The organism is Streptomyces sp. NPDC014870 (assembly GCF_043081505.1).
Classification (GTDB): domain Bacteria; phylum Actinomycetota; class Actinomycetes; order Streptomycetales; family Streptomycetaceae; genus Streptomyces.
Window position 1 is genome coordinate 109,044 of the sequence record NZ_JBIBWQ010000013.1, and the last position, 42,596, is coordinate 151,639.

Genomic DNA, 42,596 nt, shown 5'->3' on the forward strand with positions numbered 1-42,596 from the left:
GACGGTACCTGGTCCTCCCACTGGGAGCACTCGGTGGCGCTGACGGAGGAAGGCCCCCTGGTCCTGACCGCCCCCGACGGCGGCAAGGCCAAGCTGGCCGAGCTGGGCGTCGTGGCGGCGCCGGATCCCCTGGCGTAAGGGCCGTGCATCCCTGGCGTAAGGGGCGCGTACTGCGGTGTGGCTCCTTGCGTAAGGATCTTTGCCGGTGGGCAAACTCTCCGGATTCGTCTTTTCCAGGGGCCTGACGTAGACTGATGCGTCGGCTCTCGTGTACCCGTGTGTCCGCACACGGATCGAGAGTCGATCAAGGTAGCCGATTCGAAGGGCGAAGCGTGGCCAAGAAGCAAGGTGCCATCGAAATCGAGGGCACCGTGATCGAGTCCCTGCCGAACGCCATGTTCAAGGTGGAGCTCCAGAACGGTCACAAGGTCCTCGCGCACATCTCCGGCAAGATGCGGATGCACTACATCCGAATCCTTCCGGACGACCGGGTCGTGGTGGAGCTCTCTCCCTACGACCTGACGCGTGGCCGGATCGTCTACCGGTACAAGTAGATCTTGCCCGCACCCCGGCTCCGCCGAGGGTGGTGGCACTGACCCGGAGAACCTCACATCCCATGAAGGTCAAGCCGAGCGTCAAGAAGATCTGCGACAAGTGCAAGGTGATCCGCCGTCACGGCCGGGTCATGGTCATCTGCGACAACCTGCGCCACAAGCAGCGCCAGGGCTGACGCACGCCGACCGACCTGCACCCCGCAGTTCTTCGCGCGACGCAAGCAATACGTACATACGCAGAGCCCGCCCAGCCCGTAAGGGTCGGCGGCACCTCCGGCGGGGGCCGGAGACCCGGGTCGTACCTCATACGGCGAATCGGGAGCGGTTCTGCGGAAGACCCCCGAACACACAGGAGCCATTGAATGGCACGCGTTTCCGGTGTTGACATCCCGCGCGAAAAGCGTGTGGAGATCGCACTCACCTACGTCTTCGGTATCGGGCGTACCCGGTCCAAGGAGATCCTCGCCTCGACCGGCGTGAACCCGAACACCCGCGTTCGTGACCTGGCCGAAGAGGACCTGGTCAAGATCCGCGAGTACGTGGACGCCAACCTCCAGACCGAGGGTGACCTCCGCCGCGAGATCCAGGGCGACATCCGCCGCAAGATCGAGATCCAGTGCTACCAGGGCATCCGCCACCGTCGTGGCCTGCCCGTGCACGGACAGCGCACCAGCACGAACGCCCGTACCCGCAAGGGCCCGCGTCGCGCCATCGCCGGTAAGAAGAAGCCGGGCAAGAAGTAGTCCTCAGCGGACGCTTGACCAAGCGGTCTTCGCTGTAGGACCGACCACCTCCCGTAGGAGTTATAGATGCCCCCCAAGGGTCGTCAGGGCGCTGCCAAGAAGGTGCGCCGCAAGGAAAAGAAGAACGTCGCTCACGGCCACGCGCACATCAAGAGCACGTTCAACAACACGATCGTCTCGATCACGGACCCCTCGGGCAACGTGATCTCCTGGGCCTCCGCCGGCCACGTCGGCTTCAAGGGCTCGCGCAAGTCCACCCCGTTCGCCGCGCAGATGGCCGCCGAGTCGGCCGCTCGCCGCGCGCAGGAGCACGGCATGCGCAAGGTCGACGTCTTCGTCAAGGGTCCCGGCTCCGGCCGTGAGACCGCGATCCGCTCCCTCCAGGCCACCGGCCTCGAGGTCGGCTCGATCCAGGACGTCACCCCCACGCCGCACAACGGCTGCCGTCCGCCGAAGCGTCGTCGCGTCTGACGCCCGCCTCGGGTACGGACGGCCGTCTGCTGGGGGTCCGGGGGTTATCCCCCGGGAATTCGCAGCACGGCTGCCGTCCGCCGAAGCGTCGTCGCGTCTGACGCACGACCGGCAACGGTTGTTTTGAGGGTTGGGCGGTGCGCCTCTTCGGAGGGGTACCGCCCGTACCCTTGGTAGTACCTCTCTGGCGGACGTCAAATAGTGGGCGTCCACAACCAAAGGATCCACACCATGCTGATCGCTCAGCGTCCCTCGCTGACCGAAGAGGTCGTCGACGAGTTCCGCTCGCGGTTCGTCATCGAGCCCCTGGAGCCGGGCTTCGGCTACACGCTCGGCAACAGCCTCCGCCGTACGCTCCTCTCCTCGATCCCGGGCGCCGCTGTGACGTCCATCCGGATCGACGGTGTCCTGCACGAGTTCACCACCGTGCCGGGCGTCAAGGAGGACGTCACCGACCTCATCCTGAACATCAAGCAGCTGGTCGTCTCCTCGGAGCACGACGAGCCGGTCGTGATGTACCTGCGCAAGCAGGGTCCCGGCCTGGTCACCGCTGCTGACATCGCCCCGCCGGCCGGTGTCGAGGTGCACAACCCCGACCTGGTGCTCGCCACGCTCAACGGCAAGGGCAAGCTGGAGATGGAGCTGACCGTCGAGCGCGGTCGCGGCTACGTCTCCGCCGTGCAGAACAAGCAGGTGGGCCAGGAGATCGGCCGTATCCCGGTCGACTCCATCTACTCGCCGGTGCTCAAGGTCACGTACAAGGTCGAGGCGACCCGTGTCGAGCAGCGCACCGACTTCGACAAGCTGATCGTCGACGTCGAGACCAAGCAGGCCATGCGGCCGCGCGACGCCATGGCGTCCGCCGGTAAGACGCTGGTCGAGCTGTTCGGTCTGGCGCGCGAGCTCAACATCGACGCCGAGGGCATCGACATGGGCCCGTCCCCCACGGACGCCGCCCTTGCCGCCGACCTGGCGCTGCCGATCGAGGAGCTCGAGCTCACCGTTCGTTCGTACAACTGCCTCAAGCGTGAGGGCATCCACTCCGTGGGTGAGCTCGTGGCGCGCTCCGAGGCCGACCTGCTCGACATCCGCAACTTCGGTGCGAAGTCGATCGACGAGGTCAAGGCGAAGCTGGCCGGCATGGGCCTGGCCCTCAAGGACAGCCCGCCCGGATTCGACCCGACCGCCGCGGCTGACGCCTTCGGCGCCGACGACGACGCGGACGCCGGGTTCGTCGAGACCGAGCAGTACTAAGAGCTCGGGACCGTCAGGTCTCGTTCTTGCTGCGGGCCGGCTTCGGCCGGCCGCGCAGTTCCCCGCGCCCCTCACCGGGCACGGGTCTCCGACGGGTAACCGCCCGCTCGGACACTGACACCGGTACCTCATACGGCCGGTGCAGATCACAAGGAGAATCACCATGCCGCGTCCCGCCAAGGGTGCCCGCCTCGGTGGCAGTGCCGCTCACGAGCGTCTGCTGCTCGCCAACCTGGCGAAGTCCCTCTTCGAGCACGGCCGCATCACCACGACCGAGGCCAAGGCCCGCCGCCTGCGTCCGGTCGCCGAGCGCCTGATCACCAAGGCGAAGAAGGGCGACATCCACAACCGTCGCCTGGTGCTGCAGACGATCACGGACAAGGGCATCGTCCACACGCTCTTCACCGAGATCGCCCCGCGCTACTCCGAGCGCCCGGGTGGCTACACCCGTATCACCAAGATCGGCAACCGTCGTGGCGACAACGCCCCGATGGCTGTGATCGAGCTGGTCGAGGGCGAGATCGCCAAGAAGGCGACCGTCGCCGAGGCCGAGGCCGCCACCAAGCGCGCCGTCAAGGAGGCCGACGAGGCCGCCAAGGTCGAGGACACCAAGGTCGAGGACGCCGCCGAGGCGCCGGCCGAGGAGTCGAAGGACGCGTAAGCGTTCCGACGATCGCGTGGGCGGGCCCGCACCCTCAGGGTGCGGGCCCGTTCCCGTGTCTTGAGAGGCTTGAGAGGCCTGAAAGGATTTCTCGCGTGAGTGACGACGTGCAGCCCGGGTTCGTACGGGTACGGCTTGACCTGTCCTACGACGGCAAGGACTTCTCCGGCTGGGCCAAGCAGGCCCGCGGGCAGCGGACCGTGCAGGGCGACATCGAGGACGCCCTGAAGACGGTCACCCGCTCCAAGGAGACGTACGAGCTGACCGTCGCGGGACGCACGGACGCCGGTGTGCACGCCCGCGGCCAGGTCGCGCACGTCGACCTGCCCGTGGAGCTGTGGGCCGAGCACCAGGACAAGCTGCTGCGCAGGCTCGCGGGGCGGCTCTCGCACGACGTACGGGTGTGGCGCCTCACCGAGGCCCCCAGCGGCTTCAACGCGCGTTTCTCGGCGATCTGGCGGCGCTACGCCTACCGCGTCACCGACAACCCCGGCGGGGTCGATCCGCTGCTGCGCGGGCACGTCCTGTGGCACGACTGGACGCTCGACATGGACGCCATGAACGCCGCCGCGGAGCGGCTCGTCGGCGAGCACGACTTCGCCGCGTACTGCAAGAAGCGCGAGGGCGCCACGACCATCCGTACGCTCCAGGAGCTGCGCTGGGAGCGGCGGCCCGGCGGCATCCTCGAAGCGACCGTGAAGGCCGACGCCTTCTGTCACAACATGGTCCGCTCGCTCGTCGGCGCGCTGCTCTTCGTCGGCGACGGCCACCGGCCGGTGGACTGGCCCGGGAAGGTGCTCGCCGCAGGTGTGCGGGACTCCGCCGTGCACGTCGTACGGCCGCACGGCCTGACGCTCGAAGAGGTCGGCTACCCGGCCGACGAGCTGCTGGCCGCCCGGAACCTGGAGGCCAGGAACAGGCGCACCCTGCCGGGCGCCGGCTGCTGCTGATCCGGCGCCCGCGCGCCCCCGCCTACTGGCCGGGGGCGCCTGCCGCCGCCGCGGCGGCCTGGGACTTGCCGCGGGCGTAGATCTGGTTGAAGGCGAAGGTGCCCAGGTCGTCGCTGGCCTGGAAGACGGCCTTGGAGGACGTCGTCACCTTGGAGCCGTTGGTGAAGCCGGCCTGCGTGAAGTACGCGTAGCGGCCGATCGAGTTCGCCCGGCGCAGACAGACCGTCGCGCGGCAGAACTCCTTCACGCCCGCCCCGGCCAGCGGGGCGATGCCGCCGGTGGCCTGGTCCTTCGCCTTCAGGGCCGCCGCCTCGTTCGGGAACACGGCCACGCCGACCGTGAGGACGGCCCCGTCCTGCACGTACGTGGCGCGGATCACCCGGTCGCAGCCGTTCTTCTTCAGGACCGCGCCGAGGCCGCCCTCACCGACGCTCGCGCAGTCGGTCGTGGAGGAGGTGGCGCCCTTCTGGTACGCGCGGCCGTTCATCGTCAGCTTCTTGCCCGGGAAGAGCCCCTCGGCGCTGAGCGGGGCCTTGTCCTTCTTCTCGTCCGAGATGAAGTCCTTGGGGTTCGGCGGGGGCGGCGGGGCGACGGAGGAGAACGAGGGGCCGGGCGTGGGGGCGTCGGTGGGCGCGGCGGAGCCGGTGGGGGTGACCGTGCCGTTCTTGCCGGTGGTGGTGTCGTTGCTCTTCACGACCGCCGTGGCGACGATCGCCGCGACGGCGAGGGCCGCGAGCGCGCCGCCGCCGATCACGAGCCAGCGCTTACGCCGCCGGCCCGCCGCCGAGGCGTCGGCGAGGGCGCCCCAGTCGGGCGTTCCGTCCGACGACGCGCCCGGGAAGGGGTCGGCCTGCCCGCCGTACTGGTTTTCGGGCTGCTGCCCGTACCCCTGGCCGTACTGCTGCTGCTGTCCGTACGGCTGCTGTCCCGACTGTCCGTACGGCTGCTGACCCGGCTGCTGCGGCTGCTGCGGCCACTGCGGTCCCCCAAAGCTCATGCCGCGCATCCTAAACCGGTTGGGGCCGAGCCATGCGGGCGGTGACAATGGCCCGCATGGGACACGTCGAGGCCGCGCATCTGGAGTACTACCTTCCCGACGGGAGGGTCCTGCTCGCGGACGCCTCCTTCCGGGTCGGGGAGGGCGCCGTCGTCGCCCTGGTCGGGGCCAACGGCGCCGGGAAGACCACACTGCTGCGGATGATCGCCGGCGAGCTGCAGCCGCACGGCGGATCCGTCACCGTGAGCGGCGGGCTCGGCGTGATGCCGCAGTTCGTGGGCTCGGTGCGGGACGACCGTACGGTCCGTGACCTGCTGGTCTCGGTCGCCCAGCCGCGCATCAGGGAGGCCGCGAAGGCCGTCGACGCGGCCGAGCACCTGATCATGACCGTCGACGACGAGGCCGCGCAGATGGCGTACGCGCAGGCGCTCAGCGACTGGGCCGAGGTGCAGGGGTACGAGGCGGAGACCGTCTGGGACATGTGCACCATGGCCGCGCTCGGCGTCCCGTACGACAAGGCGCAGTTCCGCGAGGTGCGCACGCTCAGTGGTGGCGAGCAGAAGCGGCTGGTCCTGGAGTCGCTGCTGCGCGGCACGGACGAGGTGCTGCTCCTGGACGAGCCGGACAACTACCTCGACGTCCCCGGCAAGCGGTGGCTGGAGGAGCGGCTGCGGGAGACCCGTAAGACCGTGCTCTTCATCTCCCACGACCGGGAGCTGCTCGCCCGGGCCGCGCAGAAGATCATCGCGGTCGAGCCGGGTCCGGCCGGCTCGGACGTGTGGGTGCACGGCGGTGGCTTCGAGACCTTCCACGAGGCGCGACGGGAGCGGTTCGCCCGCTTCGAGGAGCTGAAGCGGCGCTGGGAGGAGAAGCACGCGCAGCTGAAGAAGCTGGTGATCAACCTGCGGCAGGCGGCCGCGGTCTCCCACGAGATGGCGTCCCGGTACGCGGCGGCGCAGACCCGGCTGAAGAAGTTCGAGGAGGCGGGACCGCCGCCGGAGCCGCCGCGCGAGCAGGACATCCGGATGCGGCTGCGCGGCGGACGCACCGGTGTACGGGCCGTGACAGCTGAGAACCTCGAGCTGACCGGTCTGATGAAGCCCTTCTCGCTGGAGATCTTCTACGGGGAGCGGGTCGCCGTCCTCGGGTCGAACGGCTCCGGCAAGTCGCACTTCCTGCGGCTGCTCGCCGGGGACCCCTCGGTGGCGCACACCGGCGAGTGGAAGCTGGGCGCCCGGGTCGTCGCGGGCCACTTCGCCCAGACCCACGCGCACCCCGAGCTGCAGGGACGCTCCCTGGTGGACATCCTCTGGTCGGAGCACGCCAAGGACCGGGGCGGGGCGATGTCGGTGCTGCGGCGGTACGAGCTGGAGGCGCAGGGGGACCAGCCCTTCGAGAAGCTGTCGGGCGGGCAGCAGGCGCGGTTCCAGATCCTGCTCCTGGAGCTCTCGGGCACGACGGCGCTGCTCCTGGACGAGCCGACGGACAACCTGGACCTGGAGTCGGCGGAGGCCCTCCAGGACGGTCTGGAGACGTACGAGGGCACGGTGCTCGCGGTGACGCACGACCGCTGGTTCGCGAAGACCTTCGACCGCTACCTGGTCTTCGGCTCGGACGGGGTCGTGCGGGAGACGAGCGAGCCGGTGTGGGACGAGCGGCGGGTCGAGCGGGCCCGGTAGCGCCCTCGACGTTTTGACCCGCCGGGGGCGGCGCGGGTACTGTTGCGGTTTGTTATGCGTATTGGCTTCGTCGTTTCACGCGACGGGCCTCTGCGCAACAAGTTCCCTGGAGCAGTTACCAGTGGCTCGCATACGGGCGGTGTTCCCGGCAGTGCAGGCCCCAGCTGCATGATCGCTTCAGGTGTGTCTGGACTCCATCCACTGAAGAAGCGAAGGCTACGAAGTGCGTACGTACAGCCCCAAGCCCGGCGATGTCACTCGCCAGTGGCACATCATCGACGCCCAGGACGTTGTCCTCGGTCGTCTGGCGACGACGGCTGCGAACCTCCTGCGGGGTAAGCACAAGCCGGTCTACGCCCCCCACATGGACATGGGCGACTTCGTCATCATCATCAACGCCGACAAGGTCCACCTGTCCGGCAACAAGCGCGAGCAGAAGATGGCGTACCGCCACTCCGGCTTCCCGGGTGGTCTGCGCTCCGTCCGCTACGACGAGCTGCTCGACAAGAACCCCGAGAAGGCCGTCGAGAAGGCCATCAAGGGCATGATCCCCAAGAACTCCCTGGGCCGTCAGATGCTCTCGAAGCTGAAGGTCTACGCGGGCGAGAACCACCCGCACGCTGCCCAGCAGCCGGTCCCGTTCGAGATCACCCAGGTCGCGCAGTAGTTCCGGCCACACCCCCTAAGAACGAAAGAAATCTGAGGAGCATCGTGGCCGAGACCACTGTTGAGAACCCCATCGAGGGCGAGGAGACCTACGCCGAGGTCACCACCTTCGAGTCCGAGGTCCCCGTCGAGGGCGAGTACACCTCGGAGTCCCTGGCGTCGCGCTTCGGTGACCCGCAGCCGGCCGCCGGCCTGGGTCGTCGCAAGAACGCCATCGCCCGCGTCCGGATCGTCCCGGGCACCGGCAAGTGGAAGATCAACGGGCGTACGCTCGAGGACTACTTCCCGAACAAGGTCCACCAGCAGGAAGTCAACGAGCCCTTCAAGGTGCTCGAGCTCGACAACCGCTACGACGTCATCGCCCGCATCTCGGGTGGCGGCGTCTCCGGTCAGGCCGGCGCCCTGCGCCTCGGCGTGGCCCGCGCCCTGAACGAGGCGGACGTGGAGAACAACCGCGGTCCGCTGAAGAAGGCCGGCTTCCTCTCCCGCGACGACCGTGCGGTCGAGCGCAAGAAGGCCGGTCTCAAGAAGGCCCGCAAGGCCCCGCAGTACAGCAAGCGCTAATCGCCTGCTCGGTCTGCTTTGCACGTACGCCCCGGCGGCACTGCCCGTGCTGCCGGGGCGTACGTCTTTTCCTCCCCCTGAGCTCTTTCGGACAGCTTTGATGGCGGTTCCGACTTGAAAACGGGCATCAGGCGCTCAGGGGATCGCACTTTTCGGAGCAGTTTCGGAGGACAGCTGTGGGACGACTCTTCGGCACGGACGGTGTACGCGGTGTGGCGAACGCGGATCTGACGGCGGAGCTGGCGCTCGGCCTGTCGGTCGCGGCGGCGCACGTGCTCGCCGAGGCGGGGACCTTTGAGGGCCATCGGCCGACCGCGGTGGTCGGGCGTGACCCCCGTGCGTCGGGAGAGTTCCTGGAGGCCGCCGTCGTGGCGGGCCTCGCGAGCGCGGGCGTCGACGTCCTGCGCGTCGGCGTCCTGCCCACCCCCGCGGTGGCGTACCTCACCGGAGCGCTCGGCGCCGACCTCGGTGTGATGCTCTCCGCCAGCCACAACGCGATGCCCGACAACGGCATCAAGTTCTTCGCCCGCGGTGGCCACAAGCTCGCCGACGAGCTGGAGGACCGGATCGAGTCCGTCTACGAGGAGCACCGCACCGGCGCCCCGTGGGAGCGGCCGACCGGCGCCGGCGTCGGCCGGGTCCGTGACTACGACGAGGGCTTCGACAAGTACGTCGCCCACCTCATCGCCGTCCTGCCGAACCGGCTCGACGGGATCAAGGTCGTCCTCGACGAGGCGCACGGCGCGGCCTCCCACGTGTCGCCCGAGGCGTTCTCCCGGGCCGGTGCCGAGGTCGTCACGATCGGCGCGGCCCCCGACGGCCTCAACATCAACGACGGCTGCGGCTCGACCCACCTCGGGCTGCTGAAGGCCGCCGTCGTCGAGCACGGCGCCCACTTCGGCATCGCGCACGACGGCGACGCCGACCGCTGCCTCGCCGTGGACGCGTCCGGCGAGGAGGTCGACGGCGACCAGATCCTCGCGGTCCTGGCGCTCGCCATGCGCGAGGCCGGGACGCTGCGCGGCGACACCGTCGTCGCGACCGTGATGTCCAACCTCGGCTTCAAGCTGGCCATGGAGCGCGAGGGCCTCCAGCTGGTGCAGACGGCGGTCGGCGACCGGTACGTCCTGGAGTCCATGAAGGAGCACGGCTACGCGCTCGGCGGCGAGCAGTCCGGGCACGTCATCGTGCTCGACCACGCCACCACCGGCGACGGCACGCTGACCGGTCTGATGCTGGCGGCCCGGGTCGCGGCCACCGGCAAGTCCCTCGCGGAGCTGGCCGGTGTGATGGAGCGGCTGCCGCAGGTCCTCATCAACGTCCCGGACGTCGACAAGTCCCGGGTGAAGACCTCGGCCGAGCTGGCGACCGCCGTCGGCGACGCCGAGCGCGAGCTGGGCTCCACCGGCCGCGTCCTGCTCCGCCCCTCGGGCACCGAGCCGCTGGTGCGGGTCATGGTCGAGGCCGCCGACATCGAGCAGGCCCGGTCCGTGGCCGGGCGGCTCGCCGACGTGGTGAAGTCCGCGCTGGGATAAGCGCGTTCAGTACTTGCGTGGCGCACCCGGCGGGCGGGTCATCCGGCCCTGCTGGGTGCGCCACAGCAGTTTCCAGGCGATGAGGGTCAGCACACCGGCGACGATGATGCCGGTCAGGTTGAGCAGCAACTGCTCGGCGGAGCCCCACATCTGGCCGAGATCGCCGTAGCTGAGGGCGACGGCCGCGTTCGCCGCGGCCGGGACGGTCGTCACCGAGATCGCCACGCCGACCAGGACGCCCGCCTTCGACGAGGTCATCGAGACCACGCCGGCCACGCCCGCGAGGAGCGCCACGACGAAGGAGAACGGGTCGGGCTGGAAGATGAACCCGGTGTTCGGGCGGTCCGCTTCGAGCATGCCCCGCTCGAACTGGCCCATGGCGTCCATCACCAGGCTGAAGACGGTCGTCGCCACGATGGCCGCGGCGAAGCCGACCACCAGGGCGACCGACGAGCGGAAGACGCCCCTGCGGTCGCGTCGCACCAGGCTGGTGCTGATCCCGGCGAGCGGGCCGAACTCCGGGCCGACCGCCATGGCGCCCACGATCAGGATCGCGTTGTCCAGGACGACGCCGCAGGCCGCGATCATCGTCGCCACGATCATCAGGGCCGCGTAGGCGATCGTGAGGGTGGACTCCTCCTGCGTGGTCTCCGTGATCTGCTCCCAGATCACCGCGTCCGCCGCCTCGCCGGGTGCCTCCTCCTCCGCCCTCTCGGCGCGGTCGGAGAGGGACAGGTCCACGTTCTCGACGGCGATCGAACCGACCTTGTCGATGTCCAACTGCCGCAGTCCCTGCAGGAGTCCGTCGCCTGCCTCGCGGGCCACGTCGACCAGGACGATGTCGCCCTCGGGCTCGCGGGCGACGCCCTTGAGCACCGCCAGGTGGGTGGTGCCCACGGTGCTGTCGATCAGGTCGAGCACGGCGTCCGTACGGACGGCCGGGGTGATGATCCGCAAGTGCAGCATGGCCGCACCTTAACGGGGTTCGGTGACGGGACTCAGAGTTTGCGCAGGGACAGCCGCTGCACCTTGTGGTCCGGCCCCTTGCGGACGACGAGGGTCGCCCGGCCGCGCGTCGGCGCCACGTTCTCCAGCAGATTGACCTTGTTGATGGTCCGCCACATCGTGCGGGCGTAGTCCAGCGCCTCCTCCTCGGAGACCTGGGTGTACTTCTGGAAGTACGAGAACGGGTTCTGGAACGCGGTCTCGCGCAGCCGCCGGAACCGGTTGAGGTACCAGGCCTCGATGTCCTCGGGCCGGGCGTCCACGTAGACCGAGAAGTCGAAGTAGTCGGCGAGACCCACCCTGGTCCTGCCGTCCTTGCCAGGCAGCGCCGGCTGGAGGACGTTGAGCCCCTCCACGATCAGGATGTCGGGGCGGCGGACCACGAGCCGCTCGCCCGGCACGATGTCGTAGATGAGGTGGGAGTAGACCGGGGCGGTGACCTCGTCCTTGCCGGCCTTGATGTCGGCGACGAACCGGGTCAGGGCCCGCCGGTCGTACGACTCGGGGAAGCCCTTGCGGGACATCAGGCCGCGCGCCTTCAGCTCCTCCATCGGATAGAGGAAGCCGTCGGTGGTGACCAGTTCCACGCGCGGGTGCTCCGGCCAGCGGGCGAGCAGCGCCTGGAGCAGCCGGGCGACGGTGGACTTGCCGACGGCGACGGAGCCGGCGACCCCTATGACGAAGGGCGTACCGCGCTGCTCGGCCCGCTCCCCGAGGAAGGTGTTCAGCGCGCCGCGCAGCCCGCTGGTGGCCTGGACGTACAGATTGAGCAGCCGGGACAGCGGCAGATAGACGTCCCGGACCTCGTCCAGGTCGATGACGTCGCCGAGCCCGCGCAGCCGCTCGACCTCCTCGGCGGAGAGCGGCAGCGGCGTCTTGTCCCGCAGCGCACTCCACTCGTCGCGGGTGAGGTCGACGTAGGGCGTGGCCTCGGGAGGCCGGCGCTGGCTTCGTGGCGGCGAAGTGATCACCCCGCCATTGTCGTGCGTGCGGGGGGATTGTGGGCCGTGGGCTCGGTCACGCGGAAATCCCGTTGTCCGAACCCTGCTCTACGGTGATCATGCACATGGCCGCGTGGACCGATGACGTCACGCGGGGGGACGCCGCCCGCGGGCGGCACACAGGGACAAGAAGGTCACATCCGTATGCGTACGTCCATCAGAATCGCCACCGCCACCGTCACGGCCGCCTCGCTGGGCCTGCTGCTCACCGCCTGCGGCGGGGGCGAGAAGGGCGGGGACAAGGGGAAGGACGCGCCCAAGGCCTCCGCTTCGGCGTCCGCGTCCGCCGCGCCCGACGCGAAGGCGCTGTCGGCGGCCGAGCTGGAGAAGCTGATCGTCGAGAAGGCCGACCTGAAGGGCTACCAGGTGGAGCAGGCCAAGGCCGCCGACCTGGCGAAGCCGGGGGACATCGTGACGGACAAGGCCGCCTGCCTGCCGCTCGCCGAGGCCATGTCGTCCATCGCGATCGGGAACGCGCCGTCGAGCGCGCGACGCGTCGCAGTGGAGACTCCGAAGACGGAGAAGGGCGCGACGGGCGCGCCCGACGGCGTCCTCGACGCGCTCGGCGCCCCGGCCACGGCTGTCACGCTCGGTTCGCACGACGGTGGCGGCGCGCAGGCGGCGCTCGCGCTGCTGAAGACGGCCGGCACGGAGTGCGCGGGCGGCTTCACGGCCACCGTGGGCAGCGAGAAGACGAAGATCACCAAGGTCGCTCCGGAGACCGTGTCCGCCGGTGAGGAGGCGGTCGCCTTCACCGTCACCACCGACATGGAGGGCGCCCCGTGGACCAGCAAGGTCGTGGCCTTCCGTCAGGGCAACACGCTGGCGTCCTTCTTCGTGTACAGCCTCGTGGGCAAGGTCGACGCGCTGCCGAAGACCGTCATCGACGCGCAGGCGGCCAAGCTCGGCTGAGTCCGTTCCTCCGCCCGCTTTCGGTCGTACGCTTCCGTCATGTGCGGAATCGTGGGGTACGTCGGCGGGCAGTCGGCGCTTGATGTGGTGATCGCGGGCCTCAAGCGGCTCGAGTACCGGGGCTACGACTCGGCCGGTGTCGCGGTGCTCTCCGACGGAGGTCTCGCCGCGGCGAAGAAGGCGGGCAAGCTCGTCAACCTGGAGAAGGAGCTGGTGGACCGGCCGCTGTCGAGCGGCTCCACCGGCATCGGACACACCCGCTGGGCGACCCACGGCGGGCCGACCGACACGAACGCGCACCCGCATCTCGACAACGCGGGGCGCGTGGCCGTCGTCCACAACGGGATCATCGAGAACTTCGCCGCCCTGCGCGCGGAGCTGGAGGAGCGTGGCCACGACCTGGCGTCCGAGACGGACACCGAGGTCGTGGCCCATCTGCTCGCCGAGGAGTTCTCCTCCTGCGGGGACCTGGCGGAGGCCATGCGGCTGGTGTGCCGGCGGCTCGACGGGGCGTTCACCCTGGTCGCCGTGCACGCCGACGAGCCGGACGTGGTCGTCGGGGCCCGGCGCAACTCGCCCCTGGTCGTGGGGGTCGGCGAGGGCGAGTTCTTCCTCGCCTCGGACGTGTCCGCGTTCATCGCGCACACCCGTTCGGCGATCGAGCTGGGCCAGGACCAGGTCGTGAAGCTGTCCCGGGAGGGCGTCGAGGTCACCGACTTCGGCGGCACCCCGGCCGACGTGCGGGCGTACCACGTGGACTGGGACGCCTCGGCCGCCGAGAAGGGCGGCTACGACTACTTCATGCTCAAGGAGATCGCCGAGCAGCCCAAGGCCGTCGCCGACACGCTGCTCGGCCGCATCGACGCGGAGGGCCGGCTCCGGCTCGACGAGGTGCGCATCCCCGACGCGGTGCTGCGCGAGGCCGACAAGATCGTGATCATCGCGTGCGGCACGGCCTTCCACGCCGGGATGATCGCGAAGTACGCCATCGAGCACTGGACCAGGATCCCCTGCGAGGTGGAGCTGGCCAGCGAGTTCCGCTACCGCGACCCGATCCTCGGCCAGCGCACCCTGGTCATCGCGATCTCGCAGTCCGGCGAGACCATGGACACCCTGATGGCGCTGCGCCACGCGCGCGAGCAGGGCGCCAAGGTGCTGGCCGTCTGCAACACCAACGGCTCCACCATCCCGCGCGAGTCCGACGCCGTGCTCTACACGCACGCCGGGCCCGAGGTCGCCGTCGCGTCGACGAAGGCGTTTCTGACGCAGCTCGTGGCCTGCTACCTGCTCGCGCTGTACCTCGGGCAGGTCCGCGGCACCAAGTGGGGCGACGAGATCCACGCCGTCATCCGCGAACTCGCCCGGATCGCCGACGAGGTCGAGCGGGTCCTGGAGACGATGGAGCCGGTACGGGCCCTCGCCCGCTCGCTCGCCCACAAGGACACGGTGCTCTTCCTCGGCCGGCACGTCGGCTACCCCGTGGCCCTCGAAGGCGCCCTGAAGCTCAAGGAACTCGCGTACATGCACGCGGAGGGGTTCGCGGCGGGCGAGCTGAAGCACGGGCCGATCGCGCTCATCGAGCAGGACCTGCCGGTGGTGGTCGTCGTGCCGTCGCCGCGCGGGCGGTCCGTCCTGCACGACAAGATCGTCTCCAACATCCAGGAGATCAGGGCGCGCGGCGCGCGGACCATCGTGATCGCGGAGGAGGGCGACGAGACGGTCGCCCCGTACGCCGACCATCTGATCCGCATCCCGGCAACGCCTACGCTGCTTCAGCCGCTGGTCTCCACCGTGCCGCTGCAGGTCTTCGCCTGCGAACTCGCGACCGCGCGGGGCAACGAGGTGGACCAGCCGCGGAACCTGGCGAAATCTGTGACCGTGGAGTGAGCGAATGATCATCGGGGTGGGGATCGACGTGGCGGAGATCGACCGCTTCGCGGCGTCGATCGAACGGACGCCGGGGCTGCTCCGCCGTCTCTTCGTCGAGCGCGAGCTGCTGCTGCCGAGCGGCGAGCGGCGCGGCACCGCGTCCCTCGCGGTCCGCTTCGCCGCCAAGGAGGCGGTGGCCAAGGCCCTCGGCGCGCCGGCGGGCCTGCACTGGACGGACGCGGAGGTCTACGTCGAGGCCACCGGCCAGCCGAGGCTGCGCGTCCGGGGCACGGTGGCGGCGCGCGCGGCGGAGCTGGGCGTCCGGCACTGGCATGTCTCGCTCAGCCATGACGCGGGCGTCGCGTCGGCCGTGGTGATCGCGGAAGGGTAGCCGCGGGCGGGTACGTGGACGGGTGGCCGCGGGCGGCGTACGTGGACGGGTCCGGGGGCCCGGCCCGGCCGTGACGGTGCCGGGACGGGCCCCCGGTGTCGCGCGCGGACCGGGGCCAAGGGAGTGGGCGCGCGCGTCTGTGGCCTGCTCTAGGGCGTGCCGCGCCGGGCGCGGCGGCGGGTGAGCAGGACGGCGGCTCCGCCGAGCACGGCGAGAGAGGCGGCGGCGAGGGCCGCCGGGAGGACGGCGCCGCCGCCGGTCGCGGCGAGGCCGCCGGTGGAGTCGGAGCCGGTGCCGGTGCCGTATGCGCCGTCGGCGCCGCCCACGGTGTCCGCGGCTGCCGGCGGGGGCGGTGTGGACGGTCCGGGCGTCGCCCGGTCGGTGGGCTCGGTGGGCTCGGTGGGGGCCGGGGTCGGTTCGGTGCTGGATGTCGAGGTGGGAGTGGGCGTGGACCCCGTCGGGGTCGGGGTGGGCGTCGGGGTCGGTTCCGGTGGCGGGGTGCGGCGTTGCGTCTGGGTCACCGCGCCCGCCGCGACCGTGTAGAGCGTGTGGCCCTCGGTGTCGAGCGCCAGGGCCGAGGGGCGTTCGCCGGTGGTGATCGTCTCCGTCACCGTCGCCCGCTCCGGGTCCACGACCGCCACCGTGGCGGCGCCGGTCTGTGCCGCGTACAGCGTCTTGGTGCCCGGGTCGTACGCGAGGGCCTTCGGGTTGCCGTCGACCGGGATCGTGCCGGTCACCTTCCGCGCCGCCAGGTCGACCGCCGAGACCGTGCCGGCCGCCAGGTTGGCGACGTACCCCGTGCGGGTCGCCGGGTCGACGGCCACGCCCATGCTGCCGAGCGCCGTCGAGCCGAGGCTCACCGTGCCCGTGAGGCGCCCGGTCGTCCCGTCGACGGCGTTGAGCACGTTCCTGTAGACGACGGAGCCGTTCTCCACGGCGCCGCCCACGTAGGTCGCGTACCCCGTGTGGTGGACGGTGTCGACGGCCAGGCCCGCGGGGTGGAAGGGAAGGACCACGGGGTCGCCGACCGCGCGGGCCGTCGCGGTGTCGTAGACGGTCACCGACTTGGCCGCCTGGTTGCCGACGTAGAGCCGCCCCTGCGCGGGGTCGGCCGCGAGCAGCGAGACGCTTCCCGTGACGGGGACGACGTCGTCCGTGAGGGTGCGACCGGTGGTGTCGTAGGCGGCGATACGGGTGGACAGGCCCAGGTACAGCCGGCCGGACCCGCCGAGGGCGAGCACGGTGGCCGGGGCCGGGAGTGCGACGGGCTCGCCGACGAGGGCGCCGGTGGCGGTGTCGTACGTGCTGAGGCGGTGGGCCGCGCCGTCGCTGCTGCTCACGTAGAGGCGGTCGGTGGCCGGGTCGACCTCGGCGTCCAGGGCGTCGCCGAGCGGCGGGCGGATCGTGCGCACGTTCTCGTGCGTGGGGTCGGCGGTGGCCGAAGGGGCCGACGGGGCGGGCGCCGCCGCCGTGCCCGTGAGGGCGACGGCGACGGCGGCCAGGGTCAGGGTCCTCCTCACTGGAAGGTCACCGGGATGTAGACGTCGTACTTCCGGTCCGCGCTGTCGTAGTGGTCCGCGCGGGTGACGATCGCGCAGTTCACGCCGGACTGGCCGCAGGTGACGGTGTCGGAGATCTTCGCCTTGACATGGATCTGGACGGAGAACGAGCCCAGGCCGGCCGACTCCGTGTACGGGGAGGAGTTGGAGGGCGAGAGCCAGTACCAGTCGCTGTTCACCCAGTGCGACGCCCCGGTCGTGCCCGACTGGTCCTGGCCGCCGAGGCAGGGCGTGGGCTTGCTGTTCCAGGTCGCGGGATCGGCCGGATTCACCCCCGCGGGTATCGCGCACAGACCCACGTAGACGCCCTGGTCCGGGTTGTAACCGGAGCCGCTGACGGTGACGTTGGCGCCGGCCGCGGGGGCCGTCGAGGGCGCGGTGAGGGAGAGGGCGTAGGTGCGGGAGCCGTCGGTGACGGTCCGGCCGGCGGTCGCGGCGGACGCGGTGGAGGCGAGGCCGACGGTGAGCGCGGAGGCGGAGGCGAGGGTGAGTGCGGTGCGAAGGACGGTACGCATGACGGAGGAGGCCTTCCCTGAGCGAGGTGCGGTGCTGGTTAGGTAAGGCAAACCTAAGTTGACTTTGAGGGAGCGTCAACCCTGGCCTCCGGGACGGGGCTTGGCGCGTGCGGCAGACTGCGGGCATGCGTACCGCTTACCGCGTGGAGACCGTACGGGCCGCCGAGGCCGAGCTGATGGCAGCGCTGCCCGAGGGCGCGCTCATGCAACGGGCCGCGGCCGGGCTCGCCGCCGCGTGCCTGTCGCTGCTCGGCCGGGGCCATGTGTACGGGGCGAGGGTCGTCCTGCTCGTCGGCAGCGGGGACAACGGCGGCGACGCCCTCTACGCGGGCGTCCGGATCGCGCGGCGCGGGGCGGGCGTGACCGCAGTGCTGCTCGGCGCGCGGGCCCACGAGCGCGGGCTCGCCGCGCTGCTCGCCGCCGGGGGGCGGGTGGCGGAGGACCCCTTCGAGGCCCTCGCCGTCGCCGATCTCGTGGTCGACGGGATCACCGGCATCGGCGGCCAGGGGGGCCTGCGGCCCGACGCGGTCCCGGTCGCGCGGGCCGCGCGCGGCTCGGACGCGGTCGTGGTCGCCGTCGACCTGCCGAGCGGGGTGGACGCCGACACCGGGCGGGTCGCGGGCGAGGCGCTCCGCGCGGACGCGACGGTCACCTTCGGCGCGTACAAGCCGGGGCTGCTCATCGACCCGGCCCGCGAGTACGCGGGGGCGCTGCGTCTTGTGGACATCGGCCTGGGCGAGACCCTGCCGTCGGTACCGGACTTCGAGGCGCTGCAGCACGAGGACGTGGCACGGCTGTTGCCCGTGCCGGGCGCGGAGAGCGACAAGTACCGGCGCGGCGTGGTCGGGGTCGTGGCCGGCTCCGCGCGCTACCCGGGCGCGGCGGTGCTCGCGGTGACCGGCGCGCTGCGGGGCGGCGCGGGCGCCGTGCGGTACGTGGGGCCTGCCGGGGACGCGGTGATCGCGCGCCACCCGGAGACCCTGGTCCACGCCGGCGCGCCCGGGAAGGCAGGCCGGGTCCAGGCGTGGGTCGTCGGTCCCGGCCTCGGCGACGAGCGGGCCGCGGTCGCGGAGGTCCTCGCCTCCGACGTACCGGTCCTGGTGGACGCGGACGGGCTCGCGGGCCTCGACGCGACGGCGGTACGGGAGCGCACGGCGCCGACCCTGCTCACCCCGCACGCGGGCGAGGCGGCGGCGCTGCTGGGACTCGCGCGGGAGGCGGTCGAGGCGGAGCGGCTCGCGGCGGTACGGGAGTTGGCGGGGCGCTTCGGTGCGACGGTGCTCCTGAAGGGCTCGACGACGCTGGTGGCGGACGAGTCCGGTCCGGTACGGGTGAACCCGACCGGCACGTCGTGGCTGGCGACGGCGGGCAGCGGCGACGTGCTCTCCGGCCTCGCGGGCTCGCTCCTCGCGGCGGGGCTGCGGGCGCGGGACGCGGGCTCGGTCGCCGCCTACCTCCACGGCCTCGCGGCGCGCCGCGCGTCGGCGGGAGCCGGGGCGGGGGTGGCCGGGGCGGGCGGTACGTCGGGTGGTGCGCCGATCGTGGCGGGTGACGTGGCGGAGGCGCTGCCGGGCGCGTGGCGGGACGTGGTGACGGGGTAGGGACCCCCACCCCACCCCTTCCCGAAACCCTGCCGGGGGCGAGGCCTCCGGCCTCGGGCCTGGGACCGCGCCGCAGGACGCCTCGTGCGGCGGGGGCCCGCGCCCCCGGGTGGGCGAACCCGTTGGGCCGGGAGGGGGGTTGGGCGGGCGGGGTGGAGGGCGGCGGGTTCGACTGGGCGGGTGATCAGATGGACCGCGTCCTCCCGCGCCGTGACCCTGCTGCTCGTCGCCGCGGCCGTGCTCCCCGCGGCACCGGCCGCCTCCGCCGAGCCCGAGGCCGACCCCGTCGCCGCGACCGCCTCGGCCGAGCCCGAGGCCGACCCCGTCGCCGCGACCGCCTCGGCCGAGCCCGAGGCCGACCCCACTACAGCGACCGCCTCCGCCGAGCCCGCCCCCGATCCCGCCTCCGCGACCGCCTCCGCCGAGCCCCTGGTGCCCGGGGTCGAAGGGGCCGGGCAGCCCGAGTACCCGATGGACACGCCCGACCAGGTGCTGCCGCCCGTACCGCAGGACGGGCCCCCCGTGCCCGTGCCCGAGCCCGAGGAGACCGTCGACGAGCTGGTCGAGTACCTGCCGCGCAGCGCGCTCGCCGCCGCCTGCACCGCGCTCGCGGGGCCCCACCAGCGCCGCGTCGAGCGGCTCCTGAAGCTCAAGGTCGACGGCAAGCAGTCCACCGCCGACTGCAAGGCCATCCGCGCCTTCCAGGTCAGGGAGAAGATCAAGCCCGCCCACGGCTACGCGGGGCCCGTCACCTGGGCCCGCGCCGAGCTGCTCGCGGCCCGCAAGAACCCGAACGCCGCGGGGAAGTGCCCGGTCAAGTCGTACACGGTCGTCTGCGTGGACCTCGACCGTGAGCTCATGTGGGTCCAGAAGAAGAAAAAGATCACCTTCGGGGTCGTGAACATCCGCAGCGGCAGGCCCGGGTACCGCACCCGTACCGGCTGGAAGACGGTCTACTGGCGCAACAAGGACCACTGGTCGACGCTCTACAACACCCCGATGCCGTACGCCCAGTTCTTCGACGGCGGTCAGGCCTTCCACGCCGTCTACGGGCAGCTCGCCACGCCGACCGGCAGCCGCGGCTGCGTCAATCTGAGCCACGCCAACGCCAGGAAACTCTGGGACGTGCTGCGCAAGGGTGACCGGGTCTACATCTGGGGAAAGCGGCCGGGGAGCTGACACCTGAGAGACTGGGCGCGATGACTGAGACACCGCCGCCCCTCCGCGCCCGCGCCGAGATCGACCTCGGTGCGCTGCGTGCGAACGTCCGCACGCTGCGTGCCCGTGTCGCGCCGCACGTCCAGCTGATGGCCGTGGTCAAGGCCGACGCGTACGGCCACGGCGCCGTCCGCTGCGCCCGCGCCGCGCTCGAGGCGGGCGCCGACTGGCTCGGTACCGCCACCCCGCACGAGGCGCTCGCGCTGCGCGCCGCCGGGATCACGGACGCGCGGATCCTGTGCTGGCTGTGGACCCCGGGCGACCCGTGGGCCGCGGGCATCGAAGCCGGTCTCGACATGACCGTCAGCGGCATGTGGGCCCTGCGCGAGGTCACCCAGGCGGCCCGGGAGACCGGGCGGACCGCCCGGATCCAGCTCAAGGCCGACACCGGCCTCGGCCGCAACGGCTGCCAGCCCGCCGACTGGCCCGCACTGGTCGGCGAGGCGCTCAAGGCCCAGAAGGACGGGCTCGTCACCGTCACCGGACTGTGGTCGCACTTCGCCTGCGCCGACGAGCCCGGCCACCCCTCCATCGCCTCCCAGCTGGACGTCTTCCGCTCGATGCTCGACCACGCCGAGAAGGCCGGCGTCGAGCCCGAGGTCCGGCACATCGCCAACTCGCCGGCCACCCTGACCCTCCCCGAGACCCACTTCGACCTGGTGCGGCCCGGCATCGCGATGTACGGCGTCTCGCCCAGCCCCGAGCTCGGCACCCCCGCCGACTTCGGGCTGCGGCCCGTGATGTCCCTCATCGGCAGCGTCGCCCTGGTCAAGGAGGTCCCGGCCGGGCACGGGGTCAGCTACGGACACCACTACGTCACCGAGACCGAGACCACCCTCGGTCTCATCCCGCTCGGTTACGCCGACGGCATCCCGCGCCACGCCTCCGGCCGTGGCCCCGTCCTGGTGGGCGGGCGGATCCGGCGGGCGGCCGGGCGGGTCGCCATGGACCAGTTCGTCGTCGACCTCGGCGGCGACGCCGTCGAGCCCGGCGCCGAGGCGGTGCTCTTCGGCCCGGGCGACCGGGGCGAGCCGACCGCCGAGGACTGGGCCCAGGCCGCCGACACCATCGCGTACGAGATCGTCACCCGCATCGGCGCGCGTGTTCCGCGCGTCTATGTGAACGGCTGACGGCCGACGTCCGGACCGAACAGCTAGGCACCTACCGAACAGGGGAGTGGCGTGAGCGAGTCCAGCACCGACAACTGGCGGCGTGCCGGGCTCGCCGGTGCCGCGATAGGCGTCCTGGCCGCGGGCGCGGCGGCCGGCGTGGCCATCGAGCGGCTCACCGTCGGGCGCGGCATGCGGCAGAAGGCCCGGCTCGCCCTCGACGCCTCCGCGCCCTACGGCTCCCTGCGCGGCACGCCCGGCAAGGCGCTCGCCGACGACGGCACCGCGCTCTACTACGAGACCGACGAGGTCGAGTCGGACGCCCCGGCGCCGCGCCGCCGGCGGCTCTTCGGCCGCAAGGCGCCCGCGCCCGTCACCGTCGTCTTCAGCCACGGCTACTGCCTCGGCCAGGACTCCTGGCACTTCCAGCGGGCGGCGCTGCGCGGCCTGGTCCGTACCGTCTACTGGGACCAGCGCAGCCACGGACGGTCCGAGCGGGGCCGCGCCCAGTCCGGCCCCGACGGGCTGCCGGTCTCCATCGACCAGCTGGGCCGCGACCTCAAGGCCGTCATCGACGCGGCCGCGCCGGAGGGTCCGCTGGTGCTGGTCGGGCACTCGATGGGCGGCATGACGATCATGGCGCTCGCCGACCGCTACCCGGAGCTGGTCCGCGAGCGGGTCGTCGGGGTCGCCTTCGTGGGGACGTCGGCCGGGAAGCTGGGCGAGGTGAACTACGGGCTGCCGACAGCGGGGGTCAACGCGGTGCGCCGGGTCCTGCCGGGCGTCCTGAAGGCCCTCGGTTCGCAGGCGGAGCTGGTCGAGCGGGGGCGCAGGGCCACGGCCGACCTGTTCGCCGGGCTGATCAAGAAGTACTCGTTCTCGTCGCGGGACGTCGACCCCGCGGTCGCCCGCTTCGCGGAGCGGATGATCGAGGCCACCCCGATCGACGTGGTCGCGGAGTTCTACCCGGCCTTCGCCGAGCACGACAAGGCGGCCGCGCTCGCGGTCTTCCACGAGCTGCCCGTGCTCGCGCTCGCCGGTGACCGGGACCTGGTCACCCCCAGCTCGCACACGGAGGCCATCGCCGATCTGCTGCCCGACGCGGAGCTGGTCATCGTGCCCGACGCCGGGCACCTGGTGATGCTGGAGCACCCGGAGGCCGTGACGGACCGGCTCGCCGACCTGCTCGTGAAGGTCGGGGCGGTGCCCGCGACGGCGGCCAACGCGGGGGCCGGCAGCAGTTAGGTTGGGCCGTATGGAAGAACCGCACGCGGGAGGGACCCCGCACGCCACCGCCCAGCTCGCCATCGACTCGCCCGAGGCGATGCAGGAGCTCGGCCGCCGGCTGGCCAAGCTGCTCCGGCCCGGCGACCTCGTCATGCTCACCGGCGAGCTCGGCGCCGGGAAGACGACGCTCACCCGCGGCCTCGGCGAGGGCCTCGGCGTGCGCGGCGCCGTCACCTCCCCGACCTTCGTCATCGCCCGCGTCCACCCGTCGCTGGTCGACGGCCCCGCGCTCGTCCACGTCGACGCGTACCGCCTGGGCGGCGGCCTCGACGAGATGGAGGACCTCGACCTGGACGTCTCGCTGCCCGAGTCGGTGGTCGTCGTGGAGTGGGGCGACGGCAAGGTCGAGGACCTCACGGACGACCGGCTGCACGTCCTGATCCACCGGGTCGTGGGCGACACGGACGACGACCGGCGCACGGTCGTGCTGCGCGGGATCGGCACCCGCTGGGCCGGCGAGGACCTCGTCCTGGCCTGAGCGCCGGGTCGAGCCGGCGCTGAGCTGAACGTACGTATGTTCCGACAAGGTGTCGGGAAGATGTTGCGTCGGTCGTACGCGTCGTGGTGACATGGATGCACGAGCTGGTTAGGTGAACCTAACCTACGGGAGGCATGCATGGCGACGCCGGAGCGCGCGCACGCGGAAGCGCGGACGCGGAGGGGCACGTCGATGAGCGAGCTGCTGGCGTCCTGCGCCGCGGCGGAGGCGGTGTCGAGACCGCCGCGCACCCCCGACCCGACGCCGGAACCGGACGCCGGCGAGCCCGCGCGCGCGTCGCACCAGCCCGGGATCGAGCGCGAGGCGGCGTAACCCGTACGGGTGAGCCGTGGGCTGCTGGAGGTCCTACCGGCCGCCGGAGGCCCGACTGGGCCCGACTAGGGCCTGTCCGGCGGATCATGACCGGGGCCGCGACGCCTGGCACGGCGCCTCGCCGCGTTGCCGAAGCGTCCCGATAGCTCCGCTATCGAGACGCTCCGGCGCCTTGCGATGCACCGCACCAGACGCCGCGTCCTATCCGGCCCTGATCCGCCGGACAGGCCCTAGGGGACGACGACGACCTTCGCGCCGATCGACGCGAAGGTCCACATCGCGTCGCCGTCCGCGCGCTTCATCCGGATGCCGCCGGTCTTCCGCGTCGGATCCGGCGTCGGCAACGTGCCGTCGACCGCAGCGCTGAAGCCGATCGAGACGTCCTGCTCGGTCGTGAACCGCACCACGTGCTCGATCTGCACGCCGTCCGAGCCGGTGACCGCGCCGGAGCGGGACGTCACCTTGTACGCGCCCGGGGCCGGGTGGACCGTGCTCGGCACGACCGAGAAGGTGGACGTGGCCTGCCCCTTCGCGTCCACCAGCCACACCCGGCGGTCGGTGAGCGCGTAGACCACGCGCGCGCCGGTGCCCGAGTCCGCCGGTACGGCGAGCGGGTCCTTGACGGGCTTCTTGGGACCGCCCGTCGCGGCCGTCGACGGTGCCGTGCTCGGGGCCTTCGGCTTGGCCGCGACGTCCGCCGGAGCGTTCGCCGACGCCTGGTAGGCGAGGAAGGCGACCGCGGCGATCGCCGCCGCCGTGAGCCCGGCCACGAATCCCGAGCTGCTCCGTGCCACCGCGCGCCCACCTTCTTTCGTACGTACGTATCGGTCGTGACGGTAGCAGTCGCGGGCGGGCGGGACGGGGCGCCGTGCGGACCGCCCGGGAGCCGTAGGCTGTTTGCGTGCTCTTGCTCGCCATGGATACCGCCACACCCGCCGTCACCGTCGCCCTCCACGACGGCGACTCCGTCGTCGCCGAGTCGCGGCAGATCGACGCCCGCCGCCACGGAGAGCTGCTGCTGCCCGCCGTCGACCGGGTCCTCGCCGAGGCCGGTCTCAAGCTCGACGCGGTCACCGGCATCGTCGTCGGCGTCGGTCCCGGTCCGTACACCGGACTGCGCGTCGGGCTCGTCACGGCCGCGACCTTCTCCTCCGCGCTCGGCGTGCCCGTGCACGGCCTGTGCACCCTGGACGGGCTCGCGTACGCCTCCGGGATCGAGGAGCCGTTCGTCGTCGCGACGGACGCGCGCCGCAAGGAGGTCTACTGGGCGCGGTACGACAACGCACGTACGCGCGTCACCGAGGCGGCCGTCGACCGGCCCGCCGAGATCGCCGAGCAGGTCGCCGGGCTCCCCGTCGTCGGCGCGGGCGCCCTGCTGTACCCCGAGGTCTTCCCCGACGCCCGCGACCCCGAGCACCAGTCGGCGGGCGCGCTGGCCGCGCTCGCGGCCGAGCGGCTCGCGGCCGGCGGCGACGGCTTCCTCGACCCGCTGCCGATGTACCTGCGCCGCCCCGACGCCCAGGTGCCGAAGAACTACAAGGTGGTCACGCCCAAGTGACCGCCCCGACCTCCGCGACCGCGGCCGCGACCCTGCGCGAGATGCGCTGGTGGGACATCGCGCCCGTGCTCGTCCTCGAACACGAGCTGTTCCCCGAGGACGCCTGGTCCGAGGGGATGTTCTGGTCCGAGCTGGCCCACGCCCGGGGGCCGGCCGCCACCCGCCGCTATGTCGTCGCGGAGGCCGGCGGGAGGCTCGTCGGCTACGCCGGGCTCGCCGCCGCCGGCGGCCTCGGCGACGTCCAGACGATCGCCGTCGCCCGCGACCAGTGGGGCACCGGGCTCGGCGCCCGGCTCCTCACCGACCTCCTCCAGCACGCCACCGCCTTCGAATGCGAAGAGGTGCTCCTCGAGGTGCGGGTGGACAACACCCGGGCCCAGAAGCTGTACGAGCGCTTCGGCTTCGAGCCGATCGGCTTCCGCCGCGGCTACTACCAGCCGGGGAACGTGGACGCCCTCGTGATGCGGCTGACCGTCCAAGCAACCGAGACCGAAACTGAGACTGAGACTGATTCCGATGGCTGCTGACGAACCCCTCGTACTCGGCATCGAGACCTCCTGCGACGAGACCGGCGTCGGTATCGTCCGGGGGACGACGCTGCTCGCCGACGCCATCGCCTCCAGCGTCGACACCCACGCCCGCTTCGGCGGGGTCGTGCCCGAGATCGCCTCCCGCGCGCACCTGGAGGCGATGGTCCCGACCATCGAGCGCGCCCTGAAGGAAGCGGGCGTCTCGGCCCGCGACCTCGACGGCATCGCCGTCACCGCAGGTCCCGGCCTCGCCGGCGCGCTGCTCGTCGGCACCTCGGCCGCGAAGGCGTACGCGTACGCACTCGGCAAGCCGCTCTACGGCGTGAACCACCTGGCCTCGCACATCTGCGTCGACCAGCTGGAGCACGGCCCGCTGCCCGAGCCCACCATGGCGCTCCTCGTCTCCGGCGGGCACTCCTCGCTGCTCCTCGCCCCCGACATCACCGCCGACGTCCGCCCGATGGGCGCCACCATCGACGACGCGGCCGGCGAGGCCTTCGACAAGATCGCGCGGGTCCTGGACCTGGGCTTCCCGGGCGGACCGGTCATCGACCGGCTCGCCAAGGAGGGCGACCCGAAGGCGATCCACTTCCCGCGCGGCCTGTCCGGCGCCAAGGACCCCGCGTACGACTTCTCCTTCTCCGGCCTGAAGACGGCCGTGGCCCGCTGGATCGAGGCCAAGCGGGCGGCGGGCGAGGAGGTGCCGGTACGGGACGTGGCGGCGTCCTTCCAGGAGGCCGTCGTCGACGTCCTCACCCGGAAGGCCGTACGGGCCTGCAAGGACGAGGGCGTCGACCACCTGATGATCGGCGGCGGCGTGGCGGCCAACTCACGGCTGCGGGCGCTGGCCCAGGAGCGGTGCGAGCGGGCCGGTATCCGGCTGCGGGTGCCCCGGCCCAAGCTGTGCACCGACAACGGCGCGATGGTGGCGGCCCTGGGCGCGGAGATGGTCGCCCGCAACCGGCCGGCCTCCGACTGGGAGCTGTCCGCGGACTCGTCGCTGCCGGTGACCGACCCGCACGTGCCGGGCGCCCACAGCCACGGTCACAACCACGACCACGTGCACGAGATCAGCAAGGAGAACCTCTACTCATGAGGGTCACCCTGATGTGGGAGGCCAGGGCGGTCCAGGGCCGGGGCGCCGAACTCCTGGAGTGGGCGCGGGCCCAGGTCCTGCCCTACGAGCCGGTGCGGCGCGAGTTCTTCCGCGCCTCGCAGGACCGGGTGCTCGTCCTGACCTGGTGGGACGCGGAGACGCTCGACGCCGAACTGCCCGAACTGCCCGAGCCCGCGGCGGACCTGATCACCCGGCCGGTACACCGCTGGCGCTTCGAGGCACTGCCCACCGGGGACTGAGGCAACCCAGGGGCGCCTTCAGCGGTGGCCCGAGGCAACCCCGGGGCGCCTTCCCGCATCCTCCACGGCGTGACTCTCGCCGTGGACAAGAAGATCGTGACCTGGGCGGCGCTGACCGCCGCCGCACTGCTCATATCCGGCTGCGGCGGCCCGGCGGGTGCGGATTCGGCGGATCCCACGGCCGCCGGCAGACCGGCCTCGCCCACGGCGAACCCCGACGGCGCCAAGGCCCCCGACCGGGCCGCCGAGGCCTCCGCCGCGTACCGGAAGTGGGGCCTGAAGCCCTTCGCCGCGCCGCCCGCCCCGCCGAAGACCAAGCCGGTCACCCGGAAGCCGGGCGATCCCGTCCCTGTCATCAGCGACATTCCGACCAAGGACAAGGTCGTCTTCATCACGATCGACGACGGGGCCGAGAAGGACCCCGAGTTCGTGAAGATGATGCAGGAGCTCAAGGTCCCGGTGACGATGTTCCTCACCGACTCCGCGATACGCGCCGACTACGGCTACTTCAAGCCGCTCGCCGCCCTCGGCAACGGCGTCGCCAACCACACCCTCACTCACCCCAACCTGCGCACCCTGAGCCGGTCCGCCCAGCAGCGGGAGATCTGCGGCCAGCAGACGAAGCTGGCGAAGGAGTACGGCACGACCCCGCGGCTCTTCCGCCCGCCCTACGGCAACTGGAACGAGGACACCCGCGCGGCGGCCGGCGAGTGCGGCGTGGACGCGATCGTGCTGTGGCGCGAGTCGATGCAGATCAAGAACATGCAGTACCAGCGCGGCGACAGGAAGCTGCACCCCGGCGACATCATCCTGGCCCACTTCCGGGGCCCGGCCGAGCTCAAGGGCACGACGATGACCCGGATGACGGCCGACATGCTCCGCCACATCCAGGAGCAGGGCTTCACGGTGGCCCGCCTGGAGGACTACGCCTGAGAAGTTTTCCGCGCGTGGTGTCGATGCGGGCCCGGCCCGTTCGACGTATGAGTGAAAGGCGGGGAACGGCCCCGCCCGCCACGCAAGGAGAACGACCATGCCCCGCTACCTGACGCTGATCCGCATCGAGGAGGGCTCCTTCGAGATGGAGGACGCCGACCCCGGCTTCGACGCCCGCATGGGCGCGCTCTTCGAGGAGATCACCAAGGCCGGCGTGATGCTGGAGACGGCCGGTCTCAAGCCGACCAAGGAGGCCAGGCGGATCCTCTGGGAGGGCGGCAAGACCTCGTTCACCGACGGCCCGTTCACGGAGACCAAGGAGGTCATCGGCGGCTACTCGATCACCCAGTGCCGGGACCTGGCCGAGGCCGTCGAGTGGGCGAAGCGGTTCCTTGAGGTCCACCCGCCGCAGTGGAAGGTGGGCTGCGAGGTCCGCGAGATCGAGGAGATGTGAGCAGCGAAGTGATCTGACGCGGCCGGGGCGGGTGGTGTCATGGTGGAGCCATGACCGCACCCGCCCCCGGCGCCGTCCAGACCGTCCAGACCGTCGAGACCGTCTTCCGGATGGAGTCGCCGCGGATCATCGCCGCCGTCGCGCGGATCGTCCGGGACGTCGGCATCGCCGAGGAGATCGCCCAGGACGCCTTCGTCGCCGCCCTGGAGCAGTGGCCGCGCACGGGAGTCCCGGACCGGCCGGCCGCCTGGCTGACGGCCGCCGCCAAGAACCGCGCGGTGGACCTCGTACGGCGCCGTGAGACGTACGCGCGCAAGCTGGCCGAGGTCGGGCGGGAGCTGCCGGAGGCCAGCCACGACCCGGAGCCGTCCGGGCCCGGTGACATCGACGACGACCTGCTGCGGTTGGTCTTCACCTCCTGTCACCCGGTGCTCTCCGCCGAGGCGAGGACCGCGCTGACCCTGCGGCTCGTCGGCGGGCTGCGCACGGACGAGATCGCCCGGGCCTTCCTCGTGCCGGAGGCGACGGTCGCGCAGCGGATCGTGCGGGCGAAGCGGACGCTGGCGAAGGCGGGCGTGGAGTTCGAGGTGCCCTACGGGGAGGACCGGGCGGCCCGGCTCGGCTCGGTCCTGGACGTCATCTACCTCGTCTTCAACGAGGGGTACGCGGCGACGGCCGGCGACGACCTGCTGCGGCCCGCGCTGTGCGAGGACGCGCTGCGGCTCGCCCGGGTGCTCGCGGGGCTCATGCCGAAGGAGGGCGAAGTCCACGGCCTGGCCGCTCTGCTGGAGATCCAGGCGTCCCGGACGGCGGCCCGGACAGGACCGGACGGGAAGCCGGTCCTGCTCGCCGACCAGAACCGGAGCCGCTGGGACCGGCGGCTCATCCTCCGCGGCTTCGAGGCGCTCGCGCGGGCGGCCGAGTGCGGTCCGTACGGTCCGTACGCCCTCCAGGCCGCCCTCGCCGCCTGCCATGCGAAGGCACCCACGTACGAGGCCACGGACTGGCGGACGATCGCCGCGCTGTACGGCCGCCTCGCGGCCCTCACACCGTCCCCCGTGGTCGAGTTGAACCGCGCGGTCGCCGTCTCGATGGCCGAGGGCCCGGAGGCGGGCCTCGCCCTCGTCGACGCCCTCCGGGACGAACCCGCCCTGTCCGGCTACCACTTGCTGCCGAGCGTCCGGGGCGACCTGCTGGCGCGGCTGGGACGGGAGGCGGAGGCCCGCGAGGAGTTCGAGCGGGCGGCCGCCCTGACCCGCAACGAACGGGAGCGCGAACTCCTGCTCGGGCGGGCCCGGGAGGCGGGCGCTCAGTAGCGCAGGATCCGGCCCGCCGAGGTGCCGATGAGGACCGTGCCGTCGGGGGCCGCGTGCAGGGACAGGAGGCCGTACGGGGGCAGGGGGCGGTGGGCGAGGACGGTTCCGTCGGTGGTGGCGACCGAGACGAGGGTGTCGTCGGCGCACAGGGCGTGCAGGATGCCGTCGTGCGCGTCGAGGGCGACGACCTCCGACTCCAAGGGCCGGGTCCAGGCGATCTCGCCCGTGGGGTGGGCGCGGCGGACCAGTTCCTTCCGGCCGTGCAGCAGCGCGGGGCCTTCCGCGTCGACGGTGTGGACCGCGGGGCCGAGCGGCGCGTCGACGGAGTAGAGAGTCGTCTCGGCGCTGGTACGGGGGTCGAGCGCGACGACGTCCCGGCCGCGTCGCCCGTAGAGCAGCTCGGGGCAGCGGCGGACGTCGAGGGGGACGAGGTCGTAGCGGTTCGGCTCCTGGACACCGCCCAGCGGGGTGCCGTCGGGGGCGAAGAAGCGCGTGTTGGGCGGGGTGGGGGGCTCGACCTCGATGGAGCGGTTGTAGGTGTCCCGGATCGCCCAGACCCCGTCCGTACGTGCCTGCAGCGCGGCCGAGAACGGGACCGAGGGGCGGTCGAGGACCGTGCCGTCGGCCGTGGAGACGAGCGGGAAGTCGGTCCGGGCGCGGGCGTCGGGGCCCGGGACGGTGATCCTGGCCGTCCGCTCGTCCGCGGCGACCTCGATCCGCGTGCCGTAGGCCCTCGGCTCCGCGGGCACCCGCCAGAGCAGCGCGCCGTCGGGCGCCCAGCACTCCACCTCGGTGCCGTTGCGGGTGGCGAGCACCCGGCCGTCGCTCAGCCCGGCCACGGCCCGGACGCCGGGGTGGCCGTCGTAGCTCCGGCCGGCCCGCTCGGCGATCTCCGCGAGGAGCGGCCCCGCCGGGGAGCCGGGCTGGTCGGGGTAGGTGTCCGGGCCCTCCGGGTCGAGCGTCTCCCGGTCGAGGGCGCGCAGGTCGAGGGCGCCGGGGGCGAGGCCGAGCCAGTCGTCCCGCACGAGGACACCCCGGGACGCGTACCGGACGTACTCGTCGTCCTCGTCCACGCGGAAGAAGGTGAGTTCGAGGGTGCGGGCGTCCAGCCAGCGCACCGGGTCGACGCCCCACATGGGCTCGGCGAAGTCCACGCGCCGGCCGTTGTCGGGCTCGAAGAGCGTGAGCCCGCCCGCGCGGTCGTACTCGTCGTAGTTGTCGAGGCCGACGGCGAGGAGCGGGAGCGTGGGGTGGAAGGCGATCGACTCCGCGTCCATCGCGAACGTCAGCAGGTGCGCGCAGGAGAGGTCGGCGGCGCGGTAGACGGCGACCCGGCTCCGCTTGTGCAGCACCGAACTGACCGCGATCCACCGCCCGTCGGCGCTGACGGTCACCTGGGAGGCGTGGCCGTGGAGTTCGGGGAACGGTTCTTCGTGCAGCGGGGGCAGCTCAGCCACGGGCGGCCACCGCCGGTCCGCCGATCAGCATCGTCGGGGCGCCCGCGACCCGGGTCAGGAAGACCGTGGCCGCGTTCGGGCCCTTCGGTTTGACCCGGCGGCGGATCTCCTCCGGCTCGACCGCCGAACCGCGCTTCTTCACCGTCAGCGTGCCGACCTCCCGCTCGCGCAGCAGGGCCTTCAACTTCTTCAGGTTGAACGGGAGTTCGTCGGTGATCTCGTACGCCGTGGCGAACGGCGTCGGGGTGAGGGCGTCCGCGGTGACGTACGCGATGGTCTCGTCGATCAGACCGCCGGACAGCTCCTCGGCGACCTCGGCGACCAGGTGCGCGCGGATGACCGCGCCGTCCGGCTCGTAGAGGTACCGCCCGAGCGGGCGGACCGCCGGGTCGGGCAGGCCGCGCCCGGTCAGGCTCGCGCCGGAGGGCAGGAGGGTCGCGCGGCGCGCACCGGGGGAGGTGCCGAACCAGAGCACGGCCTCCTTCACGTCCCCGCCGTCCGAGATCCACTCCGCCTCGGCCTCCTCGGGCACCGCCTCGTGCGGGATGCCCGGGGCGATCTTCAGCGCCGCGTGCGGGGCCTTGCGGGCGGCCTCGACGGCCCAGGAGAGCGGCGGCGAGTACGCCTCCGGGTCGAAGATCCTGCCCCGGCCGCCGCGCCGCGCCGGGTCCACGAAGACGGCGTCGTACGGGCTCGTGTCGATCTCGGTCACGTCCGCGCACCGCACCTCGATCAGCCCGGCGAGGCCGAGCGCCTCGGCGTTGGCGCGGGCGGCCGCCGCCGTCAGGGGGTCGCGGTCCACGGCCAGGACCGAGATCCCGGCGCGGGCGAACGCGAGGGCGTCGCCGCCGATCCCGCCGCACAGGTCGGCCACGGAGCGCACCCCGAGCGCGTGGAGGCGCTCCGCGCGGTAGGTCCCGACGGTGGCCCGGGTCGACTGCTCGACGCCGTGCGGGGTGAAGTACATCCGGTACGCGTCCTCGGCGCCGAACTTCGCCACCGCCCGCTGCCGAAGCCGGGCCTGCCCGAGCGCGGCCGAGACCAGTGCGGCGGGGTGCTCGCGGCGCAGCCGGGAGGCGACGGCCAGTTCCTGGGCGGGGTCGTAGTCGCGCAGGGCGGCGAGCAGCGTCTGGCCCTCGGGGGCGAGCAGGGCGGTGAAGTCGGCGAGGTCGGTCACCCGTCCCATTGTGGGCCAGCCGGGGGATGGTGGGGGCCGGGTGGCGGTGTCGACGGCTGTGCGGGGCGTTCCGCTGACAGGATGCGGCGCCATGCAGCTAGTACGACAAGCCGAAGAAATGCGCTCGAAGCGGGCGGCGGCGCGCCTCCGCCGCTCGGTGGGCGCCGCCCTGGTCGTCGCCGCGCTCGGCTCCGCCTGCGCGGGCCCCTCCGGCGACGCGGGGTCCGCCCCGGAGGGCCGCAAGGGCCCCGCGCTCCCCGCCGCCGCCCAGCCACAGGCGGAGGGCGCGTCCGGAGCGCTCGCCGCGTACGTCGAGAAGGTCCGCCAGCGCCGTGTCGCGCGGGCCCTGGCCGCCAAGAAGTGGGGCCTGGACCGGCCGCCGCTGGAAGCCCCCGCCCCGCCGGCCGTGAAGCCGAAGATCACCACCCGCAAGGGCTTCGAGACGGACGGCGAAGGGCTGCCGCCGGTCTTCACCACGGTGCCGACGAAGGAGAAGGTCGTCTTCCTGACGATCGACGACGGCGCGGAGAAGGACCCCGAGCTGCTGCGGATGATGAGCGATCTGCAGATCCCGTACAGCGCCTTCCTGAGCGACTACCTCGTCAAGGAGGACTACGGCTACTTCAAGAAGATGCAGGACGCCGGGGTCGCCCTGCACAACCACACCCTCAACCACCGTTACCTGCCCGGGCTCTCGTACAGCGCGCAGAAGCGGGAGATCTGCGGGATGCAGGACGTCATCGAGAAGCGGTACGGGAAGCGGCCCCCGCTCTTCCGGCCGCCGTACGGCAACTACAACGAGGACACCCTGCGCGCCGCCGCGACGTGCGGGGTGAAGGCGGTCCCGCTGTGGGCCTCGGAGGCGTTCCCGGACCGGATGGAGTGGCGCGAGTGGGACCGGGACCTGCACCCCGGCGACATCGTGCTGACGCACTTCCGGGGCAAGGGGGACTGGAAGGGCACGATGCCCGACATGATCCGCCGGGTGATGAAGACGATCACGGCCAAGGGGTACGCGGTCGCGAAGCTCGAGGACTACGTGTGAGCCGCGCGCGCCGGCCGGTCATCGGCCTTGCCCTGGCCGGCGCGCTCCTGGGGATCTCGGGGTGCGCGTCGTCCGTGGACCCGATCGAGCGGCTGGGGCGGAAGGCGGCGGAACGGCTCGACACCGGCGCGGGGGAGCGGGCGGCGGGCGGGGCGCTCTCCGGGGCGGCGGCCCGCGTCCTGCACAGACTGACCCGGCTGGACGACGGGATCGGCGTCGGCAGGCGCGCCGACGACGGGCGCGCCGACGACGGGCGCGCCGACGGCCGGGCGGACCGGCCTTAAGAGCCCAGCGGCACCGCGGCGAGGAACTGGCCCCCGGCCGTCCAGACCCGGCCGCCGCGCAGAAGACGAGAACGGGGACCCAGTCCATCCTTCGTACGGAACCTCCGGGTCCGTCGGGCCGTTGCCCGTACCGAGACCGAATCGAACGCGACCGGCCACCGAATCGCCACGCGGCGCTGAATTGGCACTCCGCTTGACCGAGTGCTAATCGCGGTCATAGTCTCGGCTCTGGCACTCCCCACTGGAGAGTGCCAACACAGCGACGGGCAGGTCCGGCACCCGCGACGACGGATCCACCTGGTCGCCACCTCAGACAGTTAACCCCGTGAGATCTCCGAAGGGGGAGGTCGGATCGTGACGACCACCAGCTCCAAGGTTGCCATCAAGCCGCTCGAGGACCGCATCGTGGTCCAGCCGCTCGACGCCGAGCAGACCACGGCCTCTGGCCTGGTCATCCCGGACACCGCGAAGGAGAAGCCCCAGGAGGGCGCCGTCCTCGCCGTGGGTCCGGGCCGCTTCGAGAACGGCGAGCGCCTTCCGCTCGACGTCCAGGTCGGCGATGTCGTGCTGTACAGCAAGTACGGCGGCACCGAGGTGAAGTACAACGGCGAGGAGTTCCTCGTCCTCTCGGCTCGCGACGTGCTCGCGATCATCGAGAAGTAATTCACCGAAGTATCTGAGACAGATGCTTTGAGCTGCGCCCCTTGACCCCGCACTGGGCGTCCGGGGGCGCAGTTCGTTTACACACGATTTCCGAGAGGGCTGAATCGCTCCCATGGCGAAGATCCTGAAGTTCGACGAGGACGCCCGTCGCGCCCTTGAGCGCGGCGTCAACAAGCTTGCCGACACGGTGAAGGTGACGATCGGCCCCAAGGGCCGCAACGTCGTCATCGACAAGAAGTTCGGCGCCCCCACCATCACCAACGACGGTGTCACGATCGCCCGCGAGGTCGAGATCGAGGACCCGTACGAGAACCTCGGCGCCCAGCTGGTGAAGGAGGTGGCGACCAAGACCAACGACATCGCGGGTGACGGCACCACCACCGCCACCGTGCTCGCCCAGGCGCTCGTCCGCGAGGGTCTGCGCAACGTCGCCGCCGGCGCCTCCCCGGCCGCCCTGAAGAAGGGCATCGACGCCGCGGTCAAGGCCGTCTCCGACGAGCTGCTCGCGACCGCCCGTCCGATCGAGGACAAGTCCGACATCGCCGCCGTGGCCGCGCTCTCCGCGCAGGACCAGCAGGTCGGCGAGCTCATCGCCGAGGCGATGGACAAGGTCGGCAAGGACGGTGTCATCACCGTCGAGGAGTCCAACACCTTCGGCCTGGAGCTCGACTTCACCGAGGGCATGGCCTTCGACAAGGGCTACCTGTCCCCGTACATGGTGACCGACCAGGAGCGTATGGAGGCCGTCCTCGACGACCCGTACATCCTGATCCACCAGGGCAAGATCTCCTCGATCCAGGACCTGCTGCCGCTCCTGGAGAAGGTCATCCAGGCCGGCGCCTCCAAGCCGCTGCTGATCATCGCCGAGGACGTCGAGGGCGAGGCCCTGTCGACCCTGGTCGTCAACAAGATCCGTGGCACCTTCAACGCCGTGGCCGTCAAGGCCCCCGGCTTCGGTGACCGCCGCAAGGCGATGCTCGGCGACATGGCTACCCTCACCGGTGCCACCGTCATCGCCGAGGAGGTCGGCCTCAAGCTCGACCAGGCCGGTCTTGACGTGCTGGGCACCGCCCGCCGCGTGACCATCACCAAGGACGACACCACCATCGTCGACGGTGGCGGCAACTCCGAGGACGTCGCGGGCCGCGTCAACCAGATCAAGGCCGAGATCGAGTCCACCGACTCCGACTGGGACCGCGAGAAGCTCCAGGAGCGCCTCGCGAAGCTGGCCGGCGGCGTGTGCGTGATCAAGGTCGGCGCCGCCACCGAGGTGGAGCTGAAGGAGAAGAAGCACCGTCTGGAGGACGCCATCTCCGCGACCCGCGCCGCGGTCGAGGAGGGCATCGTCTCCGGTGGTGGCTCCGCTCTGGTTCACGCCGTCAAGGTCCTCGAGGGCAACCTCGACAAGACCGGCGACGAGGCCACGGGTGTCGCGGTCGTCCGTCGTGCCGCCGTCGAGCCGCTGCGCTGGATCGCCGAGAACGCCGGCCTCGAGGGCTACGTCATCACCTCGAAGGTGGCGGAGCTGGACAAGGGCAACGGCTTCAACGCCGCCACCGGCGAGTACGGCGACCTGGTCAAGGCCGGCGTCATCGACCCGGTGAAGGTGACGCGCTCCGCGCTGGAGAACGCCGCCTCGATCGCCTCCCTCCTGCTCACCACCGAGACCCTCGTGGTGGAGAAGAAGGAAGAGGAGCCGGCGGACGCGGGCCACGGCCACGGTCACTCGCACTGACGCACGCGCTGACTCGCGCGCTCACGGTTGATCGCCCGTAGCCGATCACCGAGGTCCGGTGTCCCCGAAGGGGCACCGGACCTCCGCGTTTCCCCGCGCCTCCGCGCTCCTTACGCCTCTACGCCTCCTCGCTCCCTACGCTTCCACCGCGCCGAGCTGCCCCATGAGTCCGAGCAGGTCGTACTGCCACCAGCCCTCGGTGATCTTGCCGTCCTGCCGGCACTGGTGGATGGTCGTCCCGGTCATGGAGACCTTCATGCCGGTGGGCTGGAGCCCCATGAAGTCGCCCGTGTGCGTGCCGATCCAGGTCCACCGCGTGCACACCCGGTCGCCCTCGGCGATCTGGTCGTTGATGGTGAAACCGAAGTCGAATCCGGCCCGCCACATCTCCACCTCGCGCCGGACCGCGTCCATCCCGATGACGTCCTGCTCGTTGGTCGGGTCGTGGTCGTGGTACCCCTCCGCCAGCACCTCGTCGAGGGGCGGCAGCTCCCCCTCGGTGGCCATGAGTTCGAAGAGGCGACGGGCGCTGGTCTTGTACAGCTGCTCGTCCCGGACGATGTCGAGGTCGGTGAACGTCGGCATCTCGTCACAGAGCGCGACCATCTCCCGGAAGATGCGATCCGTCTCCGGAAGCTGCGAGTTGGTCATCGCGACCTCGTAGGAGGGGAACTCCACGATCTCCACGAGGTGGGACGCGTCCGAGCGGTCCTTGCCGATGACGCTGTGCGTGGCCGTCCGCTTGCCCTTGGTCTGTTCGACCCACTTGTCCATGAGCCGGTTCAGATCGTCGAACCGACTGGTCTTGCAATCGATTATCTGTACGAAAGTCATGGTGCCTCCCGGACCGGGTGGACCCTTCCATCTTAGGTCCGGGGGGCTCGTCCGCACGGGGGCGGAGGCTCAGGCCGCCCCGCCCGGCATCCCGCCCGGCGCCCCGCACGAGGACCGCACGCGCAGCCGTGGCAGCAGGCTCAGGTGGCGCCGGGCGGGCTCCTCCGCCGGGTCCTCCGTGAGCCGCTCCACCAGCAACTCCGTTGCATGCCTGCCCACTTGGCGCTTCGGCGGGGCGACCGCGGTGAGCGGGGTGTCGGCGAGCGCGGCGACCTCGTCGTCGTAGGCGATCAGGGCCAGGTCCTCCGGCACCTTCACGCCGAGCTCCGCCAGGCGCCGCACGATCTCGATCGCGTCCACGTCGTTGTGGACCAGGGCCGCGCTCGCCCGGCCCGCGCTCACCGCCTCGTACAGGGCCCGGACCGCGCGCTCGAACGCCGCCGGGTCCTGGTCCGCCGGTACGGAGTCGATCACCGGGCCGGGCGCCGCGAGATCCAGCGTGGCCAGCGCCTCCGCGTAGCCGGCGCGCACCGCGAGCGCGGTCGGGCTGTCGCCGCGCGCCACGAGGAGCGGGGTGCCGTGGCCGAGGCCGAGGAGGTGCCGCAGGGCGAGCAGGACGCCGTGGCCGTGGTCGGAGACCACCCGGTCCAGGGCGTCGAGCGGCGAGCCGGGCTCGGCCCGGCGCTCCAGGAGCACGGCGGGCACGGGGAGTTCGGCCAGCCAGGTCCCGTACGAGGGCCGGTCCTCCGGTCCCCGCCAGCCGGGCGCGACGAGCACGCCCTGGGCGCCGGCCGCCAGCAGGCCCTCGGTGCGCGGGCGGTCCTCCTCGGGGCGGTAGTCCGAGATCCGCAGGATCAGCCGGGCCCCCGCCCGCGCGGCCGCCTCGTGCGCGCCCCGGATGACCTCGGCGAAGTAGTACGTGGCGGAGGGCGCGAGCAGCCCGAGGACCAGGCCCTCGCCGGACGGTCGGGCGGCCGCGCGGCCCGGGTCGCCCCGCCGCTCGGGCCACGACACCCGGCCGTGCGCCCGGTCGAGCAGCCCCTGGGCGGCCAGCGTCTCGACATCGCGGCGGGCGGTCACGGGGGAGACGCCGAGCCGTTCGGCCAGTTCGGCGACCCGGGCGGTGCCGTGCTCGCGCACCAGGGCCAGCAGTCGGTCGTGTCGTTCGGCGGCACTCTCGCGCACGGCGCAATCCCCTCGCGGTGGGTCGGTCCGGCGGGACGCCGTACTCGCAGCGGAGCCTACGCCAGAATGATCGAACGCAAGGAGTTTCGATCATTCGCTCTTATCTCATTGACGTTCGATCGAGGACTGTTCATGATTCCCGGCGACGCCGTCCGCCTCAGGGAGCCTCAGCAGCATGCCCACGCCACCCGAGAACCGAGAGCTCAGCCCGTTCACCGGCTGGACCCGTGCCCACTGGGAGGACGCGGCCGACCGTCTCCTCCTCGCCGTGCGGCCGTACGCCTCACCCCGCCACGGCCGCTTCGACCTGCCTGGACCCCGCCCCAGCTGGTCGGGCGTCCGCTCCGACGGCCTCGAAGGCCACGCCCGTACGTTCCTGCTCGCCGCCCTGCGCGTCGCGGGGGCCGACGGCGCGGACCCGCACGGACACCTGCCCCGCTACGCCGAAGGCCTCACCGCCGGTACCGAGGCGCCCGCCGCCGCCGGCCACGCGCCGGGCAGCCACGGACCGGACTCCTGGCCGCTCCTCACCGATGTGCGCCAGGCCGTGGTCGAATCGGCCTCCGTCGCCCTCGGGCTGCGGCTGACCCGCCCCTGGCTCTGGGACACCCTGGACGACCGTGCCCGGCAGCGCGTCGTCGACTGGCTGCGCCCCGCCCTCGACCCGTCCCCGGTCGACAACAACTGGTGGCTCTTCGGTCTCACCGTCGCCGGTTTCCTGCTCGACGCCGGCGTCGAGACAGACCGCGCGGCCCGCACGATCGACCGCTCCCTCGACCGGATCGAGCAGTGGTACCTCGGCGACGGCTGGTACAGCGACGGCGACAACCGCGCCTTCGACCACTACAACGGCTGGGCCCTGCACTTCTACCCCGTCCTCCACGCCCACCTCGCGGGCGACGAGGACCTCCTCGCCCGCTACGGCCCCCGGCTGAACGCCCATCTCGCCGACCACGTCCACCTCTTCGACGCGAGCGGCGCCCCCCTCCCGTACGGGCGCTCCCTCATCTACCGCTTCGCCGCGGCGGCCGCGCCCTGGCTCGGCGCGCTCACCGGCCACACCCCGCTCACCCCGGGCGCCACCCGCCGCCTCGCCTCCGGATCGTTGCGGTATTTCCTCGACCGGGGCGCGTGCGACGAGCGCGGACTGCTCACCCTCGGCTGGCACGGCCCGTATCCGCCGGTCGTCCAGAGCTACTCGGGGCCCGGCTCCCCCTACTGGGCGGCCAAGGGCTTCCTCGGCCTCCTCCTGCCCGCCGACCACCCGGCCTGGACCGACCCCGAGGAACCCCTCCCCGCCGAACGCGCCGACACCGTGCGCCCGGTCGCCCCGGCCGCGCTGCTCCTCCAGACCACGGCCGCCGACGGACTCGTACGGCTCCACAACCACGGCAGCAACCACGTGGGGAGCGCCGCGGCGGGCGACGACGACTCCGGCTACGCCCGCTTCGCCTACTCCACGCGCACCGGCCCCACCGGCGCGCCGGACCCCACCGACAACCACTTCGCCCTGGTCGCCGACGGCCGGGTCACCCGACGCGGCCCCGCGACCCCCCTGGGCACAGGACCCGACTGGGCCGCCTCGCTGCACACCCCGCTCCCGGGGATCCGGGTCGTCTCCGCGACCCTGGCCCACGGCCGCGCCGAGGTGCGCGCCCACCTCGTCCTCGACGCCCCCGACGGAACGCCCGTACGCCAGACGGGCTGGGCCACCACCCCCGACGGCCCGACCGCCCAACTCCAGGCCGCCCACGGCTACCCGCCCGCGACGGAGACCGTCGATCTGGAAACCGGCGCCACACTCCAGGGCGGCCCGGCCACCCGCACGGCGGCCCTGCACGGCACCACGGCGGGACCCGGTTCCCTCTTCGTGGCCCTGGCCTCCCTCACCGCCGAACCGGACCCGGTCCCGGTCACTGCCCTCGCGACCGTCCGGGTCACCGCCCGTACCGTCCATGTGACCTGGCAGGACGGCACCACGACCGAACTCGACCTCCAGGCCCTGGCCCTCACCGGCCGGGCGGGGCCGTGCGTCACCTAGGGCACTAGGGCACTAGGGCCTGGGGTCGGTCACTTGGGTCCGTACTTGCGGCCGGCCCGGGAGGAGACCCCGCCGAGGAGACCGCGCGGCGCCAGCTTCACCACACCCATCAGCGCCTTGTAGCGGGGATCGGGGATGGAGAGGGTCTTGCCGCGCGCCAGATCGCTCAAGGCGTCCGCGACCAGCTTGTCGGCGTCGAGCCACATCCAGCCCGGGATGTTGTCCGTCCCCATCCCGGCCCGCTCGTGGAACTCCGTCCGCACGAAGCCCGGGCAGAGCGCCATGAGCCGTACGCCGCTGCCCGCGAGGTCGCGCGCCGCGCCCTGGGTGAACTGGACGACCCACGCCTTCGACGCGCCGTACGTGCCGCGCGGGACAAAGGCCGCCACCGAAGCCACGTTGACGACCCCGCCGCGGCCGCGGGCGCGCATGGACTCCGCCGCCGCCGAGGTCAGCCGGAGCACCGCCTCGCAGTGCACGGTCAGCATCTTCAACTCGTCGGCCATGGAGACTTCCAGGAACCGGCCCTTGTTGCCGAACCCGGCGTTGTTCACCAGCAGGTCCACCGGCTGCTTGGGGTCGGAGAGCCGGGCCTCCACGGCCGCGATCCCCTTCTCCTCCGCCAGGTCCGCCGCCAGGACCTCGGCCTCGACCCCGTGCCGGTCGTGCAGCTCGGTCGCCTGCTCCCGCAGTCGTGTCACATCGCGGGCCACGAGCACGACGTCGTGTCCGTCCGCCGCCAGCTTCCGCGCGAACGCGGCCCCGATCCCCGCCGTCGCGCCCGTAATCAGTGCAGTCGTCATACGGGGCAACTTAGTGCCCCGCGCGGCGGCACCGGAGGTCAGGAGCCTGTCCCGTACTTCTCCACGTACCCGCGCGCCTTGCGCAGGGTGTCCGGGTGCAGCGCGTCCCCGGCGGCCAGCACGCGCGGCAGCAGCGGCCGTTCGAGCGTGACGGCCCTGAACTCGAAGGCCACGGTGACCTCGTGGTCCGGGCGGTGCACCACCTCGATCGCGTCGCCCCGCCGGATCTCGCCGGGCTCGACGACCCGCAGGTACGCGCCCGGCACGGCCTCCGCGGTGAACCGCCTGACCCAGCCCTTCTCGTCCAGGTGCCCCTGGAAGGTCCGGCACGGGATCCGGCTGGAGGAGACCTCGAGGAGCAGCTCGGGTCCGATCCGCCACCGCTCGCCGATCCGGGCGCCGGAGACGTCGACGCCCTCGGTGGTGAGGTTCTCGCCGAAGGCGCCGCTCGGGATCGGCCGGCCGAGCAGCTTCTCCCAGGTGTCCAGGTCCTCGCGCGCGTACGCGTAGACCGCCTGATCGTTGCCGCCGTGGTGCCGGGTGTCGCACACGGTGTCCCCGGCGACCCCGCTCGCGCCGATCCCCTTGGGCCCGGGCGCGGACACCCGTACGGGCCCCGCCACCGGCTGCTTGTCGATGCCGGTCACGCCCTCGGGATGGTCGGTGTACGCGACGGTCTTCGGGCGGCCCAGGTTCAGGGACAGAAGCTTCATGAGGGAACAATAGGCCGACCCCACTCAAAGCGTCGAGCGAATATTGCCTCAGCAGTCCAAGCTTGGCTTATGCTTGACCCGTGATCGAGGCCCGTCATCTCCGCGTCCTGCGCGCCGTCGCCGCGACCGGCTCCTTCTCCGCCGCCGCGCGCGAACTGGGCTGCACCCAGCCCGCGGTGAGCCAGCAGATGAAGGCGCTGGAGACCTCCGCCGGCACGCCCCTGCTGATCAGGACCGGCCGCGAGATGCGTCTGACGCAGGCAGGCGAGGCCCTCGTCCGGCATGCCTCGGGCATCCTCGCGGGGCTCACCGCCGCCGAGGAGGAGGTCGCCGCCATCGCCGGACTGCGGGCCGGCCGCGTCCGGCTCGTCTCCTTCCCCAGCGGCAGCTCCACGCTGGTCCCCACCGCCCTCGCCGCGCTGCGCGCGGCGCACCCGGGTACGCGCGTCTCCCTGGTCGAGGCCGAGCCGCCGCGCTCGATCGAGATGCTCCGCGAGGGCGACTGCGACGTGGCCCTGGCGTTCCGTTACGGAGCGGGGCAGGCCGAGTGGGACGACCTGATCGTGCGCCCGCTGCTCGCCGACCGCCTGGTGGGCCTGGTCCCCGAGGGGCACCGGCTCGCCGACGCGGAGGCGGTCTCCATCGGCGAACTGGCCGACGAGTCCTGGATCGCGGGCTGCCCGCGCTGCCGGCGCCAGTTGGTGGACGTGTGCCAGGAGGCCGGGTTCGCTCCGCGCATCGACTTCGCCACCGACGACTACCCGGCCGTGGTCGGACTCGTCGGCGCCGGTCTCGGCGTCGCGGTCCTGCCGGAACTCGCCATCGAGTCCGTACGCCCCAAGGGGGCCAGGACCGTGGTGGTGGAACCGGCCGTGGAGCGCGAGATCGTCGCCCTCACGCTGCCCGACCTCGCCCAGGTCCCGGCGGTCGCGGCCACCCTGGACGAGCTGACCCGCGCGGCGGGCCGCTCGGCCACGCGCGCGTAGCGACGGCGTTCTCGCTCACTCTCGTTCTCGGGTGGGCGGGCCTACGGCCTCGTTCTCGGGGGGGGGGGGGGGGGGGGTGCTAAATGGGCCGCATTTTTTGGGGTGGGGGGGGGGGGGTTGGGGGGGGGGCGGTGGGGCGGGTGGGGTGAGAGGGAGGGGTGAGGATGCGGCGGG

General features: G+C 72.2%; 46 protein-coding genes (1 of these 46 only partly in view). 34 read left to right on the forward strand and 12 right to left on the reverse strand.

All coding sequences use genetic code 11. From position 1 onward, the window contains the following. The 8 genes from map to truA all read left to right on the forward strand — a co-directional run. A protein-coding gene (map, locus tag ACF09C_RS32410) for a type I methionyl aminopeptidase (protein ID WP_392096677.1) crosses the window boundary here: on the forward strand, positions 1-138 show its 3' end. 699 nt of this gene lie to the left of the window's left edge; only the last 138 of its 837 coding nucleotides appear in the window; its start codon lies off the left edge, out of view; it ends in the stop codon at positions 136-138. 194 nt (positions 139-332) lie between these two features. Beyond that, entirely contained in the window at positions 333-554 is a 222-nt protein-coding gene (gene infA / locus ACF09C_RS32415) for a translation initiation factor IF-1 (protein WP_003956442.1), read from the forward strand. A 62-nt stretch (positions 555-616) separates the two neighbouring features. Further along, complete coding sequence (gene rpmJ, locus ACF09C_RS32420; protein ID WP_003956441.1) at positions 617-730, forward strand: 50S ribosomal protein L36; 114 nt, start codon at positions 617-619, stop codon at positions 728-730. 186 nt (positions 731-916) lie between these two features. After that, positions 917-1,297: a 30S ribosomal protein S13 gene (gene rpsM / locus ACF09C_RS32425; RefSeq protein WP_005313488.1), complete on the forward strand. Its 381-nt coding sequence runs from the start codon at positions 917-919 to the stop codon at positions 1,295-1,297. A gap of 66 nt (positions 1,298-1,363) precedes the next feature. After that, positions 1,364-1,768 carry a 30S ribosomal protein S11 gene (rpsK, locus tag ACF09C_RS32430; RefSeq protein WP_003956432.1) on the forward strand — a complete coding sequence of 135 codons (405 nt, stop codon included), beginning with the start codon at positions 1,364-1,366 and terminating at the stop codon, positions 1,766-1,768. 231 nt (positions 1,769-1,999) lie between these two features. After that, complete coding sequence (locus ACF09C_RS32435; RefSeq protein WP_003966937.1) at positions 2,000-3,022, forward strand: DNA-directed RNA polymerase subunit alpha; 1,023 nt, start codon at positions 2,000-2,002, stop codon at positions 3,020-3,022. Between the two features lie 163 nt (positions 3,023-3,185). Next, positions 3,186-3,683, forward strand: coding sequence for a 50S ribosomal protein L17 (gene rplQ, locus ACF09C_RS32440; RefSeq protein ID WP_362418245.1), 498 nt, complete (start codon positions 3,186-3,188; stop codon positions 3,681-3,683). 95 nt (positions 3,684-3,778) lie between these two features. Further along, complete coding sequence (gene truA / locus ACF09C_RS32445; RefSeq protein WP_392096679.1) at positions 3,779-4,633, forward strand: tRNA pseudouridine(38-40) synthase TruA; 855 nt, start codon at positions 3,779-3,781, stop codon at positions 4,631-4,633. 22 nt (positions 4,634-4,655) lie between these two features. Here the strand turns inward: truA and ACF09C_RS32450 are convergent, their stop codons facing one another. Beyond that, a complete protein-coding gene (locus tag ACF09C_RS32450) occupies positions 4,656-5,630 on the reverse strand; it encodes a hypothetical protein (RefSeq protein ID WP_392096680.1) in 975 nt (324 codons plus the stop codon). A 56-nt stretch (positions 5,631-5,686) separates the two neighbouring features. Between ACF09C_RS32450 and ACF09C_RS32455 the strand changes: the two genes are divergently transcribed. The 4 genes from ACF09C_RS32455 to glmM all read left to right on the forward strand — a co-directional run bounded on the left by ACF09C_RS32455 (position 5,687) and on the right by glmM (position 10,074). Beyond that, a complete protein-coding gene (locus ACF09C_RS32455; protein WP_392096682.1) occupies positions 5,687-7,309 on the forward strand; it encodes an ABC-F family ATP-binding cassette domain-containing protein in 1,623 nt (540 codons plus the stop codon). 223 nt (positions 7,310-7,532) lie between these two features. Then, complete coding sequence (gene rplM, locus ACF09C_RS32460) at positions 7,533-7,976, forward strand: 50S ribosomal protein L13 (RefSeq protein WP_351565911.1); 444 nt, start codon at positions 7,533-7,535, stop codon at positions 7,974-7,976. A gap of 44 nt (positions 7,977-8,020) precedes the next feature. Further along, on the forward strand, positions 8,021-8,539 hold the full coding sequence (gene rpsI, locus ACF09C_RS32465; RefSeq protein ID WP_352188402.1) for a 30S ribosomal protein S9: 519 nt from the start codon (positions 8,021-8,023) through the stop codon (positions 8,537-8,539). Positions 8,540-8,715: 176 nt separating this feature from the next. Further along, positions 8,716-10,074 carry a phosphoglucosamine mutase gene (gene glmM, locus ACF09C_RS32470; protein WP_392096684.1) on the forward strand — a complete coding sequence of 453 codons (1,359 nt, stop codon included), beginning with the start codon at positions 8,716-8,718 and terminating at the stop codon, positions 10,072-10,074. Positions 10,075-10,080: 6 nt separating this feature from the next. On the opposite strand, the gene ACF09C_RS32475 is transcribed toward glmM, so the two are convergent. Together ACF09C_RS32475 and coaA are read right to left on the reverse strand one after the other, a co-directional pair. Next, positions 10,081-11,040 (reverse strand): DUF389 domain-containing protein, encoded by a 960-nt coding sequence (locus ACF09C_RS32475; RefSeq protein WP_392096686.1) that lies wholly within the window; start codon positions 11,038-11,040, stop codon positions 10,081-10,083. A gap of 32 nt (positions 11,041-11,072) precedes the next feature. Beyond that, positions 11,073-12,050 carry a type I pantothenate kinase gene (gene coaA / locus ACF09C_RS32480; RefSeq protein ID WP_392096687.1) on the reverse strand — a complete coding sequence of 326 codons (978 nt, stop codon included), beginning with the start codon at positions 12,048-12,050 and terminating at the stop codon, positions 11,073-11,075. A gap of 174 nt (positions 12,051-12,224) precedes the next feature. Between coaA and ACF09C_RS32485 the strand changes: the two genes are divergently transcribed. The 3 genes from ACF09C_RS32485 to ACF09C_RS32495 are packed head-to-tail and all read left to right on the forward strand — an operon-like array spanning position 12,225 to position 15,252. After that, positions 12,225-12,992, forward strand: a complete 768-nt coding sequence (locus ACF09C_RS32485; protein WP_392096689.1) for a hypothetical protein — start codon at positions 12,225-12,227, stop codon at positions 12,990-12,992. Between the two features lie 39 nt (positions 12,993-13,031). Further along, positions 13,032-14,879, forward strand: a complete 1,848-nt coding sequence (gene glmS, locus ACF09C_RS32490; protein ID WP_392096690.1) for a glutamine--fructose-6-phosphate transaminase (isomerizing) — start codon at positions 13,032-13,034, stop codon at positions 14,877-14,879. A gap of 4 nt (positions 14,880-14,883) precedes the next feature. Continuing rightward, positions 14,884-15,252, forward strand: a complete 369-nt coding sequence (locus ACF09C_RS32495) for a holo-ACP synthase (protein WP_362418215.1) — start codon at positions 14,884-14,886, stop codon at positions 15,250-15,252. Between the two features lie 149 nt (positions 15,253-15,401). Here the strand turns inward: ACF09C_RS32495 and ACF09C_RS32500 are convergent, their stop codons facing one another. After that, entirely contained in the window at positions 15,402-16,772 is a 1,371-nt protein-coding gene (locus tag ACF09C_RS32500) for a YncE family protein (RefSeq protein WP_392096692.1), read from the reverse strand. After that, positions 16,769-17,326 (reverse strand): hypothetical protein, encoded by a 558-nt coding sequence (locus ACF09C_RS32505; RefSeq protein WP_392096693.1) that lies wholly within the window; start codon positions 17,324-17,326, stop codon positions 16,769-16,771. Before ACF09C_RS32505 ends, ACF09C_RS32500 begins: the two co-directional genes overlap by 4 nt. 125 nt (positions 17,327-17,451) lie before the next feature. Between ACF09C_RS32505 and ACF09C_RS32510 the strand changes: the two genes are divergently transcribed. The 6 genes from ACF09C_RS32510 to ACF09C_RS32535 all read left to right on the forward strand — a co-directional run bounded on the left by ACF09C_RS32510 (position 17,452) and on the right by ACF09C_RS32535 (position 23,352). Beyond that, positions 17,452-18,927 carry an NAD(P)H-hydrate dehydratase gene (locus ACF09C_RS32510; RefSeq protein WP_392096694.1) on the forward strand — a complete coding sequence of 492 codons (1,476 nt, stop codon included), beginning with the start codon at positions 17,452-17,454 and terminating at the stop codon, positions 18,925-18,927. Between the two features lie 180 nt (positions 18,928-19,107). Continuing rightward, the gene (locus tag ACF09C_RS32515) at positions 19,108-20,106 is read left to right on the forward strand and encodes a L,D-transpeptidase family protein (protein ID WP_392096696.1); all 999 of its coding nucleotides are present in this window, start codon (positions 19,108-19,110) and stop codon (positions 20,104-20,106) included. A gap of 20 nt (positions 20,107-20,126) precedes the next feature. Next, a complete protein-coding gene (alr, locus tag ACF09C_RS32520) occupies positions 20,127-21,275 on the forward strand; it encodes an alanine racemase (RefSeq protein ID WP_392096697.1) in 1,149 nt (382 codons plus the stop codon). A gap of 51 nt (positions 21,276-21,326) precedes the next feature. Continuing rightward, a complete protein-coding gene (locus ACF09C_RS32525; protein WP_392096699.1) occupies positions 21,327-22,499 on the forward strand; it encodes an alpha/beta fold hydrolase in 1,173 nt (390 codons plus the stop codon). A gap of 10 nt (positions 22,500-22,509) precedes the next feature. Then, a complete protein-coding gene (gene tsaE, locus ACF09C_RS32530; RefSeq protein WP_392096700.1) occupies positions 22,510-23,019 on the forward strand; it encodes a tRNA (adenosine(37)-N6)-threonylcarbamoyltransferase complex ATPase subunit type 1 TsaE in 510 nt (169 codons plus the stop codon). Between the two features lie 192 nt (positions 23,020-23,211). Further along, the gene (locus tag ACF09C_RS32535; RefSeq protein ID WP_392096702.1) at positions 23,212-23,352 is read left to right on the forward strand and encodes a hypothetical protein; all 141 of its coding nucleotides are present in this window, start codon (positions 23,212-23,214) and stop codon (positions 23,350-23,352) included. A 230-nt stretch (positions 23,353-23,582) separates the two neighbouring features. Here ACF09C_RS32535 and ACF09C_RS32540 read toward each other — a convergent pair whose 3' ends face one another. After that, a complete protein-coding gene (locus ACF09C_RS32540; RefSeq protein ID WP_392096704.1) occupies positions 23,583-24,146 on the reverse strand; it encodes a hypothetical protein in 564 nt (187 codons plus the stop codon). A 107-nt stretch (positions 24,147-24,253) separates the two neighbouring features. Here ACF09C_RS32540 and tsaB point away from each other — a divergent pair, with 107 nt between their 5' ends. The 7 genes from tsaB to ACF09C_RS32575 all read left to right on the forward strand — a co-directional run bounded on the left by tsaB (position 24,254) and on the right by ACF09C_RS32575 (position 29,499). Further along, complete coding sequence (gene tsaB, locus ACF09C_RS32545; RefSeq protein WP_392096705.1) at positions 24,254-24,910, forward strand: tRNA (adenosine(37)-N6)-threonylcarbamoyltransferase complex dimerization subunit type 1 TsaB; 657 nt, start codon at positions 24,254-24,256, stop codon at positions 24,908-24,910. A gap of 41 nt (positions 24,911-24,951) precedes the next feature. Next, entirely contained in the window at positions 24,952-25,437 is a 486-nt protein-coding gene (gene rimI / locus ACF09C_RS32550) for a ribosomal protein S18-alanine N-acetyltransferase (RefSeq protein ID WP_392096979.1), read from the forward strand. Next, positions 25,427-26,536 (forward strand): tRNA (adenosine(37)-N6)-threonylcarbamoyltransferase complex transferase subunit TsaD, encoded by a 1,110-nt coding sequence (gene tsaD / locus ACF09C_RS32555; RefSeq protein ID WP_392096706.1) that lies wholly within the window; start codon positions 25,427-25,429, stop codon positions 26,534-26,536. Before rimI ends, tsaD begins: the two co-directional genes overlap by 11 nt. Further along, positions 26,533-26,796 carry a hypothetical protein gene (locus tag ACF09C_RS32560; RefSeq protein WP_392096708.1) on the forward strand — a complete coding sequence of 88 codons (264 nt, stop codon included), beginning with the start codon at positions 26,533-26,535 and terminating at the stop codon, positions 26,794-26,796. The genes tsaD and ACF09C_RS32560 overlap by 4 nt, the downstream gene beginning before the upstream one ends. 69 nt (positions 26,797-26,865) lie before the next feature. Next, positions 26,866-27,729, forward strand: coding sequence for a polysaccharide deacetylase family protein (locus ACF09C_RS32565; protein ID WP_392096709.1), 864 nt, complete (start codon positions 26,866-26,868; stop codon positions 27,727-27,729). Between the two features lie 97 nt (positions 27,730-27,826). Further along, positions 27,827-28,183, forward strand: a complete 357-nt coding sequence (locus tag ACF09C_RS32570; RefSeq protein ID WP_392096711.1) for a YciI family protein — start codon at positions 27,827-27,829, stop codon at positions 28,181-28,183. A gap of 50 nt (positions 28,184-28,233) precedes the next feature. Next, positions 28,234-29,499 carry an RNA polymerase sigma factor gene (locus tag ACF09C_RS32575; RefSeq protein WP_392096713.1) on the forward strand — a complete coding sequence of 422 codons (1,266 nt, stop codon included), beginning with the start codon at positions 28,234-28,236 and terminating at the stop codon, positions 29,497-29,499. On the opposite strand, the gene ACF09C_RS32580 is transcribed toward ACF09C_RS32575, so the two are convergent. After that, positions 29,493-30,956 (reverse strand): hypothetical protein, encoded by a 1,464-nt coding sequence (locus tag ACF09C_RS32580; protein WP_392096715.1) that lies wholly within the window; start codon positions 30,954-30,956, stop codon positions 29,493-29,495. The genes ACF09C_RS32575 and ACF09C_RS32580 overlap by 7 nt on opposite strands. Beyond that, entirely contained in the window at positions 30,949-32,142 is a 1,194-nt protein-coding gene (locus ACF09C_RS32585) for an SAM-dependent methyltransferase (protein ID WP_392096717.1), read from the reverse strand. Before ACF09C_RS32585 ends, ACF09C_RS32580 begins: the two co-directional genes overlap by 8 nt. Before the next feature lie 109 nt (positions 32,143-32,251). Between ACF09C_RS32585 and ACF09C_RS32590 the strand changes: the two genes are divergently transcribed. The 4 genes from ACF09C_RS32590 (at position 32,252) to groL (ending at position 35,860) form a co-directional block, all read left to right on the forward strand. Beyond that, positions 32,252-33,178, forward strand: coding sequence for a polysaccharide deacetylase family protein (locus ACF09C_RS32590; RefSeq protein ID WP_392096718.1), 927 nt, complete (start codon positions 32,252-32,254; stop codon positions 33,176-33,178). Further along, positions 33,175-33,462, forward strand: a complete 288-nt coding sequence (locus ACF09C_RS32595; RefSeq protein ID WP_392096720.1) for a hypothetical protein — start codon at positions 33,175-33,177, stop codon at positions 33,460-33,462. Before ACF09C_RS32590 ends, ACF09C_RS32595 begins: the two co-directional genes overlap by 4 nt. Positions 33,463-33,816: 354 nt before the next feature. Continuing rightward, positions 33,817-34,125, forward strand: coding sequence for a co-chaperone GroES (gene groES, locus ACF09C_RS32600; RefSeq protein ID WP_024756677.1), 309 nt, complete (start codon positions 33,817-33,819; stop codon positions 34,123-34,125). Between the two features lie 112 nt (positions 34,126-34,237). Then, positions 34,238-35,860, forward strand: coding sequence for a chaperonin GroEL (groL, locus tag ACF09C_RS32605; protein ID WP_392096722.1), 1,623 nt, complete (start codon positions 34,238-34,240; stop codon positions 35,858-35,860). Positions 35,861-35,995: 135 nt separating this feature from the next. On the opposite strand, the gene ACF09C_RS32610 is transcribed toward groL, so the two are convergent. Then, positions 35,996-36,694: an ester cyclase gene (locus ACF09C_RS32610; RefSeq protein ID WP_362425177.1), complete on the reverse strand. Its 699-nt coding sequence runs from the start codon at positions 36,692-36,694 to the stop codon at positions 35,996-35,998. A 69-nt stretch (positions 36,695-36,763) separates the two neighbouring features. Continuing rightward, positions 36,764-37,879: a substrate-binding domain-containing protein gene (locus ACF09C_RS32615; protein ID WP_392096724.1), complete on the reverse strand. Its 1,116-nt coding sequence runs from the start codon at positions 37,877-37,879 to the stop codon at positions 36,764-36,766. Between the two features lie 175 nt (positions 37,880-38,054). Here ACF09C_RS32615 and ACF09C_RS32620 point away from each other — a divergent pair, with 175 nt between their 5' ends. After that, entirely contained in the window at positions 38,055-39,920 is a 1,866-nt protein-coding gene (locus ACF09C_RS32620; RefSeq protein ID WP_392096726.1) for a DUF2264 domain-containing protein, read from the forward strand. Between the two features lie 29 nt (positions 39,921-39,949). Here the strand turns inward: ACF09C_RS32620 and ACF09C_RS32625 are convergent, their stop codons facing one another. Both ACF09C_RS32625 and ACF09C_RS32630 read right to left on the reverse strand, forming a co-directional pair. Then, on the reverse strand, positions 39,950-40,723 hold the full coding sequence (locus ACF09C_RS32625; protein ID WP_392096727.1) for an SDR family NAD(P)-dependent oxidoreductase: 774 nt from the start codon (positions 40,721-40,723) through the stop codon (positions 39,950-39,952). A 38-nt stretch (positions 40,724-40,761) separates the two neighbouring features. Continuing rightward, a complete protein-coding gene (locus tag ACF09C_RS32630) occupies positions 40,762-41,436 on the reverse strand; it encodes an MOSC domain-containing protein (RefSeq protein WP_392096728.1) in 675 nt (224 codons plus the stop codon). Positions 41,437-41,516: 80 nt separating this feature from the next. On the opposite strand from ACF09C_RS32630, the gene ACF09C_RS32635 reads away from it, so the two are divergent. Further along, a complete protein-coding gene (locus ACF09C_RS32635) occupies positions 41,517-42,422 on the forward strand; it encodes a LysR family transcriptional regulator (RefSeq protein ID WP_392096730.1) in 906 nt (301 codons plus the stop codon). The last annotated feature ends 174 nt before the right edge of the window (positions 42,423-42,596 follow it).

Coding starts and splice junctions, on each gene's coding strand:
- rpmJ (WP_003956441.1), top strand. CDS start 617: ATGAAGGTCAAGCCGAGCGTCAAGAAGATCTGCGACAAGTGCAAGGTG.
- rpsM (WP_005313488.1), top strand. CDS start 917: ATGGCACGCGTTTCCGGTGTTGACATCCCGCGCGAAAAGCGTGTGGAG.
- rpsK (WP_003956432.1), top strand. CDS start 1,364: ATGCCCCCCAAGGGTCGTCAGGGCGCTGCCAAGAAGGTGCGCCGCAAG.
- ACF09C_RS32435 (WP_003966937.1), top strand. CDS start 2,000: ATGCTGATCGCTCAGCGTCCCTCGCTGACCGAAGAGGTCGTCGACGAG.
- rplQ (WP_362418245.1), top strand. CDS start 3,186: ATGCCGCGTCCCGCCAAGGGTGCCCGCCTCGGTGGCAGTGCCGCTCAC.
- ACF09C_RS32450 (WP_392096680.1), bottom strand. CDS start 5,630: ATGAGCTTTGGGGGACCGCAGTGGCCGCAGCAGCCGCAGCAGCCGGGT.
- ACF09C_RS32455 (WP_392096682.1), top strand. CDS start 5,687: ATGGGACACGTCGAGGCCGCGCATCTGGAGTACTACCTTCCCGACGGG.
- ACF09C_RS32475 (WP_392096686.1), bottom strand. CDS start 11,040: ATGCTGCACTTGCGGATCATCACCCCGGCCGTCCGTACGGACGCCGTG.
- ACF09C_RS32485 (WP_392096689.1), top strand. CDS start 12,225: ATGCGTACGTCCATCAGAATCGCCACCGCCACCGTCACGGCCGCCTCG.
- glmS (WP_392096690.1), top strand. CDS start 13,032: ATGTGCGGAATCGTGGGGTACGTCGGCGGGCAGTCGGCGCTTGATGTG.
- ACF09C_RS32495 (WP_362418215.1), top strand. CDS start 14,884: ATGATCATCGGGGTGGGGATCGACGTGGCGGAGATCGACCGCTTCGCG.
- ACF09C_RS32505 (WP_392096693.1), bottom strand. CDS start 17,326: ATGCGTACCGTCCTTCGCACCGCACTCACCCTCGCCTCCGCCTCCGCG.
- ACF09C_RS32510 (WP_392096694.1), top strand. CDS start 17,452: ATGCGTACCGCTTACCGCGTGGAGACCGTACGGGCCGCCGAGGCCGAG.
- alr (WP_392096697.1), top strand. CDS start 20,127: ATGACTGAGACACCGCCGCCCCTCCGCGCCCGCGCCGAGATCGACCTC.
- tsaE (WP_392096700.1), top strand. CDS start 22,510: ATGGAAGAACCGCACGCGGGAGGGACCCCGCACGCCACCGCCCAGCTC.
- ACF09C_RS32535 (WP_392096702.1), top strand. CDS start 23,212: ATGAGCGAGCTGCTGGCGTCCTGCGCCGCGGCGGAGGCGGTGTCGAGA.
- rimI (WP_392096979.1), top strand. CDS start 24,952: ATGCGCTGGTGGGACATCGCGCCCGTGCTCGTCCTCGAACACGAGCTG.
- tsaD (WP_392096706.1), top strand. CDS start 25,427: ATGGCTGCTGACGAACCCCTCGTACTCGGCATCGAGACCTCCTGCGAC.
- ACF09C_RS32560 (WP_392096708.1), top strand. CDS start 26,533: ATGAGGGTCACCCTGATGTGGGAGGCCAGGGCGGTCCAGGGCCGGGGC.
- ACF09C_RS32570 (WP_392096711.1), top strand. CDS start 27,827: ATGCCCCGCTACCTGACGCTGATCCGCATCGAGGAGGGCTCCTTCGAG.
- ACF09C_RS32575 (WP_392096713.1), top strand. CDS start 28,234: ATGACCGCACCCGCCCCCGGCGCCGTCCAGACCGTCCAGACCGTCGAG.
- ACF09C_RS32585 (WP_392096717.1), bottom strand. CDS start 32,142: ATGGGACGGGTGACCGACCTCGCCGACTTCACCGCCCTGCTCGCCCCC.
- ACF09C_RS32590 (WP_392096718.1), top strand. CDS start 32,252: ATGCGCTCGAAGCGGGCGGCGGCGCGCCTCCGCCGCTCGGTGGGCGCC.
- groL (WP_392096722.1), top strand. CDS start 34,238: ATGGCGAAGATCCTGAAGTTCGACGAGGACGCCCGTCGCGCCCTTGAG.
- ACF09C_RS32610 (WP_362425177.1), bottom strand. CDS start 36,694: ATGACTTTCGTACAGATAATCGATTGCAAGACCAGTCGGTTCGACGAT.
- ACF09C_RS32620 (WP_392096726.1), top strand. CDS start 38,055: ATGCCCACGCCACCCGAGAACCGAGAGCTCAGCCCGTTCACCGGCTGG.
- ACF09C_RS32625 (WP_392096727.1), bottom strand. CDS start 40,723: ATGACGACTGCACTGATTACGGGCGCGACGGCGGGGATCGGGGCCGCG.
- ACF09C_RS32630 (WP_392096728.1), bottom strand. CDS start 41,436: ATGAAGCTTCTGTCCCTGAACCTGGGCCGCCCGAAGACCGTCGCGTAC.